Genomic DNA, 57,671 nt, shown 5'->3' with positions numbered 1-57,671 from the left:
GTTTCCAGAACCATTTTTGCGCTGCCGAGAACAGTCTGGGAAGCAAATTTATAAGCCTGCTTACGAGGCATTCCCTGGCTGACAGCGGCATCTGCCATGGCTTCGATAAACATAAACACATAAGCCGGTGAACAGCCGCCTACAGCGCCTGCGGCGTCCATCAGACGCTCCGGTACCACTTCGGTACAGCCAAAGCTGTCTGTGATCTTAAGGATTTCTGCCAGTTCGTCTTCCGAAACCCGGTCATTGGTACATACAGCAGTCATTCCGGCCCCAACCTGTGCAGGAGTATTAGGCATAAAACGGACAACTTTCAGAGGAAGACCGGCTTTTTCTTCCAGCCATGCAAGAGTCTTGCCGGGAGCGATTCCGATGATGGTGTGCTCTGTCGTGAGACTGTCGTGGACCTCTGTGAGAACTTCCTCATAAAACTGCGGCTTTACTGCAAGAACGACAGTTTTTGCAGATCTGACGATTTCATTGTTATCCAGAGTGGTGACAACACCAAGAGTTTTTTCACTGCGCGCTCTGCCTTCTTCTGTAAGGTTGGAAACAATGATCTCGTCCTTTGAAAAGATCCCCTGACGGAGAATACCGCCGATCATGGCAGAGGCCATATTTCCACATCCGATAAATCCAATCTTCATAAACAAAAATCCTCCTTGAAATTTATAAAAAAGGACACGCCTGACTGCGTGCCCTCTTTGGCAATGAAAGCAGATAACGGGAATCGAACCCGCCTCCTCAGCTTGGGAAGCTGATGTTCTACCGATGAACTATATCTGCCTGCATTACTAATTATAGCACCTGAAATAAGAAATACAAGTGCGATTTCAGATTCGGTCAGCTATTAATCTGCCAGCCCTGGCTCATGGTACTGTTATGATATCTGGTGGAATAAGTTACATCTTCTCCGAACCAGTCCGGCGCAGTGTAGGCATTGGCGGCTTCCTCTGTAGGAAATTCCACCTCAGCCAGAAGAACTCCCTCGTATTCTCCGTGGAACACATCCAGTTCAATAAAAAGTCCGTCTTTTTCCGGAATCACATAGCGGTCCTTGGTAATGAGGATACCGTCTGCTTTAGGCTTCAGATGCTCATAGGCTTCAGCGGTGAGCGGAAGATTATATTCTTCACGGCTCATGAGACCCTTGGATTTGTAAGTAAGAAAATAGTCATCATCCTGCCGGCGGATGCGGACGACAGGGGAAGTGCAAAGATACCCCTGCTCGATTCTGTGGCAGGGATAAGAAGCCAGATCCTGCGGAAGGTCATCCTTCCGGATCAGAAATTTACGTTCGATCTCCATATAAAAAACCTCCGGATTTGTGAAATGAAAAGATATTATGTTCAGTCTACAGGAAAAAAACAGGATTTGCAATGGCATATCTGTTGAAATTTCTTGACATTTTCAGATGAAAAAAGCATTATGGAAGGGAATGGGGAATACAGAAAATATTTATGGATTTTATAAAAGAAAGGATGAACAGGATCATGAGTAAAGTATATATTTTTTTCGCAGATGGTTTTGAAGATATTGAAGGACTGACCGTGGTAGATCTGATGAGAAGAGCCGGGATCGACATCCAGACAGTATCTATCAAAGAGACAAAAGAGATCAGAACCTCTCATGGGATCGATCTTCTTACAGACCGTACCTTTGGAGAATGTGATTTTTCCGATGCGGATATGCTTGTAATTCCGGGAGGAATGCCGGGAACAAAATATCTGGAGAAATATAAACCGCTGACTGAGCTTCTGACAGATTTCTATCAGAATGGTGGCAAGGTAGCAGCTATCTGTGCGGCACCAGGTATATTCGAGAGACTTGGATTCCTGAAAGGCATAAATGCTACATCGTACCCATCTGTTATGGAACAGCTTAAAAGTGCCAGAACATCTCTGGAGCCTGTAGTGGTAGATGGAAATGTAACTACCAGCAGAGGCCTTGGAACAGCCATCGATTTCAGCCTTTCCCTGATCGGACAGCTGGAGGGAAGCGCAAAGGCAGAAGAGATCGCTGAATCGGTGGTGTATGTAAGAGCATGAAAAAAGAGATGAAACAGGTCCTGTGGGTAGTGGCGCTTTTTGTTATACTGATGACAGCCACAGGAAATTTGGTGTCAGCTGCCGGCTTTGACTGGTCGGATGATACATTCGGGAATGCTTGCAAAAAAGTGTATTCCGTATCTTTCAGGTCAGGCGGAGGAGCCTCCTCTGCTATATATAAAAAATTGGAAAAGAAACAGAAATATGGTTCCATGATCACGATTCCCAAAGTGCCGCAGGTCCCAGCAGGATATCAGGCAGAAGGATGGTCTCTGAAAAAAGGAGGAGCGGAGGCAGGATATAAGCCGGGAAAAAAATATTTTGTAAAAAGAAATGTAACGTTTTATGCAGTGATAAAAAAGAAGAACAATCCCAAACTGATCCTGCACAGGAATGACGGAGATATCTACAAGATCATCCAGGCTCCAAGCGGAAAACTGAAACTACCGGTGATGGCCAATGAAGAGAATTATACATTCCTTGGATGGTCTACCAGGGCAGGTCAGAAGACTGCACCAAGGTATGAAGCCGGACAGGTGATCACAGTCAGTGGAACCATGCATCTCTATGCGGTGAGATTCTGGCGGTATCAGGAACCGAATCTGGTCAGGAACAGCTTTCATTATCCTGAGAATTACGAAAGGATCATCTTTGTGGGAGATTCCAGGACATATGGTCTTCAGAAGGTATTGTACGAACAGTTTGGAAAGGAGTATGTGGACAGCCATGTCAGCTTTGTATGCCGTTCTAATACGGAACTGGGCTGGCTGAAGTCAACGGGCGCACAGGCTCTTTTGAAAGAAATAGAAAAATATCGTAAAAATGAAAAATACGCAAAGATCGCAGTGGTGTTTAATCATGGTATCAATGATCTCAGAGATATTAACGGAAAACAGGATCTGAATGATAGACTCTCACAGTACGTGTCTTATATGAAAAAGCTGGGAACAAAGCTTTCCATGAAAAACTGCAGTCTGTATTATATGTCTGTGAATCCGATCAATGGAGGGGAAAAGGGAAGTACCAAGAATCGTAAATGTGAGGATGTCCGGACTTTTAACAGCGGTCTTGCCGGTGAGCTTGGAAGTCAGTACCACTATATTGATGTTTACAGTTATCTGATGCGGACCGGATATGGTACTGTATCCAATACGGGAGACGGTACAGACGATGGTGTTCATTATACGCCTAAAACTTATAAAAGGATTTTTACATTTTGTCTTAACAACATAAGAAAGACAGAAAATTACTTTAACATTGAGGACGTGGGCAGCTGAGAAATGCCCTGTGGGGGCATATGGAAAACTGAAAAAAATACTGGCGTTTTTACAGTGGTTATGCTATACTACAGAAATGACTGTAAATATATAATGCGAGTGTTAACTATTTTATATAAGGTATTTACTCGATATGATTAAGGAGGAACAAGAAACATGAGTTTACAGGTGGAGAAAATGGAGAAAAACATGGCGAAACTTACAATCGAGGTTTCCGCCGAGGATCTTGACAAAGCAATGCAGAATGCATATCAGAAAGCAAAAGGCAGAATTTCTATTCCGGGATTCCGTAAAGGAAAAGCTCCAAGAAAAATGATCGAGCAGATGTACGGAAAGGGAGTATTCCTTGAGGACGCTGCAAACGCTCTGATCCCTGAGCATTACAGCAAAGCACTTGCTGAGTGTGATCTTGAGATCGTTTCCCAGCCTAAGATCGATGTAACACAGGTTGAGCCTGGCAAACCATTTATCTTTACAGCAGAAGTAGCTACTAAACCAGAGGTAACTCTTGGTGACTATAAAGGACTTGAGGTTCCGAAGTCTGAGACAGAGGTAACAGACGAGGAAGTTGAGGCTGAGCTTAAGAAAGAGCAGGAGAAAAACTCCAGAACCATCACAGTTGAGGATCGTGCAGCACAGAACGGCGATACAGCAACTATCGATTTCGAGGGCTTCGTAGATGGTGAGGCATTCGAGGGCGGTAAAGGAACAGACTATCCGCTGACACTTGGTTCCAACACCTTCATCCCGGGATTCGAGGAGCAGCTTGTTGGTGCTAACACAGGTGATCACGTAGAAGTTAAGGTTACATTCCCGGAGGAGTATCAGGCAAAAGAGCTGGCTGGCAAAGAAGCTGTATTCCAGTGCGATGTTAAGAAGATCGAAGCAAAAGAGCTTCCGGAGCTTGACGATGACTTTGCTAAGGATGTATCTGAGTTTGATACACTTGCTGAGTACAAGGAAGACGTTAAGAAGAACCTGACAGAGAAGAAAGCAGAAGATGCACGTCGTGCAAAAGAAGATGCAGCAGTAGATAAAGTGATCGAGAATGCACAGATGGATATTCCGGAGGCAATGATCGAGACACAGACACGTCAGATGCTTGACGATTTCGCAAGAAGAATGCAGTCCCAGGGTCTTTCCATGGAGCAGTACTTCCAGTTCACAGGCCAGAGCGTTGACAAGATGATGGAAGACATGAAGCCACAGGCTCTTAAGAGAATCCAGACAAGACTTGTTCTTGAGAAGATCGCTGAGGTAGAGAACATCCAGCCAACAGAGGAAGAGGTTAACGAAGAGATCTCCAAGATGGCAGAGATGTACAAGATGGAAGCAGACAAATTAAAAGATCTCATCGGTGAGAACGAGATGGAGCAGATGAAGAAAGATATGGCTGTTCAGAAAGCTGTTACATTAGTTGCCGATGCAGCTGTAGAGGCGTAATAAACCTCGGAAATGGAGGGCAAAATGAGTTTAGTACCTTACGTCATTGAGCAGACCAGCAGAGGAGAAAGAAGTTATGATATCTATTCAAGACTTCTTAAGGACCGAATCATTTTCCTTGGAGAAGAGGTAAACGATGTCAGTGCGAACCTGATCGTTGCGCAGCTTCTCTTCCTGGAAGCAGAAGATCCTTCCAAGGATATCCAGCTTTATATCAACAGCCCGGGTGGTTCTGTAACTGCCGGAATGGCAATTTATGATACAATGCAGTATATCAAGTGCGATGTATCTACGATCTGCCTTGGAATGGCAGCCAGCATGGGAGCTTTCCTCCTGTCCTCCGGTGCCAAAGGCAAGAGATATGCACTGCCGAATTCGACGATCATGATCCATCAGCCATCAGGCGGTGCACAGGGGCAGGCTACAGAGATCCAGATCGTAGCTGACCAGATCGCAAAAACCAAAAAGAAGCTGAACGAGATTCTTTCTGCGAATACCGGACAGCCTCTTGAGATTGTGGAAAAAGATACTGACCGTGACAACTATATGACAGCGGAAGAAGCTAAGGCATACGGCCTGATCGACGGTGTTGTGATCCACAAATAATGCGTAAGAAAAGACTCCTGTAAAGACACAGGAGTCTTATCTTGCTTTAAAAAGGAATTTTAAATGTCTGCGAGAGACGGACATTTACGCTTAGAAAGGAAACAAAAAGATATGGCAGATAAAGTAAAAGAAGGAAAGGTAAGATGCTCCTTTTGCCATAAGACTGAAGATCAGGTACGCAAGCTGATCGCAGGTCCGGATGGAGCATATATTTGTGATGAATGTATCGGGATCTGCTCCGAGATCATGGAAGAAGAATTCAGTATGTATGATCATGAGGCAGATTATGAAACAGGGATCAACCTTCTGAAACCGGAAGAGATCCACAGTATCCTGGATGAGTATGTGATCGGACAGGATGATGCCAAGAAGGCACTTTCCGTAGCTGTTTACAATCATTACAAGAGGATTCTTGCTTCAAGAAACCTGGACGTGGAGCTGCAGAAGAGTAATATCCTGATGCTTGGTCCGACCGGTTCCGGTAAGACACTTCTTGCACAGACACTGGCAAGACTGCTGAATGTTCCTTTTGCCATCGCAGATGCCACTACTCTCACAGAGGCAGGTTATGTTGGCGAGGATGTTGAGAACATTCTTCTGAAGATCATTCAGGCAGCCGATTATGATATTGAGCGTGCCCAGTACGGAATCATCTATATCGATGAGATCGATAAGATCACAAGAAAATCCGAGAATACCTCCATCACCAGAGATGTGTCCGGTGAGGGCGTACAGCAGGCACTTCTGAAAATTCTGGAAGGAACCGTTGCAAGCGTACCTCCTCAGGGAGGAAGAAAGCATCCTCATCAGGAATTTATCCAGATCGATACTACAAACATCCTGTTCATTTGCGGTGGTGCTTTTGACGGACTGGAGAAGATCATCGAGGCAAGACAGGATACCAAATCCATTGGTTTCGGAGCAGAGGTTTCCGAGAAGGAAGACCGCAATGTGGGCGAAGTTCTGAAGGAGGTTATGCCGGAGGACTTTATTAAATTCGGTCTGATCCCGGAGTTTATCGGACGAGTTCCGGTCGTGGTAACCTTGGATTCTCTGGATGAAGAAGCACTGATCCGTATTCTGAAGGAGCCTAAGAATTCCCTCACAAAACAGTACGACAAGCTTTTTGAGCTGGATGGCGTGCAGCTTGAGTTCCAGGATGAAGCACTTGAGACAGTTGCCCGGAAATCTCTTGAGAGAAAAACAGGTGCCAGAGGACTTCGTGCCATCATGGAGCATACCCTGATGGATCTGATGTACAAGACACCATCGGACGACACCATCCGTAAGTGTATCGTCACAAAAGAGGCAGTGGAGGGAACCGGAGAGCCGGAGATCATCCACGGGGAGGCCAAGGCTCCTGCAAAAAAAGCAGGACGCAAAACATCCCGTTCGAGAAAGAAAGGCAAGCCGGAAACAGCTTGATGAAGGGAATGACATAAATGACAAATCAGGTCAATATATTGCCAATGATCGCTCTCCGTGGGACTACAGTCCTTCCGGATATGATCGTACACTTTGATGTGAGCAGGGAGAAATCCATCCGTGCCGTGGAAGCAGCCATGCTCCATGACCAGAAGATCTTTCTGCTGACACAGAAGGATCCTGAGGTGGAAATACCGGAACTTACGGATCTGTATCAGGTAGGAACCGTCGCTTATATCAAGCAGGTGGTGAAGCTTCCGCAGGATCTTTACCGGGTTCTGGTAGAGGGACTGGACAGGGCAGAGGTTCTGGGCCTGGAGCAGGAGGAACCATATCTGAAGGCGGAATGCGAGATCGTTACGGCACAGGAAGAGGATTACCCGGAACCGGTAAAGGACGCCATGCTTCGCAGCATCCGGGAGCTTTTTCAGAGATATTGCAGAGAAAGCGGAAAAGTAAGCAAGGATCTGGTAACCCAGATCATGAACATCGAAGATGTGCAGGAAACTATCGACCAGATCGCAGTAAATCTTCCGATGGCGTATCAGAACAAGCAGAAGCTTCTGGAAGCAGTGTCTTTGAATGACCGTTATGAGATCCTTGGAGCGCTTCTTGGCAGCGAGATCGAGGTGATCCATATCACCAAAGATCTTCAGCGCAAGGTGAAATCCCATATCGACAAGAATCAGAGAGAGTATATCCTCCGGGAACAGCTGAAAACCATCCGTGAGGAGCTGGGCGAGGAGAATACTGCTGATGATATCGATGAATTTAAAAAACAGCTGAAGGAGCTGGATGCATCTGATGAAGTAAAAGAGAAGATTTCTAAGGAGATCAGCCGTTTTAAAGGAATGGCAGCCAGTGCTGCAGAGGCAACGGTGCAGAGAGGCTATCTGGAAACCGTTCTTGCACTTCCGTGGAATAAGAAATCCGAGGATTCCGAGGATCTTGAGAACGCATGGAAGGTTTTGGAAGAGGGTCATTACGGACTGAAAGAGGTCAAAGAGCGTATCATGGAATTTCTTGCTGTACGTAAGCTGACCCACAAGGGAAAGAGTCCAATCCTCTGTCTGGTGGGACCTCCGGGAACCGGAAAAACTTCCATTGCACGTTCTGTGGCAGAGGCCATGAACAAGAAATACGTCCGCATCTGTCTTGGAGGTGTCCGTGATGAGGCAGAGATCCGTGGCCACAGAAAGACTTACGTCGGTGCCATGCCAGGAAGGATCACAGTCGCATTGAAGGAAGCCGGAGTCAGCAACCCGCTGATGCTTCTTGATGAGATCGACAAGACCAGCAGCGATTATAAAGGAGATACCTCCGCAGCACTTCTGGAGGTTCTGGATCCGGAGCAGAACAGTAAGTTCAATGATCACTATGTGGAGATTCCCCAGGATCTTTCCGAGGTACTGTTTATTGCCACTGCAAATGATGTTCAGGGAATCCCGAGACCTCTTCTTGACCGTATGGAGCTGATGGAAATCCCGGGATATACGGAAAATGAGAAGGAACATATCGCAAGGGAACATCTGATCCCGAAGCAGATGGAGATCAACGGTATTCCGGAAGGCAAGCTGGTGATCCAGCCGGCAGCTCTTGGCAAGCTGATCAACAACTATACCAAGGAAGCAGGAGTCCGTTCTCTGGAGAGAAGCATCGGACGTATCTGCAGAAAAACTGCACGTGCTATCATGGAAGAGGGTAAGGATAAGGTAGTTGTCACATCCAGAAATATTTCCAGATTCCTTGGCAAAGAACGATATAACTATCTGATGGCCAATGAGAAGGATGAGATCGGGATCGCCCGCGGTCTTGCATGGACACAGGTAGGCGGTGATACCCTGCAGATCGAAGTCAATATCATGCCCGGAAAAGGCGAGCTGCTTCTTACCGGACAGCTTGGAGATGTGATGAAGGAATCTGCACAGGCAGGTATCAGTTATATCCGTTCGGTTTCTGACCAATATGAGATCGATCCGGAATTTTTCCAGAAGCATGATATGCATGTACATATTCCGGAGGGTGCCGTTCCGAAGGATGGCCCGTCTGCCGGTATTACAATGGCAACTGCCATGCTGTCTGCAATTATCGAAAAACCGGTACGTGCGGATCTTGCCATGACCGGTGAGATCACCTTAAGAGGCCGTGTGCTTCCGATCGGCGGACTGAAAGAGAAGCTGCTTGCAGCTAAATATGCCAGGATCAAAGAAGTCCTTGTTCCGGAGAAAAATCGTCCGGATATCGAGGAGATGGACAGAGAGATCATCCAGGGACTGAATATCCGGTTTGTGGATAACATGAAAGAAGTTCTCGGTGAAGCTCTTGCATAAACAAAAAACAGAAAAACCCTGCCCTGACCTTCAGGACAGGGCTTTTAAAAGAAAAGGGAGGAATAACGAATGGTAATCAAAAACGTATCGCTGGATATCGTCTGCGGCATCACAAGCAAGATCCCGGACACAGGAAGGCCGGAGGTAGCTTTTGCGGGAAAATCAAATGTAGGGAAATCCTCCCTGATCAATGGTCTGATGAACCGCAAGGCCCTGGCAAGAACCAGCGCACAGCCGGGAAAAACACAGACGATCAATTTTTATAATATTAATGAAGCAATGTATCTCGTAGACCTGCCGGGCTACGGCTACGCCAAGGTTTCTGCGGCAGAGAAGGAAAAATGGGGAAAAATGATCGAGGGCTATCTTCATAATTCCAAAGAGCTCCGTGCGGTTTTTCTCCTGGTGGATATCCGCCACAAGCCTTCCGCCAATGACAAGCAGATGTATGACTGGATCTGTCACAACGGATATGAGCCGGTGATCATCGCGACCAAGCTTGACAAGCTGAAACGCAGCCAGGTGGCAAAAAGCCTGAAGGAGATCCGCATCGGACTGGGCCTTCCGAAAGAGGGAAAGATCCTTCCGTTTTCTGCGGAGACGAAGCAGGGAAGAGACGAGATATGGGCACTGATCGATGAGTTGACCGGCCTTGGTGAACCGGCAGCTACAGAGGATTAAGGAGAGCAGAAAAGATGGGAATTATCAAGGCGCTTAAGCTGGGATTTGACTATCAGAGATACGATGATGACGGCAATGTGGTAGACATGCAGCGTGCAGTCAATGATGTGGACCTGGACATTAAAGCAGGAGAATTTGTGGCAGTTCTGGGACATAACGGATCCGGAAAATCCACACTGGCGAAGCATATGAATGCGCTTCTGATCCCAACAGAGGGAACGATGCTGGTGGACGGGATCGATACCGCCAGAGAGACCAAACTCTGGAAGGTACGCCAGAAGGCAGGAATGGTATTTCAGAATCCGGATAACCAGATCATAGGAACCGTTGTGGAAGAGGATGTAGGCTTTGGTCCGGAAAATATGGGAGTTCCTACAGATGATATCTGGAAACGGGTGAATGACAGCCTGGAAAAAGTCGGTATGACAGCCTATCGTTATCAGTCCCCAAACAAACTTTCCGGAGGGCAGAAGCAGAGAGTGGCTATTGCAGGCGTGATGGCCATGCGCCCGCGGTGCATCATTCTGGATGAGCCTACCGCCATGCTGGATCCTAACGGAAGAAAGGAAGTCCTGGAGGCAGTGCGGGAGCTGAACCGTAAGGAAAAGGTAACAGTCATTCTGATCACCCATTACATGGAGGAAGTGATCCATGCTGACCGTGTTTATGTCATGGACAGCGGAAATGTTGTGATGCAGGGAAATCCCAAAGAGATCTTTTCCCAGGTGGATACCCTTAAGGCGTATGGACTGGATGTACCACAGGTAACACTTCTTGCATATGAACTGAAGAAATCCGGCGTGGATGTTCCGGATGGAATACTGACTACAGAGGAGCTGGTGAGCGCATTATGTCAATCGAATTAAAAAATGTAACCTATACCTACAGCCCCGGGACAGCCTATGAGAGCCATGCGCTGAAGGATGTCAGCCTTGTGATCCCGGACGGCCAGTTTATCGGGATCATCGGACACACAGGAAGCGGAAAATCCACGCTGATCCAGCATCTGAATGCGCTGGTACAGCCAACATCCGGCCAGGTTCTGTATAACGGAGAAGATGTGTGGGCTGAGAAATATGACCGGAAACAGCTCCGCAGCGAGGTTGGTCTGGTGTTCCAGTACCCGGAGCATCAGCTGTTTGAAAATGATGTGATCTCGGATGTATGTTTCGGACCTATGAATCAGGGACTTTCCAGGGAAGAAGCAGAGAAAGAAGCGAAGCAGGCGCTGACTCAGGTTGGAGTAAAAGAGTCCAATTTCAAGAAATCACCCTTTGAGCTTTCCGGAGGCCAGAAAAAAAGAGTAGCTATTGCAGGGGTTCTTGCCATGAACCCGAAGATTCTGATCCTGGACGAGCCCACAGCAGGGCTTGACCCGAAGGGCAGGGATGATATCCTGGATCAGATCGCAGAGCTTCATAAGGTGCGAGGGATAACCATTGTTCTGGTTTCCCACAGCATGGAGGATATTGCGAAATACGTGGAGCGCCTCATTGTTATGAATCACGGAGAAGCTGTATTTGATGATGAGCCGAAGAAGGTTTTTTCCCATTATAAGGAACTGGAAACCATGGGACTTGCCGCACCGCAGATCACTTATATCATGCATGCGCTGAAGGAACATGGGCTGCATGTGGATGCAGATGCCACAACGGTGGAGGAAGCCAGAGACAGTATCCTTGCCGTACTTGCGCAGGCGAACTCTCCATTACTGAACAAAGGAGGGGCGGAAAAATGATCAGAGATATTACCATTGGCCAGTATTATCCGGCCAAATCCGTTCTTCACAGACTGGACCCACGGACCAAATTTCTGGGAACTCTGGGATTTCTGATCTCTGTGTTCCTGTTCCATACATTTCTCGGATATGCGGTGGCAACAGCATTTCTGGTAGCTATGATCGCAATATCCAAGGTTCCGGTGAAATTCATGTTCAAGGGTCTGAAGGCTATCGTTATGATCCTTCTGATCACGGTTGTGTTCAATATCATCCTGACGCCTGGCGAAGTGCTGTGGCGTTTCGGGATCATCAAGGTCACAAGGGAAGGCCTTGTTCTTGCAGGAAGAATGGCGATCCGTCTTGTTTACCTTGTGATCGGATCTTCCATCATGACATTGACTACCACGCCGAATCAGCTGACAGATGGTCTGGAGAGACTGCTCCGTCCGCTGAACAAGATCCGGGTGCCGGTACATGAGATCGCCATGATGATGTCCATTGCCCTTCGCTTTATCCCGATCCTTCTGGAGGAGACGGATAAGATCATGAAGGCACAGATCGCCAGAGGTGCAGATTTCGAAAACGGAAACCTGATCCAGAAGGCGAAAAATATGGTACCCCTTCTTGTGCCGCTGTTTATTTCGGCGTTCCGTCGCGCCAATGATCTGGCAATGGCCATGGAAGCAAGGTGTTACCATGGTGGAGAGCACAGAACTCAAATGAAGCCGCTGCATTATGAAAAAAGAGATTATGCGGCCTATGGGATCCTTGTGGCATATCTTGCGGTGGGTGTTGCATTCCGTGTGGCGGGACTGTAGCCAAATCCTGCCGGTACTCAGACATGGAACGGTCCGAAGCGTTGCATTTTGCACAGCGGAACTGTAATCGGATCAGGCAGGCATTTTGCAGGACGGTATGTCTGTTTTGGGATAGAAAGTACTGCAGGGATGTCTGTATCAGGAGGGAATATATTTTATGAAACGAGTAGGACTTGTTGTAGCTTATGATGGAACCAAGTACTCAGGCTGGCAGACACAGCCAAATGGAATCACCATTCAGGGCGTTTTAAACGATACCTTAAGTGAGCTGCTTGGGGAAAAAATCGAGACCATCGGTGCCAGCCGTACAGATGCAGGAGTGCACGCTCTTGGAAATGTGGCGGTGTTTGATACCGAATCCAGGATCCCCGGGGAAAAATTTTCCTATGCACTGAACCAGAGACTTCCGGAGGATATCCGTATCCAGCTTTCTGAGGAGGTGGAGCCGGATTTTCATCCCCGTTACTGTGACAGTGAAAAAACATATGAATATCGTATCCTGAACCGGCGGTTTCCGGTGCCAACGGAGCGTTTGTACTCTTATTTTTACCATTATAAACTGGATGTGGATAAGATGAAGGAAGCAACATCTTATCTGATCGGACGCCATGATTTTGCCAGCTTCTGCGGCTCCGGCGCACAGGTGAAGACCACCATCCGTACCGTGACCTCCATGGACGTGTGGAGAGATGGTGACATGGTGACCATCCGCATTTCAGGAACAGGTTTCCTTTACAATATGGTGCGTATCATTTCCGGAACCCTGATCGAGATCGGAAACGGGCAGTATCCGCCGGAACGCATGGATAAGATCCTGAAAGCCTGTGACCGCGGGGCAGCAGGCCCCACAGCTCCGGCTCAGGGGTTGACGCTGATGGGAATCGAGTTTTTCTGAAAACAGGAATTTTGTTGAAAATTACAAGAAAAAACAGTTGACAGGCAAGGTGCCTTATAATATAATAACTCAATGTGACGTAGTGCGAAGATGCTTGAGCCAATAGCCCCGGCGACGGCATTTTATCAGCGGTTTCGGACATTTCCGCGATTTATTTTGCACCCGCGTTTCCATTTACTTTTTTTCGCGGAAGTACCGCGGTTTGAGAAACATTATCGTTGATAAATAACAGGAGGTAGGACCATGCAGACTTATATGGCTAATCCGGATAAAATCGAAAGAAAATGGTATGTAGTTGACGCAGAGGGTTGCACTCTGGGACGTCTGGCATCCGGTGTTGCAAGTGTTTTAAGAGGAAAGAACAAACCTCAGTTTACACCGCACGTTGACACAGGAGATTATGTAATCGTTGTAAACGCTGATAAGATCAAAGTTACAGGCAAGAAGCTTGAGCAGAAGATTTATTATAACCACTCCGACTATGTTGGTGGAATGAAAGAAACCACATTAAAAGAAATGTTAGCAAAGAAACCTGAGAAGGTTATCGAGCTCGCAGTTAAGGGAATGCTTCCGAAAGGACCTCTTGGAAGAGCTATGAACAAGAAACTTTTCGTATACGCAGGACCAGAGCACAAACATGAGGCTCAGAAGCCTGAAGTTTTAACATTTTAATAGGAGGTAGAAAACATTGGCTAGCGCAAAATTCTACGGAACAGGAAGAAGAAAGAAATCAATCGCAAGAGTTTACCTGGTACCTGGAACAGGTAAAGTCACTATCAATAAAAGAGACATCGATGAGTACTTCGGACTTGAGACTCTGAAGGTTATCGTTCGTCAGCCACTGGCTTTAACAGAGACAGAGGGTAAATTCGACGTGATCGTTAATGTTCACGGCGGTGGATACACAGGACAGGCTGGAGCAATCCGTCATGGTCTTTCCAGAGCACTCCTTGAGGCAGACAAAGACTACAGACCAGCTCTTAAAGCTGCTGGATTCCTTACACGTGATCCACGTATGAAAGAGCGTAAGAAATACGGTCTCAAGGCAGCTCGTCGCGCGCCTCAGTTCAGCAAGAGATAATCTGCTGTTCAAACCGTATCAAAATGGTTCAAAAACCCCGGAAAATCAAGGTTTTCCGGGGTTTTACTATATCTAAACGGGCTGATATAGTTTGACCAAATTTAGCAAAACGAGAGCCGTTTTCACCCAATTTTTAGTGGTCCGCAAGTGGTTAACCGGCCAAAAAGAGGGCAAAAAGAGGGTCAAGTGGTGCCCAAAGTGGTTAACCGAGAGCCGATTTTGTGGGTGTTTTGGGGGCTACTTTTCAGCCATCTTTCCCCTCGTTTTTGGCTGTGGCAGTTTGGCATAGTTTGACCTAATTTGAATAATTGAATATGAATTTGATACAGCACTCAGTGTAAAATGACTGGGTGCTTTTTTCATTTCAGGAACTCATATTCCGGCCATAGAAAGAGCCGTCACTTCACTTTTTATTTTGGAGTGGCGGCTTTTTCTATTTCCAGAAGCAACAGCAACAATCAGAAATGAGGTGAAGTCAATGAACACGCAAATCATCGCCATCGCCAACCAGAAGGGCGGCGTTGGCAAAACCACCACCTGTGCCAATCTTGGAATCGGTTTGGCACAGGCCGGAAAGAAAGTCCTGCTGATCGACGGAGATCCGCAAGGAAGCCTGACTATCAGCCTGGGCAATCCACAACCGGACAAGCTGCCCTTTACGCTGTCGGACGCTATGGGGCGTATCCTGATGGATGAGCCGCTTCGTCCCGGCGAGGGTATCCTGCACCACCCAGAGGGCGTAGACCTGATGCCTGCGGACATCCAGTTATCCGGTATGGAGGTATCCCTGGTAAATGCCATGAGCCGTGAGACTATCTTGAGGCAATATCTGGACACGCTGAAGGGGCAATACTCCCATATCCTCATCGACTGCCAGCCCTCCCTTGGGATGCTCACAGTCAATGCGCTGGCCGCTGCAAACAGGATCATAATTCCCGTTCAGGCGGAGTATCTGCCCGCCAAAGGGCTGGAACAGCTGCTCTCCACGGTAAACAAGGTAAAGCGGCAGATCAACCCCAAGCTCCAGATAGACGGTATCCTGCTGACGATGGTTGACAGCCGAACCAACTTTGCCAAAGAGATTTCCGCACTTTTGCGAGAGACCTATGGCAGCAAGATCAAAGTATTCGGCACAGAGATTCCCCATTCTGTCCGGGCAAAGGAAATCAGCGCCGAGGGAAAAAGCATTTTTGCCCATGATCCCGGCGGCAAGGTGGCAGAGGGCTACAAAAATCTGACGAAGGAGGTGTTGAAACTTGAAAAGCAGCGCGAAAAAAATAGAGCTGGCATCGGTAGATGATCTGTTCTCCACCGAAGAAGGCCGCCAGGATGCAAAGCTGGAAAAGATTCAGGAAATTCCGTTGTCTGAACTGCATCCGTTCAAGAACCACCCATTCAAAGTCAAGGATGACGAAGCCATGATGGAGACCGCTGACAGTATCAAGCAGTATGGCGTTCTGGTTCCGGCCATTGCCCGACCGGACCCGGAGGGCGGTTATGAGCTGGTAGCCGGACACAGGCGGCACAGAGCCAGTGAACTGGCAGAAAAGGAGACCATGCCGGTCATTGTTCGGGATTTGGATGATGATGCCGCTACAATCATTATGGTTGACAGCAATTTACAACGAGAAAGCCTGCTCCCCAGTGAAAGAGCATTTGCTTATAAAATGAAGCTGGATGCCATTAAGCACCAAGGAGCCAGGACGGATTTAACTTCGGCCCAAGTTGGGCCGAAGTTGACTGCGGCAGAAAAAATCGCGGAGAACAGTCCAGATAGCAAATCACAGATTAAGAGATTTATCCGTCTGACAGAGCTGATTCCTGAATTGATGGATATGGTGGATGAAAAGAAGATTGCCCTGAACCCTGCCTATGAGTTGTCCTTTCTCAAAAAGGAGGAACAGGTAGACCTGCTGGACGCGATGGACAGTGAACAGGCTACCCCTTCTCTTTCCCAAGCCCAGCGGCTCAAGAAATACAGCCAAGAGGGGCATCTGACCCTCGATATGATGCGTGTCATCATGGGTGAGGAAAAGAAAAGTGATCTGGACCGAGTGACATTTACCTCTGACACTTTGCGGAAGTATTTCCCCAAAAGCTACACGCCCCAGCGGATGCAGGAAACCATCATCAAGCTGCTGGAGGCATGGCAGAAAAAGCGTCAGAGAGACCAGGAACGATGAAAGGAGCCGCCTATGAGGGATATTTCAGCCCGTGAGCTGAAAGGACACAACATTCTCGCCGTAGAGAGGTTTTGGGATAATACCCGCTGGATGATCGAGTTTTCCGTCCTGCGTCCCAGCACTGCTTACGGCAGCCGCGGAGATGAAATGCGGTTGTTTTTGACTGAGGATGGGTATCAGACCGCCCTGCAAAGCCAACAGCGCCGGGAGATCAAAATCAAGCGTTACGCTCGTGTGATTGAGGGACATATCCTCGATTTCAAACCGGGAAAACGCCGCCGCTCATAAACCCATACAACGAAAGGAAAGGAATGACTATGTGTACGGTAAAGGAAATTCAAGAAGCAATCCGGGAAGATTGCAGATCTCAGCATGACATGGATTCAACGGATATTGACCGCGTGATGCAAACACTTCCTTTCGCCCAGGAGGAGCCATTTACAGAGGCGCGTCCCCAAAAGCCGCTGTTTTGGTTCTATGCAAGAAAATTTGAAAAGCGCTGAACACCGCAATTCTTTGAAATGAGGATTGCGGTTTTTTGTACCCAAAATTCGGAAGGAGTGAGGTCGATGGCCGTTTTTCGCATTGAACGGACCCGTGATTATACCGTGATGAGCAATCATCATTTACGAAATGCAAATCTGTCGTTAAAAGCCAAGGGGCTGCTTTCCATGATGCTGTCTTTGCCAGAGGACTGGAATTACACTACCCGTGGCCTTGCAAAGATCTGTAAGGAAGGCGTGGATGCCATCGGTGCTGCCCTGCGTGAACTGGAAGGAGCCGGATATATCGTGCGCCATCAGAGACGCGATAAAAGTGGGCGGATTACAGATACCGAGTATGTCATCTATGAACAGCCCCAGCCAGATATGTCCCAGCCGGATACGGCTTCACCAGATACGGAAAACCCGGATATGGTAAGACCGGATATGGAAAAGCCCGCAGAATTAAATATAGAGAAATCAAATACAGAAAAATCAATTACTTATGGATCAAGTACCGATTCCATTCCCTTCCGGGAAACAGCGGCGGCAAGACCGCCGGAACGGAAAGGAAGGGATGCGATGTCTGTCACAGAGATAGAAAATTATCGGGAGTTGATTTTGGAGAATATCGAGTATGACTGCTTGAAGCAGCGTTATCCTCTCTACCTGGATGACCTAAATGAGATCGTAGAGCTGTTGGTCGAAACGGTCTGTGCCAAACGAAAGACCACCCGGATCTCTGGGGCAGACTTCCCTCACGAGATCGTGCGTTCCCGTTTTTTGAAACTGGACAGCTCCCACATCGAGTTTGTCATGGACTGTCTGCAAAAGAATACCACCCAGGTACGCAACATGAAGCAGTACCTGCTTGCAGTGCTGTTCAATGCGCCTACCACCATGAACAATCACTTCACTTCATTGGTCAACCACGATATGCACGCAGGCGGCTGGTAAAGGCCGCCTTTTATCATGCCAAAGGAGGCACGACATGAACCAGATGGAAATTTTCAAAAACCCGGAGTTTGGCAGTATCCGGGTCATCGAAGAAAACGGCAAATACCTGTTCTGCGGAACGGATGTGGCCGCTGCGCTGGGGTACAGCAATCCCCGCGATGCAATTATCCGCCATTGTAGGTATGTCGTGAAACGCGACGCACCTCACCCACAAAGCCCCGACCGCAAAATCAGTATGACTTTTATCCCCGAAGGAGATTTGTACCGCCTGATCGTTCACAGCAAATTGCCATCGGCAGAGCGGTTTGAACAGTGGGTATTCGATGATGTCCTGCCTACTATTCGTAAGCACGGGGCCTATCTCACAAAAGAGAAGCTGTGGGAGGTTGCCACTTCCCCGGAGGCTCTGATGAAGCTCTGCTCAGACTTGTTGGCTGAGCGTGAAGCGAATATTTCTCTGCGTAAGGAAAATGCACAGCTGGAGGGCAAAGCCGCTTTCTATGACCTGTTCATCGACTTAAAGCACAGCACCAATCTCAGGACTACCGCCAAAGAGTTGGATGTCCCGGAGCGCCGGTTTGTTCGGTTTCTGATAGAACGGCGGTTTGTGTACCGCACGGCATCCGGCAATGTGCTGCCTTATGCCAATGTGAAAAATGCAGGGCTGTTTTGCGTCAAAGACTACTGCAACCACGGTCATACCGGTTCCTACACGCTGGTCACGCCCCAGGGCAAGCTCTATTTTGCTCAGCTGCGGGAGATGATCTTGCTGGTCTTATAAGAACAGAAAGGAAGTGGGTTTTATGCAGGAAGGAAAAACAATCGGTCAGCTGATGGAGGAAATGCGTCAGAAAGCCGGGGCGCAGAACTATCACGGCCATGACTACATGGATCTTCAGCGATTTGCGGAGAACACCCGGCACATGATTATTTTTGATGTGCTGACGAATGACTCCCCGGTGGGCTGGAAAGGAGAACGAACCCGCCTGTTTTTGTCAGATATAGGCTATGAAAAAGCTCTGGACAGTCAGGCAAAGGGGCAGATCAAGATTCTCAGCCATGCAAAGGTCAGAAATGGAGATTTGTTTTATGACCACAAAGAACAGATACGATAGGAGGAATCTGATATGAATGAGGAAAAGAAAGTCCCCTTCAAGTGGGAATATGGGGAAGAAACCATATCGCTGCAACTTGGGATGTATGCGAATAATCAGCGGCTTTATATCGGCATGATTACCCATACAGAAGATGGAGCAGAACCGTTTGCAGATATGACGGTGAACCTACCGGGATATTCCCTGGACCCCGGAGAGGCGTTTATTTCCGGTGACATCAGCAAGGACCTGCTGCGATTCATCAAAGAGAACAAATTGGGGAAGGTGCTTCCCTATCAGGTGCAGTCCGGTTATGGAAAATATTCTGCCGTTGCCTTTGATCTGGAGAAGTTGAAGGTATTTGATCCCAAAGGTGTGGCAGAGTTTCGGGAAGAGTGGAATTTGCCGGATAAGAAGCCGGTAAAGAAAAAGAGCCGCGGGATGGAGCGATGAAGAAATATTTTCTCCGGCGGCTGGTGGTCCCGCCTTAGAAGAAAATGCACCACCCCTGCACATTTTGTGGAAAGGAGGCGATGAAAATGCAGGAAGAAGTGGAAAACAGAACTTTAACGCTGGTTGTCAGTGGAACAAAGTTCACCGGCAGGCTGCTCAAAGCCGCCATCAGCAAGTACATGGCCCACTGCAAGGAAAAGAAGCTGCAAAAGCAAAGAAGCCGTGACGCTCCTGTGACACCCCACGGAAAACAGACCGTCAAGCAGCTCATTGGTCAGAATCAGGGGATCTCCAATATCGAGATCACAGACCCTTCCATCAAGGAATTTGAGAAGATCGCCCGGAAATATGGTGTGGACTATGCGGTGAAGAAAGACCGCAGTAGCTCCCCACCCAAGTACCTGATCTTTTTCAAAGGCCGTGACGCCGATGCGCTGACCGCTGCATTTACCGAGTACACCAGCAAAAAGGTCAAGAAGGCCGAGAAAACAGAACGCCCGTCTGTGCTGGCAAAACTCAGTCAGTTCAAAGAGATGGTCAAAAATGCCGTGGTGGACCGCACCAAGCGAAAGGAGCTGGAACGATGAAAAAGCAGTTTGACATCAAAAAGCTCGTTTTGCTGAACCTGCCCTATCTCCTGATGGGGCTGTTTACTACCAACTTCGGGGAGGCATGGCGACTGGCTCAGGGGGCAAATGCTTCAGCGAAATTCCTTTCTCTGTTTGCTGTCCTGCCTGGGGCGCTGCAAAGCATCTGGCCCAGCCTGCACCCGCTGGATCTGCTGGTGGGGCTGTGCTGCGGTGCTGGCCTGCGTCTGGCGGTGTATCTCAAAAGTAAAAACGCCAAGAAGTACCGTCACGGCATGGAGTATGGTTCTGCCCGTTGGGGAACCCATGAGGACATTGCACCCTACATCGACCCGGTATTCCAGAACAATGTGATTCTGACGAAAACGGAGAGCCTGACAATGAACAGCCGCCCCAAGGACCCAAAGACCGCCAGAAACAAAAATGTGCTGGTGATTGGCGGCTCCGGTTCCGGTAAGACCCGCTTCTGGCTCAAACCGAATCTGATGCAGATGCACAGTTCCTATGTGGTCACAGACCCGAAGGGAACCATTTTGGTGGAGTGCGGAAAAATGCTCCAAAGGGGCGCACCCAAGCTGGGGAAAGACGGAAAGCCTATGAAGGATAAGCACGGCAAGGTCATTTATGAGCCGTACCGAATCAAGGTCCTAAATACCATCAACTTCAAGAAGTCCATGCACTATAACCCTTTCGCCTATATCCATAGCGAAAAGGACATCTTGAAGCTGGTAACAACGCTGATCGCCAATACCAAAGGCGAAGGCAAGGCCGGAGACGATTTCTGGGTAAAAGCAGAAACCTTGTTATACTGCGCGCTTATTGGCTATATCCATTATGAGGCTCCGGTGGAGGAACAAAACTTCTCCACCCTCATTGAGTTCATCAACGCCATGGAAGTCCGTGAGGATGACGAGGAGTTCAAAAACCCCGTAGACCTGATGTTTGATGCACTGGAAGCCGAGAAGCCAAACCACTTTGCGGTGCGCCAGTATAAGAAATATAAGCTGGCCGCCGGAAAAACAGCCAAGTCGATTTTGATTTCCTGCGGCGCTCGCCTTGCCGTGTTCGACATTGCAGAGTTGCGTGAGGTCACGGCTTATGATGAGCTGGAGCTGGATACTCTGGGAGACAGGAAAACTGCTCTGTTCCTCATAATGAGTGATACGGATGACAGCTTTAACTTCCTGATCTCCATGTGTTATACCCAGCTTTTCAATCTGCTCTGCGAAAAAGCCGACGATGTGTATGGCGGCAGGCTTCCGGTTCATGTGCGCTGTTTGATTGATGAGTGTGCTAACATCGGGCAGATTCCGAAACTGGAAAAGCTGGTGGCCACCATCCGAAGCCGTGAAATCTCTGCCTGTCTGGTGTTGCAGGCACAGAGTCAGCTCAAGGCGATCTATAAGGATAACGCAGATACCATCATCGGTAACATGGATACATCCATCTTCCTGGGCGGTAAAGAGCCGACTACCCTCAAAGAGCTGGCTGCCGTGCTGGGCAAGGAAACCATCGACACCTACAACACCGGAGAGAGCCGTGGGAGGGAAACCTCCCATTCACTCAACTATCAAAAATTGGGGAAAGAGCTGATGAGCCAGGATGAGCTTGCTGTTATGGATGGAGGCAAGTGTATCCTCCAGCTGCGCGGTGTGCGTCCTTTCCTTTCGGATAAGTACGACATCACCAAGCACCCCAATTTCAAGTACACTGCCGACGCGGATGACAAGAACGCTTTTGATATTGAAGCATTCTTGTCCGCAAGGCTGAAACTCAAGCCCAATGAGGTCTGCGATGTATATGAAGTAGACACAAAGGGCGCTTAATTTCGTTCCGCTTTAGAAGGGAGTGATCTTATCTATTCGCCGCACCTGCCCTCTATGGGCCATTGGCGTACAAAGCGGACAATCGCAAGAAAAAATAATGAAAAAGGAGGACAGCCGGAATCATGCCCCCCGGAAACCGGGCGGCAGATTGTTCCGGCTTTTGTATGCCTATGAGACATGACAAACCTATTTTTTAATCAGATTCCGGCTAACAAACTATATGGCATTTTTTGAACAGGCAATCACCGTTCTTCAGACCCTCGTTATCGCGCTCGGTGCCGGTCTCGGTATCTGGGGCGTTATCAACCTGCTGGAAGGTTACGGCAACGACAACCGTGCGACACGTTCGTAAGTGAAAAGCTTACGCACAAAGTCGAAGGGCTTTCAAGCCTGAAACTTTGGAGAACTGATATTCCGATGAGTGAAATGAGGGAGTAACGCCCCGAAGCGCTCACACTGATACTCCGACTGGCATCAGCGTGCAACCGCCAAAGTGTCAGAAGCTCGGTAAAGTCGGCAGAGAGTAGCCGTAAATATGGCTAACTACCATATACGAAAGCTATCCAGCGGTGGATGGTGCTACCTATATGCCGGGTGTCGGTTACCCATGGTCAGAATGTACGAAAGTACTGACGAACTTCCGAATGTACGAGTCTAAACGTTGATACTGTCGAAAGGCAGTAGCCCTTGTACGGGCGTGTCCGTGGATTAGTAAGAATGGTTGTTATGAACATCCATATATCGTTACAGGCGATATGATTATGCATGATTGGACACAGGCTTAGAGGAAGGACCTAAAGATAATCAATGATAGGAATATCGGAACGTGGAAAGCTGGGAACGTATGAAACAAGCCGTTGCAGGTCGTTGGACGGGAAAGCCGGGCAAAACCGGTACAACCGTACTTAATCCCAGTGAGAGTAGGGGCACAGTACCTGTGAAGCGATGCTAAACATCGTGGAGGGATAGCCCCAAGTCGAATTCAACAGAAAAAAATGAATATACGATAAACGCAGCTTCGAGTATGACAAAGAAAATCCAAACCGAAGGGAGAGGATGCCTGTGTTGACTTCGAAACAGCAAGAACAGAAATCTAAACAGAGAAAAATCCGCAATTCTGAGTATTATGACATGATAAGTACTTTTGATGGATTGTATGCAGACAGTAAGAAAGACAAGATATTTAATCATCTTATGGAAATCATCGAAAGTGAAGAGAATATCAAGCTGGCATACAGAATGATAAAGACGAATACAGGAAGTGATACCGCAGGTGTGGACAAAAGGACAATTAATGACCTTGCTAAATTAAACGAGGAAGAATATGTCCGTCTCATAAGAAAGCAATTCAGCTGCTATCACCCACGCCCAGTAAAGCGTGTGGAGATACCAAAGCCCAATGGAAAGACCAGACCTCTGGGAATTCCAACTATCGTTGACCGAGTGGTACAGCAATGCATCTTACAGGTCATGGAGCCGATATGCGAGGCAAAATTCAGCGATAATTCTTACGGATTCCGCCCGAATAGATCCGCTGAACATGCCATCGCTCAGTGTATGCGATTGATACAGGTACAGCATATGTATCACGTAGTAGACCTTGATATTAAAGGATTTTTCGATAACATCAATCATACTAAACTGATAAGGCAGATATGGGCATTGGGAATAAGAGATAAGAAACTGTTATGCATCATTAAGGAAATGCTGAAAGCACCTGTTATTCTGCCAAATGGAGATAAAACTTTCCCCACCAAGGGAACCCCACAAGGCGGTATCCTGTCGCCATTGCTTGCAAACATTGTTTTGAACGAGTTGGATTGGTGGATTACTTCCCAATGGGAAGAAATGCCAACGAAAACAGATTTTACAACAAGAAGCAATAAGCAGGGAACAGTTATCAAAAGCCATGCTTACAGGGCTTTGCGCAGAAGCAGATTGAAAGAAGTGCATGCGGTGCGATATGCCGATGATTTCAAGATCTTCTGCCCTACACATGCAGAAGCCGTCAGAGCGTATAAAGCCACAGAAATGTGGTTAAAAGACCGCCTGGGTCTTGATATAAGCCCAGACAAATCTAAGGTTGTCAATCTAAAAAGACAGTATTCTGATTTTCTCGGATTCAAACTGAAAGTGCGGAAAAAGGGAAAGAAATATATCGTCAGGTCACATATGTGTGACAAGGCATACAAAAAGGCTCATGAAAAGCTGACCAAGGAAGTAAAAACTTTGGCTCATTCGCCAGATGACACAGCTCAGTTTATACAGTTACAGAAATATAATTCTGTAGTCGCAGGACTGCATGAATACTACTGTATAGCAACAGAAACAACAGCGGACTTTGGAAAGCTTGCCTTCAGTATCAATAAACAGCTTAGAAATCGGCTGAAAGGCGATGTGTCCCGTAAGGGTTCTCTGAAAAATGGTTTTATCAAGGACAAGTATGGTAAAAGCAGGCAATTGAGATTTCTGCACGAACGTCCCATTGTTCCAGTGGGAGCCGTTCCGCAGAAAAATGCCCAAAACAAAAGGAAAAACATCAATAAGTACACTGTCAAGGGACGAGAGCTGATTCATAAGAATCTAGCTATTAATACCGACGCAATGTTATGGCTGATGCGTAATCCTGTCAAGGGCAGGTCAATCGAATATACAGACAACAGAATATCACTATTTGCGGCTCAATATGGAAAATGTGCAGTTACAGGACTTCCTATGGAAGTATACGACATTCACTGTCATCATAAAATGCCATTAGGCAAAGGTGGTACAGATGCATACGAAAATCTGATTTTAGTCTCAAAAGCCATCCATGTGATTATCCATGCATCGTCTGAAATCACTATCAGAGAATATCTGAACCCACTGCAATTAGATGATTCTAAACTTGCAAAGCTTAACAAACTTCGAACTATGGCAGAAATGCCTGTAATCATTCTTTGATAAATATGCTGTTACGAAGTGTGTAAATCGTATATGAAAAACCTTGGCTGTTGAATTCGATGGAACGCCGTGTGCGGTGAAAGCTGCATGCACGGTGTGGAGCGGGGGAAAATCTGGAGATTATATCAAAAGATTACCTATCGCTATCCGGCGCCAAGAGCCAGGGCATGAAGCAGCTCATGGCCGGTGCTGGTGTAGCCGTAGTCGGCATGGTCCTTGTACCTCTGCTCTCCGGGCTTTTCTCTGTCTAAGCGTCTCCGTATGAAATCCTTGCCGCTCCCGCAGCTTTGCGGGGGCGGCGGAAAGGAGGTTGACACCGTATGGATTTCTTACTTGAAGCCCTGACAAATTGGCTGAAAGAAATGCTGGTGGGCGGTATTATGAGCAACCTTTCGGGGATGTTTGACAGTGTAAATCAGCAGGTCGCGGATATATCCGTACAGGTAGGCCAGACCCCACAGGGATGGAATGGCAGTATTTTCAGCATGATTGAGAATCTGTCCAACTCCATCATGGTGCCGATTGCAGGTGTGATTCTGGCTATCGTGATGACCGTAGACCTGATCCAGATGATTGCAGACAAGAACAACCTGCATGATGTGGATACCTGGATGATTTTCAAGTGGGTGTTCAAATCAGCTGCCGCCATCCTCATTGTCACAAACACATGGAATATCGTGATGGGCGTCTTTGATATGGCGCAGAGCGTAGTGGCGCAGGCGGCAGGGATTATCAATTCGGATGCGTCCATTGACATTTCCTCAGTTATGACCGATCTGGAACCGAGGCTGATGGAAATGGATCTGGGACCGCTGTTCGGACTGTGGTTCCAATCCCTCTTTATTGGCATTACTATGTGGGCGTTGTATATCTGTATCTTTATCGTTATTTATGGCCGTATGATCGAAATCTACCTTGTGACTTCGGTGGCTCCCGTTCCAATGGCTGCAATGATGGGTAAAGAATGGGGCGGTATGGGCCAGAATTACCTCCGATCCCTGCTGGCGCTGGGCTTTCAGGCGTTTCTCATTATCGTCTGCGTGGCAATTTATGCTGTGCTGGTGCAGAACATCGCTCTGGAAGATGACATCATCATGGCAATCTGGAGCTGCGTGGGCTACACCGTACTGCTATGTTTTACGCTGTTCAAAACCGGCAGTCTCGCCAAATCAGTCTTTCAGGCGCACTAAAACGGAAGGAGGTTTCCACATTGGCTTATGTACCCGTACCCAAGGACTTAACAAAAGTCAAAACAAAGGTCATGTTCAATCTGACCAAGCGGCAGCTTATCTGCTTCACGGGCGGAGCGCTTATTGGCGTACCGCTTTTCTTTTTGCTCAGAAAACCTACCGGAAACAGTGTAGCGGCTATGTGTATGATGCTGGTTATACTGCCATTCTTTATGATGGCTATGTACGAAAAGCATGGACAGCCCCTGGAAAAGATCGTGGGCAACATTCTCAAAGTAGCTGTGATCCGTCCCAAGCAGCGTCCCTACCAGACCAATAACTTTTATGCCGTATTAAAGCGGCAGGAAATGCTCGATAAGGAGGTGTATGACATTGTTCACCGCAATAAAAAAATGGCTGCATCGGATGTTCGGGAAAACCGAGGAAAAAACTGTGCAGCCGGTAAAGACAAAGAAAAAGCTGTCCCGCGCCGATAAGAAGCAGATCGAAGCGGCCATTGTCCGCGCCAACCGCACGGACAAAAAAGGAAAATCTGCGCAGGACAGTATCCCTTATGAACGGATGTGGCCGGACGGAATCTGCCGCATATCGGACAGCCACTACACAAAGACCATTCAGTTTCAGGACATCAACTATCAGCTCTCCCAAAACGAAGATAAGACGGCAATCTTTGAGGGTTGGTGTGATTTCCTCAATTATTTTGACAGCTCGATTCATTTCCAGCTGTCTTTTTTGAACCTTGCGGCATCGGAGGAGACCTTTGCTAACTCCATTTCCATCCCGCCCCAGAGGGATGCCTTTGACAGTATCCGCGAGGAATACACCACAATGCTGCAAAATCAGCTGGCCAGAGGTAACAACGGTCTCATCAAGACCAAATACCTGACTTTTGGTATCGACGCAGACAGCATCAAAGCTGCCAAGCCCCGTCTGGAGCGTATTGAGACCGATATACTTAATAACTTCAAGCGTCTTGGTGTAGCTGCCAGAACGCTGGACGGTAAAGAAAGGCTTTCTCAGCTTCATGCAGTATTCCACATGGACGAACAGCTCCCATTTCAGTTTGAATGGGACTGGCTGGCCCCTTCCGGTCTGTCCACAAAGGATTTTATTGCACCAAGCTCCTTTGAGTTCCGCACCGGCAAGCAGTTCCGTATGGGCAAGAAATACGGGGCTGTTTCTTTTTTGCAGATTCTCGCACCGGAGCTGAATGACCGTCTGCTGGCTGATTTTCTGGATATGGAAAGCTCGCTCATTGTGAGTATGCACATTCAGTCGGTGGATCAGGTGAAAGCCATCAAAACGGTAAAGCGCAAGATTACCGACCTTGACCGCAGTAAGATTGAGGAACAGAAAAAAGCAGTCCGCGCCGGATATGACATGGACATCATTCCCTCTGACCTTGCCACATACGGCAGTGAAGCGAAAAAACTCTTGCAGGATTTGCAGAGCCGCAACGAGAGAATGTTCCTTTTGACCTTTCTGGTGCTGAACACAGCGGACAATCCCCGTCAGCTTGGCAACAACATTTTCCAGGCAGGCTCCATTGCCCAGAAGTATAACTGTCAGCTGACCAGGCTGGACTTCCAGCAAGAAGAAGGGCTGATGAGCTGTCTGCCCCTGGGACTCAATCAGATCGAGATCCAGCGAGGACTGACCACCAGTTCTACGGCCATCTTTGTACCGTTCACCACACAGGAACTATTCCAGAACGGCAAAGAAGCTCTGTACTACGGCATCAACGCCCTGTCCAACAATCTCATCATGGTAGACAGAAAGCTGCTGAAAAACCCCAACGGCTTGATTTTGGGTACGCCGGGTTCCGGTAAGTCCTTCAGCGCAAAACGAGAAATTGCCAACTGCTTTTTGCTTACCAGTGATGATGTTATCATCTGTGACCCGGAAGCGGAGTACGCACCTCTTGTTGAGCGTCTGCATGGGCAGGTCATCAAGATCTCGCCTACCTCCACCAACTACATCAATCCGATGGACCTGAACCTGGACTACTCGGATGATGAAAGCCCGCTGTCCCTCAAGTCTGATTTTATCCTCAGCTTATGTGAGCTGATTGTGGGCGGTAAGGAGGGCTTGCAGCCGGTGCAGAAAACCATCATCGACCGCTGTGTGCGTCTGGTCTATCAGACTTACCTCAATGACCCGCGCCCGGAGAATATGCCCATACTGGAGGACCTATATAACCTGCTTCGGAAACAGGAGGAAAAGGAAGCCCAGTATATCGCTACGGCCCTTGAAATCTATGTAACCGGCTCCCTCAATGTGTTCAACCACCAGAGCAATGTGGACATCAACAACCGCATTGTCTGCTATGACATCAAGGAACTGGGCAAGCAGCTCAAGAAAATCGGTATGCTGGTGGTACAGGATCAGGTGTGGAACCGCGTTACCATTAACCGCGCTGCCCACAAGTCCACCCGTTACTACATCGACGAGATGCACCTGCTTTTGAAGGAGGAACAGACCGCTGCCTATACAGTGGAAATCTGGAAGCGATTCCGTAAATGGGGCGGAATCCCGACAGGTATCACCCAGAATGTCAAAGACCTTTTGAGCAGCCGCGAGGTAGAGAACATCTTTGAAAACTCCGACTTCGTGTATATGCTCAACCAGGCAGGCGGAGACCGTCAGATACTTGCCAAGCAGCTGGGCATTTCCACGCACCAGCTTAGCTATGTGACCCACTCCGGTGAGGGCGAGGGCCTGTTGTTCTATGGTTCCACGATCCTGCCTTTCGTGGATCACTTCCCGAAGAATACCGAGCTGTACCGTATTATGACCACCAAACCTCAGGAACTGAAAAAGGAGGATGAATGATTATGAACCCCAACATTTTGAATAAAAACCCGCTGATGTTTTTTGACAGGGCGGTAAATGCCCAGCGTAGCCAGCTGCTTACGGTCATGGCTGATGCGGTAAGTGAGTGCCGCACGGCGGCAGATCAGGCAGCCGAACTGAATGAGACCGGTCAGGTGGGGCTGCTCCGTCTGGCAGAGGTCTGGAGCACCATCCGTGCCAAGGAAGGTATGGGTGGTCTGGTTCTGGAAGGAACCGAAGCGAAAATCCTGTCCGATGTGGTGGCACAGTTTTATGCCTACCTGTCCGGTTGTATGTTCAACGATCCTGTGGGAATGGCCATTTATGCAGAGCTGCACTACATGATGTCCTCCCTCATGCTGGGAGAATGGTTTGAATAAGGAGCCGCGCCTGCGCTTTACTGATGAGGAACGGTCTGACCCTGCGCTGGAAAAGCCGATCCGTAAAGCGGAGAAAGCTGCGGCCAGAGCAGATAAGGCGCAGGCCAATATCCCAAAGAAAAAGGTCAGGCAGACGGTCATCGACCCGGATACCGGAAAAAAGACCTCGAAGTTGACCTTTGAGGACAAGAAAAAGCCACCCTCCAAACTTTCTCAAGGGGTCAAGGAAGCTCCCGTCCATCTGGTTGCGGGCAAGCTCCACAAAGAGATCCGGGAAATAGAACAGGACAATGTGGGCGTGGAAAGCGCCCACAAGTCCGAGGAAGCGGTGGAGACCGGCGCTTATCTGGTGCGGGAGGGCTATCGCAGCCACAAGCTGAAGCCGTACCGCAAAGCAGCCCAGGCAGAGCGTCAACTGGAAAAGGCAAATGTAAATGTTCTGTACCAGAAATCTTTGCAGGAAAATCCCCAGTTTGCCAGCAACCCTCTTTCACGCTGGCAGCAAAAGCAGGCCATCAAAAAGCAGTATGCCGCCGCCAAACACGCCGGTCAGACTGCCGGAAATACCGCCCAGGCGGCATCCAAAACCGGAAAAGCCGCAAGGACGGTAAAAGAAAAGGTACAGCAGGCAGGGGCATTCGTCATGCGCCACAAGAAGGGTTTCCTGATGGCAGGGGTTTTGTTCCTCATTACCTGTATGCTGATGAATACCATGTCCTCCTGCTCCATGATGGCGCAGAGCATCGGTTCCGTTCTCTCCGGCACCACCTATCCGTCGGATGACCCGGAAATGCTGGCGGTGGAGGCAGATTATGCAGCCAGAGAAGCCCAGTTGCAGGAGGAAATCGACAACATTGAAAGCAGTCACCCAGGGTATGACGAGTATCGCTATGACCTTGGTATGATCGGCCATGACCCTCATGAGCTGGCAGCATTTCTCTCTGCCGTCTTGCAAGGCTACACCCGGCAGAGCGCTCAGGCAGAGCTGGCGCGTGTGTTTGCAGCACAGTATCAGCTGACGCTTACTGAGGAAGTGGAGATTCGCTACCGCACGGAGACCTCCACCGACCCGGAGACCGGCGAGACCACCTCAGAAGAAGTCCCCTATGAGTATTACATTTTGAATGTGAAACTCACCAGCAAGCCCATTTCCGCTGTGGCGTCGGAGATTCTGACCCCGGAGCAGATGGAAATGTATCAGGTCTACCGACAGACCATGGGCAATAAGCCGTTGTTGTTTGGCGGCGGTTCCCCTGATACCAGCGGCTCGGAAGATCTGTCCGGTGTGCAGTTCATTAACGGTACCCGCCCCGGCAATCCTCAGCTGGTGGAACTGGCCAAGCGTCAGGTGGGCAATGTGGGCGGCTATCCTTATTGGAGCTGGTATGGCTTTGACAGCCGCGTGGAGTGGTGCGCCTGCTTTGTATCCTGGTGTTATAACCAGGCTGGAAAAAGTGAACCGCGCTTTGCAGGCTGTGAGTGGCAGGGCGTTCCGTGGTTCCAGTCTCATGGACAATGGGGTGCAAGAGGCTATAACAATCTGGCTCCCGGAGATGCAATTTTCTTTGATTGGGATTTGGATGGGACAGCAGACCATGTGGGTATCGTGATCGGTACGGATGGCAGCCGTGTTTATACCGTGGAGGGAAATTCCGGCGATGCCTGCAAGATCAAAAGTTATGACCTGAATTATCAAAGCATTAAAGGCTATGGTCTGATGAACTGGTAACAGAGATTTTTAAGAAGGAGTGATAGACGATGGCAAAGAACAAAATTGAGCGCATTGACCAGGAGATTACAAAGGTCCGCGAGAAGATCGCAGAGTATCAGGAAAAGCTCAAGGCGCTGGAAGCACAGAAAACCGAGGCAGAAAATCTGGAGATCGTCCAGATGGTGCGCGCTCTGCGTATGACCCCGACTCAGTTGAGCGCCATGCTGTCCGGTGGCACAGTTCCCGGCAGTTTGGCTGATGACAATAACGAACAGGAGGAAAACAGCTATGAGGAATAAACGATTGCTCCGAACACTTTCCGCCTTTTGCCTAACAATGGTTGTGGCATTTGGCTTTACGATCCCTGCTTTTGCACAGGGGTCAGAACAGGCACCGGCGGCACCGGCAGAGGATTCTACCAATGATAGCAACGTGATTGTGGAAGAAACAGAACCAGCACCGGCACTTACACCGGAGGGGAATGCGGCACTGGTGGATGATTTTGGAGGAAATAAGCAGCTTATTACTGTTACGACCAAAGCTGGAAATTACTTTTACATCCTGATTGACAGGGCGAATGAGGACAAGGAGACTGCTGTTCACTTTCTGAACCAGGTGGATGAAGCGGATTTGATGGCACTGATGGAAGATGAAAATGTCAAAGAGAAGCCGTCTGCTGTGTGTAGCTGCACGACAAAATGTGAAGCAGGGGCAGTCAATACGGCCTGCCCGGTCTGTGCAACTGATAAGAGTAAATGTACGGGCAAAGCACCGGAACCTCCGGCAGAAACATCGGAGCCGGAAAAAGAGAAGCCTGCCGGATTGAACCCGGCTGCGATAGTCCTTTTGCTGGCTCTGCTGGGAGGCGGTGGCGTATTTGCCTACTTGAAGCTCGTTAAGAACAAGCCTAAGACCAAGGGCAATGACAGTCTGGACGATTATGATTATGGCGAGGAGGATTCCGAGGAATGGGAAACCGAGGATGAGGAGTCGGACGAGCCGGACGCTGACGGGGGCAGCACAGAAGAAGATGATGAGGACAGTGTGAAATGACCCGTTTCACAGACAGTCCCTATGAACGCATGATGACACGCAGGCCGGAGGGCGGGAAGGAAACTTCCCGTCCTCCTTCTTTACCCCACAGCCACCCCTGCTATGGCTGCGGGAGTTATGGAAGCCCCTGCGTAGGCATCTGCCATCGTGAGATGGAACGCTGGCTCAAAGAAAGGAAACGAAAAAAATGAGTGTTCTGATTATATTTATCAAGCTGATTGCTGTTTTTGACCTGCTGGTGATCGCCGTGTATTTTGGCGGCGACATTCTTTCTACCATGTTAAACAAACTTCGGAGAAAGCCAAAGCAAGATGACCCCTTTGATTTCTCCTTAGATACCGTGACAGTTTCATTGTCCATAGATTCTATCCGTCAGCTTTATTCCGGTGACGCGGCAGAGTTTGTGGAAGAAAAGATCCTGCCAAATGCGGAGAAAACAATGGCCGTTTTGACGGAACAAGAACAGACGGCGACTCGTCTGCTCTTATCTGCTCTGATCGGTTTTCTTGCAGCAGAAGCTCCTATGGATGAACAGAGCTTTCCTTTGATGATGGAACTTCTGAACTGTATGGAAGGGGAAAAAGAAGATGGTTGCCAGGATGCAGTAGATAGTTTACTTGAAGATGCCGCCTGCAATACCCGCCGTCACGAAGAATATTACAGCAATTATCAACGCTACCAGCTGATGCAGGTGGATAAAACCCGTGTCATTTTGGCTTGTCGTATCATCATCAATGACCTGCTGGGGAAACTGTACCGCTATGACTACCGGTTTGGTTATAACCTGCTACTGGATGAGGAAAACAGCATAGAGAAAAAACTGCACACGCCTGTGCGGGAAGAATGGGAGGCTGAAGATGATGAGATATAAACTGGTAATCGCTGAAAAACCATCGGTTGCACAAAGTCTGGCCGCCGTGATCGGCGCGACTGCTCGTAAGGACGGCTATCTGGAGGGGAACGGCTGGCGTGTCAGCTGGTGCGTGGGCCACCTGGCCGGTCTTGCGGATGCAGACAGCTATGACCCCAAGTACGCCAAGTGGCGATATGATGACCTGCCTATTCTGCCGGAGCATTGGCAGATGGTGGTGGGAAAGGATAAGAAAAAGCAGTTTGATATTCTCAAAAAGCTGATGAACGCCCCGGATGTGATGGAAGTGGTAAATGCCTGTGATGCCGGACGCGAGGGTGAGCTGATCTTCCGCAGCGTCTATGAGCTGGCAGGCTGCCAAAAGCCCATGAAACGCCTCTGGATTTCTTCGATGGAGGACTCCGCCATAAGGGAGGGCTTTGCAAACCTGCGCCCCAGTGCGGACTATGACGGACTTCGGGATGCTGCCCTCTGCCGTGCCAAGGCCGACTGGCTGGTGGGGATCAATGCCACAAGGCTTTTTTCCGTGCTGTACCACCGCACCCTCAACATCGGGCGCGTGATGTCCCCAACGCTGGCACTGATTGTCCAGCGAGAAGCTGAAATCGACACCTTTAAGCCGGTTCCTTTTTATACCGTGGCGCTGGAGCTGCCCGGTCTTACCGTATCCGGGGAGCGCATGAGTGACCGAGCAAGCGCAGAGCAGCTGAAAGAAGCTTGCCAGGATGCAGCTGTCACAATCAAAAAAGTGGAGTGCAAGGAAAAGTCCGAAAAGCCGCCTGCCCTCTATGACCTGACTACTCTGCAAAGAGATGCCAACCGCCTGCTTGGATTTACAGCCCAGCAGACCCTGGACTATCTGCAAAGCCTGTATGAAAAGAAGCTCTGCACCTATCCCCGTACTGACAGCCGCTATCTGACCGGTGATATGGCAGACAGCCTGCCGGTGTTGGTGAATCTGGTTGCCAATGCTATGCCGTTTTGCAAAGGGATCGCCATTACCTGTGATCCGCAGACAGTCATCAACGATAAGAAAGTAACCGACCACCACGCAGTAATCCCTACCCGAAATCTCAAGGATGCAGACCTTTCTGCCCTTCCTGCGGGAGAAAAAGCGGTGCTGGAGCTGGTGGCCCTGCGTCTGCTGTGTGCCGTGGCCCAGCCCCATATCTATTCGGAAACCGTTGTGATTGCAGCGTGTGCCGGTAGGGAGTTTACCGCCAAAGGAAAAACGGTGAAGCACCCCGGATGGAAAGCACTGGAGGACGCCTACCGTGCCAAAATGAAGGATGCAGAGCCGAAAAAAGAGGGCGCAGAGAAAGCCCTGCCGGAGCTGACCGAAGGACAGACCCTTTCAGTTGTTGCTGCAATCGTCAAAGAAGGCAAAAGCAGTCCGCCCCTGCACTTTACGGAGGACACCCTATTGTCCGCGATGGAGACTGCTGGAAAAGAGGATATGCCGGAGGATGCCGAGCGAAAAGGTCTGGGGACACCGGCCACCCGTGCCGGTATTTTGGAAAAGCTGGTATCTGCCGGTTTTCTGGAACGAAAAAAGAGCAGGAAAACGGTGCAGCTTCTCCCTTCCCACGATGCAGTTTCCCTGATCACAGTGCTGCCGGAACAACTGCAATCGCCGCTTCTGACTGCCGAGTGGGAGTACCGACTGGGCGAGATCGAGCGCGGGCAGCTTGCCCCGGAGGAGTTTTTGGACGGGATCAGCACCATGCTGAAAGATCTGGTAGGGACTTATCAGGTCATCAAGGGAACTGAGTACTTGTTCACTCCGCCCCGTGAGGTGGTGGGCAAATGCCCTCGCTGCGGCGGTGAAGTTGCAGAACTGCAAAAAGGCTTCTTCTGTCAGAATGATTCTTGCAAATTTGCAATCTGGAAAAATAACAAATGGTGGGCTACCAAGAAAAAACAGCCGACCAAGGCTGTGGTGTCTGCACTGCTGAACGATGGCCGTGTCCGTGTGACGGGCCTATATTCGGAGAAAACCGGAAAGACCTACGATGCCGCTGTGGTTTTGGAGGATGATGGACAGTACGCCAACTTCAAGCTGGAATTTGACCAGCGGAAAGGAGGCAGCCGATGAAGCTCTCTTTAGTGGAACGGGAAACCATTCTCCTCTATAACCAGGCAGAACCAATGGCTGAGGTCTACACCCACGATCCCCGTCTGATGGAGAAGCTGGAACTGCTGGCAAAAAAGCACCCCGACCAGATCACCCGAAAGGACGCCCATAACTTTACCGTCCCCAAGCGGTGTGTATCAGTCCGGGAGCCATACAGCGCCGAGCGTCGCAAAGCTGCCAGTGAGCGTGCGAAAGCCGCCGGATACCAGCCCCCTGTGAAAAAGTCCGGCAGTTAAAGGCACATGGCAGAGAATGTATTTGAAGCGGTCAAGCAGTCGGTCAGCACCAGAGAAGCGGCAGCGTTTTATGGGATCGAGGTCAAACGAAATGGCATGGCCTGCTGTCCCTTTCACGATGATAAGAACCCAAGCATGAAGGTAGACCAGCGGTTCCACTGCTTTGGCTGCGGTGAAGATGGGGATGTGATCGACTTTACCGCAAAGCTCTTTGACCTCTCCACAAAAGAAGCGGCGGAGAAACTGGCACAGGACTTTGGCCTGATCTATGACAGTCAGGCCCCTCCCCGCAGGAGATATGTCCGGCAAAAAACAGAGGCACAAAAGTTTCGGGAGGACCGGCAGCGGTGTTATCGCGTACTGTCCGATTACTACTATCTGCTGAAAAAATGGGAGGCCGACAATTCTCCCCGGACACCGGAGGAAGAACCGCACCCCCGTTTTGTGGAAGCAATCCAGAAGAAAACCTATGTAGAGTACCTGTTGGACCTTTTTCTTTATGAAAGTGAAGAAGAACAAAAGGCATGGATTGCAGAACACACAGCAGAAATCACACACTTGGAAAGGAGATTGAAAATCATGGCTGAGAACAAACCCACCAACCGAGAACGGCTAAGGGAAATCATAGATGGCATCGAGCAGGGCATCAAAGAACTGTTTGAGAGTGAAAAGTATATGCGCTATCTGTCCGTCATGTCCCGCTTCCACCGCTATTCGGTAAACAACACCATGCTCATCTATATGCAGAAGCCGGACGCTACATTGGTAGCCGGATACAATAAGTGGAAAGACCAGTTTGAGCGTCATGTAAAAAAGGGCGAGCATGGCATTACCATCATCGCCCCCACACCGTATAAGAAGAAAATCGAGGAGCAGAAGCTGGACCCGGATACCAAGGCTCCGATTTTGGATAAAGACGGAAAGATCGTCACAGAGGAAAAAGAAATCGAGATCCCCATGTTTCGCCCGGTCAAGGTTTTTGATGTGAGCCAGACCGACGGGAAACCTTTGCCGGAGCTTGCTTCCTCCCTTTCCGGAAATGTGCCAAATTATGAGGCATTCATGGAGGCTCTGCGCCGCAGTGCGCCGGTGCCAATCACTTTTGAAGCAATGGCCGCCGATACGGACGGCTATTTTTCTGCCGATCATCAGAAAATCGCCATTCGTCAGGGCATGAGTGAGGTGCAGACGGTTTCGGCCACAGTACACGAGATTGCCCACAGCAAGCTCCACAATCAGAAAAAGATTCAGATTGCCAATGACGAGCAATATCAGGAGATCAATCTGTTTGATAAACCCGGTCTGTTCTCCAATGGGCGGATTGTCCGTGATAATCTGCCGGAGGGCGTTTATTGCTATGACCTGCGCGGTTCTGACTACGACCCCGGAGAGCCGGTCTGTGTAGAAGAACAAGTGGTTGTAAACCATGCAGGTTCCGTTCTGCTGACAGAGCCGCTGGAGCTGGCGGAAGATGGACGCCTGATGCTGACCGAGGAAGAAGGGCTGAATTTTGTTGGCGGCTTTTCTACCCTCACCCAGTTTTTGCAAGAACAGAGGAAAGACCGCCACACGGAGGAAGTGGAGGCTGAAAGCATCTCCTATGCGGTCTGCAAATATTTTGGCATTGAGACCGGAGAAAACAGCTTCGGCTATATTGCAAGCTGGAGTCAGGGCAAGGAACTGAAAGAGCTGAGAGCCAGTTTGGAGACCATCAATAAGACCTCCGGCACTTTGATCTCTGACATTGAGCGCCACTATAAGGAAATATGCAAAGAGCGTGGGATTGATCCCCATGCAAAGGCAGAGCCGGAAACCGCCCCGATAGAGCAGCCAACCGGCAATCTGACTTACTATGTGGCAGAGTGCATGGAGTTTTCAAACCTTGGAGAATATCACGATAACCTGTCTTTGGAGGAGGCGGTCCGCATCTATCAGGAAATTCCGGCAGAGCGAATGAACGGGGTCAAAGGGATTGGGTTTGAGCTGAAAGATGGAAGCGACTATGAAGGACCGTTTCCGATTTTGACTGGACAGACCATTGACCTGGACACCATTCAGGCAATCGACTATTACCGTGATAATCCGTTGGTGCAAAAAGCGGTAAAGGAACTGGCTGCGGCCATGCCGGAAATGGAAGTGCTGGGGGCGGATGCCAACCAGCAGGAGGCTTTGTTTCTGATCAACGATGCCACTTATCTTCATATCCAGTCCTGTGACAGCGGATGGGACTATACCCTTTACGATGCCGCATCCATGAAAGAGCTGGATGGTGGTCAGCTGGATATGCCGGAGCTTTCCCGCAAAAATGCAGTTCTCCAGATTTGTGATGACAACAATCTGGACAGCACTTCGCTCAGACACGCTCCTATGTCCATGATTGAGACCTTGCAGGAAGCGGCCTATCAGCAAATGCAGGCAGAGACCAGTCAGATGATTGCTTCTTCCCAGTTGCCGGAGGCACAGGAGCAGGCACTGGATGAATACCCCATGCCTGATGAGCAGGTCTCCACACCGGATATGCAGGAATATGGCTACTCCTATGATGGGATGCTCCCTGTTACCAGAGAACGGGCGCTGGAACTGGATGCCGCCGGTTTGACCGTCTATGTGCTGCATGAGGACAATACGGAGAGCATGGTGTTTGATCCGCAGGAAATCATGGATCATGGCGGTCTTTTCGGTGTGGACCATGAGGAATGGGAGAAAAGCCCTCAGTTCCACGAAAAGGTCATGGAGCGTCAGGAACATCAGCAGGAACGCGAACAGGCATTTCTCTCTCAGAACAGAGATTGCTTTGCCATCTATCAGGTAAGTCGTGACGATCCGCAGAATGTGCGCTTTATGAATCTGGATTGGTTAAAGTCCCATGACATTTCCATAGACCGCAGCAATTATGACCTCATTTACACAGCTCCGCTAAGTGCGTCTGGCACGGTGCCGGAGCAGTTGGAAAAACTCTATCAGCAATTCAATCTGGAAAAGCCCGTGGACTTTCACAGTCCCTCCATGAGTGTCAGCGACATCGTTGCGATCAAGCAGGATGGTAAGGTATCCTGTCATTACTGTGACAGTGTTGGTTTTACCCAGATCCCCGGATTCCTGCCGGAAAATCCGCTGAAAAATGCGGAGATGGACGTGGAGGACGATTACGGCATGATCGACGGTATCATCAACAATGGCGCAAAAGAGCCTACGGTGGCAGAGCTGGAACAGCAGGCCCGCAGCGGTCAGCCCATTTCCCTGATGGATCTGGCTGCCGCTGCCCATCGGGAGGAACGGGAAAAGAAAAAGTCCGTCATGGAGCAGCTGAAAAGCCAGCCCAAGACAGAACACAAAAAGACAGCACCCAAAAAGAGTGCGGAAAGGGAGATTTGATATGGGAAACTTTACCTTTGAGGAAATGAACCTGATGTGCATTTACAATACCGGCAGCCGCACTGGGCTGATTGACAGTCTGCGTGAGATGCGCGGCGAGCTTTCGCCGGAGGAAACGGAACTGAGGGAATTGACCGACAGCGCTCTTACGAAGCTCTGTGCGATGACTGATGAGAAGTTTGCCGAACTGGAGCTGTACCCGGATTTTGACCAGTAAACAACATAACCGCAGGGATGGGGTGGCGATCTGCCACCCCGCCTTTTTACCCCAAAACTGAAAGGAGGACAGAACACTATGCCAACCAAAGCTGAACTATATGCACAGATGGCGGACAAGGTGGCAACACAGCTCACGGGGAGCTGGCAGGAATGGGCAGGGTTTCTCACTACTGCTTCCCGCCTTTACAAGTACCCGTTCCATGAGCAGCTGATGATCTATGCCCAGCGACCGGACGCCACCGCCTGTGCGGAGTACGATTTGTGGAATGAAAAGATGGGCCGGTATGTAAGGCGCGGTTCCAAAGGGATCGCTCTGGTGGACGATTCCGGGGACAGACCTCGCCTGCGTTATGTCTTTGACATTTCCGATACCGGAACCCGTGAACATTCCCGCACTCCCTGGCTGTGGCAGTTGGAGGAGCGCCATCTGGATTCCGTGCAGGCCATGCTGGAGCGCACCTATGATGTTTCCGGTGATGATCTTGCCGGACAGCTCACGGAGGTAGCCGGAAAACTGGCCGAGGAATACTGGACGGAGCATCAGCAGGACTTCTTCTATATCGTTGACGGTTCCTTTTTGGAGGAATATGATGAGTATAACATCGGAGTGCAGTTCAAGGCAGCCGCCACCGTCAGCATCACTTACGCTTTGATGTCCCGCTGTGGACTGGAGCCGGAACGCTACTTCGACCACGAAGATTTCATGGCGATCTTTGATTTCAACACCCCGTCTACCATCGGGGCGTTAGGAACAGCGGTCAGCCAGATCAACCAGCAGGTGCTGCGGCAGATCGGCGTCACCGTCCGAAATGCAGAGCGTGAAGCCAACCAAGAAAGGAGCAAACAAGATGAACAATCCCATGAGCTATATCCAGAACGGAGACTATCTGATTCCCGACCTGAAGCTGAGCCAGCAGCGGTCGAAACCCCTGGGCAAGTACGGAAGGATGAGGAAAACCTATCTGAAGGAGCACCGTCCCATCCTCTACAACCAGATGTTGCTGAGCGAGAAGCTGTACCCGCACCTCATCGAGATCGACGAGACCGCCCAGAGCAGACTGGAACAGGTGATGCCCCAGCTGGCGAAGGAAGCGGGAGCCACCGAGGAACTGAAAGCCAGCGATCCCATGAAGTGGGTGGGCCTGATGAACACCTGCAAAGCCCAGGCAGAGGAGATCCTGATGGCGGAGCTTATCAACAGCTGACCCTAAACCTGTTCCTCTCCGAAACGGAACAGATCCAATCCATAGATGAAGCAGAGAATGTAGCGCATACATCCTCTGCTTTTTCTTTTGCCCAAAATGATATTGACCATGTGCTGCGTTTGGGAGGCAATACAGATCGTCAGAGGGAGCGTGTGGTTGCAGCCTTTGAAAAGCAAAAAACCACCGCTGAGATTGCCGAGATACTGAAAACGCTGTACCACGGCGGCAACGGCCTTGGCAGCGTGAGCGCATGGTATGCCGAGGATGGTATCCATCTTTCCCACGGGAAGTCTGTCCGTTATGACAGGTCTGCCCAGGTCATTTCCTGGGAGAGTGCCGCAGAGCGCATCGGGGAACTTTTGGAAAGTGGCCAGTTTGCCTCCAATGTGGAGCTTGCAGAAGCGGCAGGCTATGAACGCTCCCTCCTTGCAGAAAAACTTTGGCATCTGTACCACGATTTCAGCGATAAAGCCAGAGATTCCGGGTATCTGTCCTGTCTGTCCGGTATTCAGAGAACCGGGTTCCCGGAAGAAACTGCATGGCTTGCCGAGCAGCTGAGTGACCCGGCTTTCCGCCAAACCCTAAAGGAAGAATACGCTGCCTTCTGGACTGCCTATCAGCAGGACCGTGACCTGTTGCGCTTTCATTACCATAGGCCAAGGGAAATCTGGGAGAACCTGAAGGATCTTGACCTGCCACGCAGAACTTTTTCTTCGGACCTTTCCCAAGTGCCAACCGTCCAGCATTTCATTACCGAGGATGAGATCGACGCCGCCATGACCGGCGGCAGCAGTTTTGCCGGAGGAAAAGGCCGTATCTATGCGTTCTTCATGGAAAACCATACGGATAAGGAAAAAGTGAGATTCCTTAAAGACGAGTATGGCATTGGCGGACGCTCTCATGCACTGTCCGGTGCTACACACAGCGGCGAAGATCACGACGGGAAAGGATTGCACTATAAAAAGCAGGACTGCCCGGATGTTCACTTGAACTGGGAAAAGGTTGCCAAGCGCATTACCTCACTTGTCCAGAAAGGCCGCTATCTTACCGAACAGGAACAAGCGCAGTATGACAAGATCCAGGCTGAAAAGGATCTGGCAGAAGAAGATGCCATTCATGCCCAGCAGCCGGAGATAGAGGAAGAAACGCCAAAGCCTACCCTTCGGGAGCAGTTTGAGCAGTATAAGCCTGTGGTGACTGCCGCCATATCTGAGGATGTGGCATATCGAAATGCCTGCGGTCATTCCGACCGTGAAAATGCTGTCATCGAGGGCAATGCCGCTGTGCGCCGTGCGGTTCTTGGCTCTAAGGATATGGAGCTGATCCGCCTTTATTCGGATGTGCCGGAGTTCCGCCAGCGTTTGCACCGGGAAGTGATCGACGAAACCTATTCAAAGCTCCATGAGCTTCTGCGCCCTCTTTCTCAGGAGGATATTGACAAAGCTCTCTGTGTTTGGAACGGCAATATCGAGAGTAAACACGCTGTCGTCCGCTATATGAAAGACCATGCAAGAGAGAAGGATACCGCTGCATGGCTGGCTCAGGAATACGGTGGCGGCAACAGCCCGTTCGTTGTCCGTGCCGGAAGCCCGGAGGAAACACAGCTGCCCTGGCCGAAGGTACAGCGCAGGCTTGCCCAGCTTATTCAGGAGGACCGGTTCTATACCGAAGAAGAACAGGATCGTTTTGACAATATCGACCCTATTGCCATCCGGGAAGCTCTGGAGGAAAGAGGGATCGTCAACGGACAGGTGGCAGACCCGGAAAAACTGGACAATGACTCATTTATCCAGCAGGTGATGTCGGATGCCGAGCAGATCGCAGCTGCCGAGACAGAACAGACTTCCGATGTTTCCATTTCCGATGAGGAATATGATGCAGTTCGCCGCCCAACTCCGCAAAGAACCTCCTATGACCCTGCCGCCCCGGTTTATGCCGTGGGTGATACCGTGTATATCGAGGATGACGCTTATCAGATCACCGAGCTGAGGGATGACACCGTACAGCTTCTGCCCACCGGCATGGTATATCCCATCTATCGGGCAGAGCGCAAAGAACAGTTCGAGCAGCTGCTTCGGGCAGACCTCCGCAATGCTTACTATACCGAGTTTCTTCCCATTGACCCGGACAAGGCAGATCAAGACTTGCGGGATGTATTGTCCCATGGACTGATGGATGAAGCAGATAAACAGCAGCTTTCCACGCTACTTCAATCCGGCAGGAGCAACAGTGAGATCGCCTACTGGCTGAGCAGGGCTTATCCTCGTGAGATTGAGACGCTGGATTTGGAGAACGGCGATATTGCCGATTACCGTACCACGACACAGGGCATGGAGCTGGAAGTCATGGATGCAGAGGAAAAGCGTCTGGCTGTGCTGTATTTCCGCTGGGATGAGGTTGCGCCTTTGCTGCGCGGGATGTATGCCCGTCAGCTGGATGGCTTTGGACAAGAACAGCCCCAACCGTCTGCTGAATCCCTGACCTTTCATTCCGAGACCGTGGCAGTCTATCCGGGCGATAAGAACCATCTACCTTATGATGTGGTGGTGGAACGGTTGCATATTGAGGAGCCGGAGCCGCCAGCCCCTGTAACAGAGCCGGAGAAAACCTTTGAGGAAGTGCTGGATGAACACCCGGTTTCCATTCAGGTCAACGGCCAGTGGCAGACCTTCCCCAATGCCAAAGCTGCCGAGGAAGCCTCCTATGAGGAATACAAGGCTAACCTGCGCCGCAATGCACAGAACTTCCGCATTACCGATGAGCATTTGGGTGAAGGCGGTCCAAAAGCCAAGTTCCAGGCAAATGTCAATGCCATTCGTTTGCTGAAAGAGCTGGAATCTGCCGGACAGCAGGCAAGCCCCGAACAACAGGAGATTCTTTCCCGTTATGTGGGCTGGGGCGGTCTTTCAGATGCCTTTGACCCAGAGAAACCGGCATGGGCTTTAGAGTATGCCCAGCTAAAAGAACTGCTGACCCGGTCGGAATATGCCGCCGCCAGAAGCTCCACCTTAAACGCCCATTACACCAGCCCTACGGTCATTCAGGCCATCTATGAAGCGGTGGACCGTATGGGATTTGAGACCGGAAATATTCTGGAGCCGTCTATGGGTGTGGGCAATTTCTTTGGTATGCTGCCGGAGAAAATGCGAAACAGCCATTTGTACGGCGTGGAGCTGGACCCGGTTTCCGGGCGCATCGCAAAGCAGCTCTATCCCAAGGCGGACATCACAGTAGGCGGCTTTGAGACCACCGACAGGCGTGACTTCTTTGACCTTGCCATCGGCAATGTGCCGTTTGGTCAGTATCAGGTCAACGACAAAGCCTACAACAAGCTGAATTTCAGTATTCATAACTATTTTTTTGCCAAAGCACTGGATCAGGTGCGTCCCGGCGGTGTGGTAGCTTTTGTGACCTCTCGATATACCATGGACGCCAAGGATTCCACCGTGCGCCGCTATCTTGCCCAGCGTGCTGAGCTGCTGGGAGCTATCCGTCTGCCTAATGACGCATTCAAAAAGAATGCCGGTGCCGAGGTGGTATCGGACATCATCTTCCTCCAAAAGCGGGACCGCCCGTTGGACATCGTGCCGGAATGGACCCAGACCGGACAGACGCAGGACGGCTTTGCCATCAACCGCTATTTCCTGGGCCACCCGGAAATGGTGCTGGGCCGACAGGAACCGGAAAGCACCGCCCATGGCATGGACTACACCGTGAATCCCATTGAGGGGCTGGAGCTTTCCGACCAGCTGCATGATGCTGTGAAGTACATTCATGGGACTTATCAGGAGGCAGAGCTGCCGGAGCTGGGCGAAGGCGAAGCCATTGACACCTCCATTCCTGCCGATCCTAATGTGAAGAACTATTCCTATGCCATTGTAGACGGGCAGGTGTACTACCGGGAAAACAGCCGCATGGTGCGCCCGAATCTCAACACCACCGCAGAAGCCCGCGTAAAAGGTCTTGTGGGACTGCGCGATTGTGTGCAGGAACTGATCGACCTTCAGATGGATGCAGCGGTTCCAGACAGCACCATTACCCAAAAGCAGGCGGAACTGAACAGCCTCTATGATAGCTTTTCTGCAAAATATGGCCTTATCAATGACCGTGCAAACCGACTGGCCTATGCAGACGATTCTTCCTATTACCTGCTCTGTGCGCTGGAAGTCATCGACGAGGACGGGAAACTGGAACGTAAGGCAGATATGTTCACCAAGCGGACCATCAAGCCCCATCAGGCGGTGGCTGTGGTGGATACGGCAAGTGAAGCACTGGCGGTGTCCATCTCGGAAAAAGCCTGCGTGGATATGGACTATATGAGCCAGCTTACCGGAAAAACAAAAGAAGCACTGGCTGGAGAGCTGCAAGGCGTAATCTTCCGTGTACCGGGACAGTTGGAGCAGGACGGAACGCCCCATTATGTGACTGCTGATGAATACCTTTCCGGCAATGTACGCCGAAAACTGCGTCAGGCGCAGCGGGCGGCACAGCAGGACCCTTCTTTTGCAGTCAATGTGGAAGCTCTTACCGCCGCCCAGCCCAAAGACCTGGATGCGTCGGAAATTGAGGTGCGTCTGGGCGCTACCTGGATTGACAAGGAGTACATCCAGCAGTTTATGTACGAGACCTTCAACACCCCGTTTTATCTCCAGCGCAGCATTGAGGTCAACTATTCCTCCTTTACTGCTGAATGGCAGATCAAGGGGAAATCTTCTGTATCCTACAACGATGTGGCAGCTTACACTACCTATGGAACCAGCCGTGCCAATGCTTATAAGATTTTGGAGGACAGCCTGAACCTGCGGGATGTCCGTATCTATGACACCATAGAGGACGCAGACGGAAAAGAGCGCCGCGTACTAAACGCCAAGGAGACCACTCTGGCTGCCCAAAAACAGCAGGCTATCCGGGAAGCCTTTAGGGACTGGATCTGGAGAGACCCGGAGCGCCGCCAGACTTTGGTACGCCAGTATAACGAAGAAATGAACTCTACCCGTCCCCGCGAGTATGATGGCAGCCATATCACTTTTGGCGGCATGAACCCGGCCATTACCCTGCGGGAACACCAGAAAAGCGCTATCGCTCATGTGCTGTATGGCGGAAATACCCTGCTGGCACACGAAGTAGGCGCGGGCAAAACCTTTGAGATGGTGGCCGCTGCGATGGAAGCCAAACGCCTGGGCTTGTGCCAGAAATCTCTCTTTGTGGTTCCCAACCACCTGACTGAGCAGTGGGCATCGGAGTTTCTGCGCCTCTATCCTTCTGCCAACATCTTAGTCACAACCAAAAAGGACTTTGAGACCCATAACCGCAAGAAGTTCTGCGCCCGTATTGCGACCGGTGACTACGACGCCATCATCATGGGACACAGCCAGTTTGAGCGTATCCCCATCAGCCGGGAGCGCCAGGAAAGGCTTCTCTATGAGCAGATCGACGAGATCACCGAGGGCATCGCAGAGGTGCAGGCCAGCGGCGGCGAGCGTTTTACCGTCAAGCAGCTGGAGCGTACCAGAAAGTCTCTGGAAGCCAGACTGGAAAAGCTGCAAGCCGAGGGGCGAAAAGACGATGTGGTAACCTTCGAGCAGCTGGGTGTGGACCGTTTGTTTGTGGACGAGGCCCACAACTATAAAAACCTGTTTCTATACACAAAAATGCGGAATGTGGCTGGTCTTTCCACATCGGACGCGCAGAAATCCTCCGATATGTTTGCCAAGTGCCGCTATATGGATGAGATCACCGGAAACCGTGGCGTGATTTTCGCCACCGGCACCCCGGTCAGCAACTCCATGACCGAGCTTTACACCATGCAGCGTTACCTTCAGTATGAACGCTTGCAAGAGCTGAACATGACCCACTTCGACTGCTGGGCTTCCCGCTTTGGGGAGACCGTCACAGCATTGGAGCTGGCACCGGAGGGCTATACTTTAATAGGACGATAAGATTAACTGTCCTAAATTGAAAATACATAAGGAAGGAGGTTAAGAGAATGTCAAGGACTTCAAAAATTACAGCACTTTATGAGAGATTATCAAGAGATGATGACCTGAATGGCGAGAGTAATTCCATTACCAATCAGAAAAAATACCTCGAAGATTATGCCCGTAGGAATGGCTTTGAGAATATCCGCCATTTTACTGACGATGGTTTTTCGGGTGTAAATTTCAATCGCCCCGGCTTTCAAGCGTTGATTAAGGAAATTGAAGCAGGAAATGTCGGAACATTGATTGTTAAGGATATGAGCCGATTAGGGCGAAACTATCTGCAAGTCGGATTTTATACGGAAATTCTGTTTCCGCAAAAAGATGTTCGTTTTCTTGCAATCAACAACAGCATTGACAGCAACAATGCTTCGGATAATGACTTTGCTCCGTTTTTGAATATTATGAACGAATTTTATGCCAAAGACACGAGCAATAAAATCAAGGCTGTATTTGACGCACGAATGAAAGACGGAAAGCGTTGTAGCGGTTCAATCCCTTATGGGTATAACCGACTGCCGAGCGATAAGCAGACGCTTGTTGTTGATCCTGTGGCTTCTGAGGTGGTAAAGCGTATCTTTCTGCTTGCCAATGAGGGCAAAAGTCCACGAGCCATAGCGGAAATACTGACCGAAGAAAAGGTTTTAATTCCTGCCGCATATGCAAAGGAATATCACCCCGAACAGTACAACGGGATTAAGTTTGCAGACCCTTATATTTGGGGCATATCTGCCATTAGAACGATTTTAAGCAGACAGGAATATCTTGGGCATACTGTTTTGAGAAAGTCGGTCAGCACCAATTTCAAACTGCATAAGAGAAAGACTACCGATGAAGATGAGCAGTATGTGTTTTATAATACCCACGAGCCTATCATATCGCAGGAACTTTGGGACAGCGTTCAGAAACGCAGGAGTAGAGTAAATCGTGCTTCGGCTTGGGGAACGCACAGCAACCGTTTAAGCGGATATTTGTATTGTGCCGATTGCGGAAGAAGAATGACTTTGCAAACGCATTACAGCAAAAAAGACGGTTCTGTGCAGTATTCTTACCGTTGCGGTGGATATGCAAGCCGAGTGAACAGTTGCACAGGTCATTCGATTAGTGCCGATAATGTTGAAGCCTTGATATTATCGTCTGTCAAACGCTTTTCGAGATTTGTTCTGAACGATGAACAAGCCTTTGCTTTGGAACTGCAATCTCTTTGGAATGAAAAACAGGAGGAAAAGCCGAAACACAATCAATCGGAACTGCAACGCTGTCAGAAACGCTATGACGAACTTTCCGCACTTGTTCGTGGCTTGTATGAAAATCTCATATCGGGTTTACTTCCCGAAAGACAGTATAAGCAACTTATGAAACAATATGATGACGAGCAGGCTGAGCTGGAAACGAAAATGGAAACGATGAAAACAGAACTTGCCGAAGAAAAAGTAAATTCCGTTGATATTAAGCATTTCATTTCGCTGATACGCAAGTGTAAAAATCCTACGGAAATCTCCGATGCAATGTTCAATGAACTTGTTGATAAGATTGTGGTTTATGAAGCAGAGGGTGTGGGAAAAGCACGAACACAAAAGGTCGATATTTATTTTAACTATGTCGGTCAAGTGGATATTGCCTATACCGAAGAAGAACTTGCCGAGATAGAAGCACAGAAAAAGCAGGAAGAACAACAACGCTTGGCAAGACAGCGTAAGCGTGAAAAAGCCTACCGAGAAAAGCGAAAGGCACAGAAAATCGCTGAAAACGGTGGCGAGGTCGTCAAGACAAAGGTTTGTCCTTATTGCAATAAGGAATTTATCCCGACAAGCAACCGACAGGTGTTCTGTTCAAAGGAATGCTGCTATCAAGCAAGGCAAGACGAAAAGAAAGCCGACCGAGAAGCAGAACGAGGAAATCATTATTATCGACAGCGTGAATGTGCTGTGTGTGGCAATTCCTATTGGCCTACACACAGCCAACAGAAATTCTGCTCCGAAGAATGCCAAAGGGTAAATCACAATAAGAAAACCTTGGAGTTTTACCACCATAAAAGAGAAAAGGAGAAGCCGCAATGCAAAGATTTATCACAGACGAAAGAACGGGTATCCGATATGAACTTGTCGGAGATTATTACTACCCCTGCCTGACCGCAGAAGAAAAGCCGTTGCTCTCAAAGTACGGAAGAATGCGAGAGCGATATTTGAAAGAACACAAACGAGTTTTATATTACACTCTGCTGACAAGCGGAAAGTTATATGAACACCTTGCTGAAATTGATACTTCGGCTCGTGATATGGCAGAGTATCTGATAAAGGAAATGGCAAGAAAGCAAGGTGTAACAGAAGAACTGAAAGCAAGGGATATGCTCCGCTGGGTTGGAAAGATGAATAACATTCGAGCCTGTGCAGACGAGATTGTATTGAATGACATTGTGTATTCCTAACGGAGTACCAACCGAAAGAAAACTGCTGTCAGTCGATGGCAGTTTTTCTTTTTCGGCAAGTATTCAAGAAGTCATTAAGTTGTGAGTATAGTCGAAGTGGTAGAAAAATTCGTAAAGATGTGGTATAATGCTTTTGCTTGTGAGCGACAAATCGAAATTTGAGGAGATAGACTAGTGAGAACATACGAGAATAAAGATGAACTTAAGAACGAGATAAATAAAAGTTTTGCAAAGTACATTTCAGAATTTGATATTATTCCGGAATCATTAAAAGATAAGAGAGTTGAGGAAGTTGACAGAACTCCAGCAGAAAATCTTGCTTACCAGGTTGGCTGGACAACTCTTGTTCTTAAATGGGAATCAGACGAAAGAAATGGTCTTCATGTCAAGACTCCTTCGGATGATTTCAAGTGGAATCAGCTTGGCGAATTATATCAATGGTTTACAGATACATATGCTTATCTGTCGTTGCAGGAGTTGAAAGATATGCTGAGAGAGAATATTAATTCGATTTATGAAATGATTGACTCATTAAGCGACGAAGAGTTATTCGAGCCACATATGAGAAAGTGGGCCGATGAAGCAACCAAAACAGCGGTCTGGGAAGTATACAAGTTTATACATGTTAACACGGTTGCTCCGTTCGGAACATTTAGAACTAAGATTAGAAAATGGAAAAAGATAGCACTATAACTTCCAGTTTATCAGTATCAAAAATAGAATATGAACAACAAAAAACATCGTAGCAATACGGTGCTTTTTGTTACCCAAAACCCACAATTCAATACATAACCACAGGTTAGTGCAAATACCTTATGTGATTTTTTGAAAGGCTTAGAAAGGGATATTTACCCCGATTTTCGCCCCGAGAAATGACACAAACAAGGCTTAATGTATCTTCCCTGTGGTTTTTTCTATTTTCAACTGGAAAGGTGGATTGATATGCCGAGAATGAGCAAGAAACGGAAACAAGAGTGGGCATTGTTTCTGAATGACCGAAACCGCATTACCTACAACGAGCTTTGCAGAAAATGCAGGAATGACTGTAAGCAGAGTTTTCGCTGTGTTGTGGTGCATTGCCCAAAATATTTATCGAAAAGGAGAACAAAGAAATATGAAAATGATTGAAAATGAAATGAATGTAACTGTACCTCTTGAAATTATCAAGGCAAGCGAAATTGAGCCGAAAGAAGTGAAATGGCTGTGGTATCCGTATATTCCGTTCGGCAAGGTTACGCTGTTGCAGGGCGATCCCGGTGATGGGAAAAGCAAATTGATGTTATCAATCGCCGCCCTGCTCTCAAAGGGAGAACCACTTCCCTTTACTGATGGAGAAGAAACCGAGCCTATGACTATCATCTATCAGACAACGGAAGATGACGCAGACGATACGGTAGTACCCCGATTTAATTCTGCCGGTGGCAATGGAGAAAACCTTATCTTCATCAAGGAAGATGAAAAAACCTTATCTTTTGGAGATAACCGCATTGCAGAAGCAATCGAAAAGTACCACGCAAGACTTTTAATTCTTGACCCGATGAGTTCCTATATCGGAGAGAACTGCTCTATGAACAATGCTAACGAAACACGAGCAGAGTTTAACCATCTGATAGCAGTTGCGAAAGATACGGGCTGTGCGATTGTGATTATCGCTCATATGAACAAGATGAGGGATACCAATCCTCTGTACCGTACCAACGGTTCGATTGACATTGCGGGTGCCGCAAGAAGCATTCTTGCAATCACACGCACACCGAACAAAGAAGCACCTGCGGAAAGATATTTGGTGCAGGTAAAATCCAACCTTGCTCCGACTGGTTCTGCTATTCTGTTTGAGGTATCGGAGAAAGGTGTGGACTTCATTTCCGAAATGGAAATGACAGCAGAAGAAGCGTTTCAATCCTTTGCCCCGAAAATTGGCAGACCGAACGATAAGGAAGTCAAGGCAAAAGCATTTCTGATTGAAATGCTGAAAGACGGAGAAATGCTTTCTTCGGATTGTGAAGAAAAACTTGAAGCCGCAGGGTTCAAGAAATCGACCATCAAAAAGGCAAAGAAAAACGCAGGAGTTATCTCAACGAAGAAAGGTTTTCTGTGGTATTGGTCTTTGCCGATGGGCGATATACCGAGAGAATAAAAAAAGATTGTCTGCTGATGGGACAGTCTGTTTTTATGATTGAGGTATCAAAGGAGGTCAAGGGGGAACACCCTTGCCCACGACATCTTTGCAGACGAAGTCTGAAAGTGTCATAGTGGGTTACACACATTCAAAGAATGTTGTGTAACGGCTTCGCCCTGCCGAGAAAGGAGAACGAAAATGGCGAAAGAAAACAAGGCGGATATGAGTTGTGCAAGGGTAAAAAAGTATTCCGCTTCTGATGTGAGCAAGGCGGAAAGGCATAACGAACGCAAAAATGAAACCTACGAAAATATGAATGTCATTGAGGAACGCATACCTTTTAATGTGCATTTCAAAAAGCCTTTTGCTCAGACTTATATGGAACAGTTAAAGCAAATGGAAAACGACGGTCTGGTGTCGCTTCGTGGATTGAGGAAAGACGCTACACTCTTTAACGAGATTGTGATTGATGTGAATACGATGTACTTCGAGCGTAACGGCGGTTATGAGTATGCAAAGCAGTTTTATGAAGAAGCCTATCATTTCATCGAGGAAAAATTCGGTGCTGACAATGTTATATCGGCTGTAATGCACGCTGATGAAATCAATGTAGCGGCAACCGAGGAACTTGGAAAAGAGGTTTATCACTATCATCTTCACGCTATGGTTCTGCCTGTGGTGGAAAAAGAAATCCTATGGAGTAAGCGTTGCAAAGATGAAAAACTGCGAGGAACGGTTAAGGAAGTTGTTCATCAAATTAGCCATTCAAAGAAATGGAAATCGGATATTCCACTGACCGATGAAAAAGGCAATCCGCTTCTCAGAAAAAACGGAAAGCCGATGTTCCGAGCTTCATACAGTATTCTGCAAGATGAGTTGTTCAATCATATGACAGAAAGAGGTTTCAAAGGCTTTCAGCGTGGCGGATACGGAAGTACCGCAGAGCATTTGACTTCCCTGCAATATCAAATCAAGCAGGACAAAGAACGCTTGGAGCAGTTACAGAAGCATATTCAGCGTGAACAAATAAAATATGAACCTGCCCATAATGTTTCCAAAACCTATAACGAGATTGACAGTATGGGGCAGAAAACAATCACGGGTAAAATGGCAATCTCCAAAGAGGATTATTCCCAACTGACCGCCCTTGCCAAAGAGGGCATTACAAGTCGTGCGGAAATCAATGAATTAAAACAGAGTGCCAATTATTACCGACAGAAATATTTTGACTGTGCAAACGCACTTGAAAGAATGAAAACTAAATACAACGAGCTGAAAGAAAAGTGCAGACCTTTTCTTCAAGCATTGGAGCATTTTCCTGAAGTTGCTAAACTTTTTACCGAAAAAGTGAAGCAACTTTTTTCTTTTAAGGAAGCACAGGAACGAGCCGAAAAAGAAGCAAGGGAAAAAGAAAGGCAGGAGCGTATCAAGGCTCGCAGGAGTAAGCGTGGTATGGAAAGATAACCTTTTCCATTATACTCACGACTTAATGACTTCTTGATATATTGAAAATCTGCGGTTACTAGGTGTTCTAATGTGAATGCCCAGCAATCAAATTTTATGAAAGAGAGGAACGGACTATATGAAAGAACAGAAATATTCTTATTCACAGCGAATTGGAAAGACAACATTCATCGTAAATGTAAAGCAGTCCGAAAGGGCCAAAAAGCCTTTGAATACGGTGTTTCAGGACATCTGCAAGCACGAGGTTTTGGGCGGCTTCTTTACGGACAAATCGTTTAATTTAGAAAATCCACAAAAAGTATCTTGACAAACTCGACCCCGAAGGCACCGGCTACCGGGCAAGAACGAGATTCAGCAAGTTCTTTAACTTGCCTGAGCTGATGAACCTGTTCAAAGAAGTGGCCGACATTAAGACTGCCGACCAGTTAAATCTCCCTACCCCGGAAGTGGAGTACCACAACATCGTGGCGCAACCCACCGAACATCAGCAGGAAATGGTCAAGGCTCTTTCGGAGCGCGCATCGCTGGTACACAGCGGAACCGTTGACCCGTCCCAGGATAATATGCTCAAGATTACCTCGGATGGCCGCAAGCTGGGGCTTGACCAGAGGATCGTCAACCAGATGCTGCCGGATGAACCCGGAACAAAGGTCAATCAGTGCGTGGACAACATCATGCAGATCTGGCGGGACGGCAAAGCTGACAAGCTGACCCAGCTGGTGTTCTGCGACATTTCTACCCCGCAGGCAAAAGCTCCTGTAAGCAAGGCGGCGAAAACGCTGGATAATCCACTGCTTCACGCACTGGAAGGCGCTGTGCCTCTGCCGGAGCAGGAACCGGTCTTTACGGTATATGACGATATTCGTCAGAAACTCATTGCCCAGGGGATGCCTGCCGACCAGATCGCTTTTATCCATGAAGCCAATACCGAAGTGCGGAAAAAGGAGCTGTTCTCTAAAGTCCGTACCGGTCAGGTTCGTGTCCTTTTGGGAAGCACCGCCAAGATGGGCGCAGGCACCAATGTGCAGGACCGTCTGGTGGCACTTCATGACCTGGACTGTCCGTGGAGACCGGGAGACCTTGCCCAGCGCAAGGGCCGTATCGAGCGCCAGGGCAACCAGAACCCCCTTGTCCATGTGTACCGCTATGTGACAGAAGGAACTTTTGACGCATACCTCTGGCAGACGGTGGAGAACAAGCAGAAATTTATCAGCCAGATCATGACCAGCAAAAGTCCGGTTCGCTCCTGCGATGATGTGGATGAAACCGCCCTGAGTTTTGCCGAGATCAAGGCTCTGTGTGCCGGAGATCCCCGCATCAAGGAGCGTATGGATTTGGATGTGGAGGTATCCCGCCTGAAGCTGATGAAAGCCGACCACCAGAGCAAGCAATATCGTCTGGAGGACCAGCTGCTCAAATACTTCCCGGAGGAGATTGAAAAACACAAGGGCTTTATCAAGGGCTTTGAATCTGACCTGGAGGTTTTGGCAGCTCACCCGCACCCGGAGAACGGCTTTGCCGGTATGGAGATCCGGGGCGACCTGCTGACCGATAAGGAGAACGCCGGTGCAGCCCTTTTGGATGCCTGCAAGGAGGTCAAAACCTCCGATCCGGTGCAGATCGGCAGCTACCGGGGCTATGCCATATCCGTGGAATTTTCCGCATGGAAACAGGAGTATACGCTCCTGCTGAAAGGACAGATGACCCACCGGGCAACCCTTGGTACAGACCCTCGCGGAAATCTTACCCGTATCGACAATGCCCTCGCCCAGATGCCCCAGCGTCTGGAGGCGGCAAAGGCCCAGCTGGATAACCTCTATCAGCAGCAGGCTGCCGCAAAGGAGGAAGTCGGAAAGCCATTCCTTTATGAAGAAGAACTGAGAAGCAAAAACGCCCGTCTGGTGGAGCTGGATACCCTGCTCAACATCGACGGAAAGGGGCAGGCACACACCGAGTCTGTTGTTGCCAAAAGCACACGGCCTTCGGTGCTGGATAACCTAAAACGCCCGGTGCAACCCCGCAGTACAGACAAGAAACCAAAACAGCATGAGGAGGTGCGATAACATGAATACTAACGATCTGAATACAGCTCTTTATGAAAAGATGGCTGCCGAACAGGACAAGTTCCGGGACTGGCTGAAAAGCCAGCCCCCGGAAGAAGTCTTAAACCATGCCTATGAGTACACCATCCGCGAGGACATCGTGATGGCAATGGAGGAACTGGAGTTGACCGACACCCAGGCTCAGGCACTTTTGGAATCTCCCTCTCCATTGACGGATGTGTACCGCTATTTTGAAAAGCTGGAGACCGGCTATATGGGTGTGATCCGGGACAGCATTGAAAGCCGTGCCGACGATGTGTGCAGAGCCAAAGAGGAACTGCGAACAACACCGGTCTATCCATATTCTGCTGCCTATGCGTCCGAGCATGGGGAAATGGCACAGTACAACCTCTCATATCAGGCGAACAGCGCCTGCAAAGAAGCCATTGCGCAGACCATCAGCGCCCACTATGCAGAGAATCGGCTGGATACGGAGGCTGCGGTCAAAGATGTGCTGGAAAAGTTCGGGACGGAACGGGTACAGTTTATTCTTGCCAACACCATCCAGCGCAAGAACTATGACGGGCGTATCTCTCAGGACAATAAAGCATGGGCAAAAACCATTCCTACGCTGGAGGACAGCGGCGCTTCCCGCCACTGTGCCTATCTGGTGGTAGATCAGGTCAATCCCGGTTTGACCGACCTGTTCACCAGACAGTTCCGAAAAGTCGCTCAAGAACAGCAGAAAAGCTCTGTCCTGCAAAAGCTCAAGCAGGAACCGCCTGCCCGCAAGCCTGCCACCCCGAAAAAACGGGAGCCGGAGCGATAACCATGGCAAAGCGCAAGCGGGATGTGCCGGTTTTGTTTTGGGTGTCCGCAGAAGAACTGGAACTGATCCATCAAAAGATGCAGCAATACGGGACAGAGAATTTGAGCGCTTATCTGCGGAAAATGGCGCTGGATGGTTATGTGGTCAAGCTGGAACTGCCAGAGCTGAAGGAGCTGGTATCCCTGCTGCGCCGGAGCAGCAACAACTTGAACCAGCTGACCCACAAAGTGCATGAGACCGGGCGGGTTTATAATGCTGACTTGGAGGATATATCCCAGCGGCAGGAACAACTGTGGGAGGGTGTGAAGGAAATCCTTACCCAACTCTCCAAACTTTCATAACAGGGATAGATACTCCATTTGCGGAGGGAGGAACGGCGTTTCTTCGCCGCACCTTCCTCCGCTTTTTCTTTTTGTCTGTATCCTTGTCTTTTGCCTGTCCGTACCGGATAATATGAGTAGAATAAGAAGCGTAGCAAAGGAGTGAAAACAGATGCTGACCTTTGAAAAGGTGCTGGAGATTTTTGCGGATTACCTAACCGCAGACGAGACCATAGAAGTTTATATCAGCCGCCATGGATGTGTAAGAGTTGAATTTGACCAAGATTTTCACTATTGCTCTGGCGAGGTGTGCCATACTCCCAAGGAACTGTTCGACCTCTTAGCCGATGATTACCGGACTTATCTGGAGATTGAACTGACCAAAGGAAAACGGGAAGTGACGGAAGATGATGAGAGAGAAGCGGATGCCCTATGCAAACAGTATCTGGAGCGTTGGAAGGAGGAACAGAAATGAAGATTTTGAAATGTCTGCTAATGATCGTAACTGCACCGGTCATTTTGGTGTTGACGCTTTTTGTCTGGCTCTGCACGGGGCTGATCTACATATCCGGTCTGGTGCTTGGTCTACTCAGCACGGTAATTGCTCTGCTTGGCGTGGCTGTGCTGATTACCTATTCCCCGCAGAATGGTGTGATTTTGCTGGTTATGGCATTTTTGATTAGCCCGATGGGGCTGCCGCTGGCTGCGATCTGGCTGCTGAGCAAGGTGCAGAGTTTGAAATTTGCGATCCAGGATTGGGTGTATGGGTAAATGATGTGAATATAATTTGGAATGAAAAGAAGCAGGACAATGGGAGATGAGACCCACTGCCCTGCTTCTCTGTTTATTCGGAACGAACTGTAATATATTTTTGATTGCGACTTTTAGGTTTATCGGGAATAGTCATTTCTAATTGCCCGGATTCTAAAAGCGGATTGATATGCTTCAAAGTGAAGTTTCTTAAATCTTTGAAGCCGCAAAATACTGCAAGCTCTTTCTTGGATTTTGGTGTTGTGCAAAAAGCCAAAATCTGTTTGGACACCGTTGATAGTTCAATATCTTGGTGGGTAACTTGGTGGATAACTTGGTGGGTGTCATCCTCTAAGTTGTAGTTTACATTTTTCAAGATGACCCTGAAATCTGTTGCTGTTGAGGAAAATTCAGGCTTATATGCCGCTGTATATCCAGGTAGCTTTTCGGTTTCACTGACGATTTTGCGTAGGCCACTTCCACGGCGTTCCATGTACTTCATGCGGTGGAACAGGTCAGCAATCACAGGGTTTCGCCGCATGGAACGGATACTGTAAATATCGTATTCCTGAATTGAGCCGCCGCCAAACATACCGCCAGGAGATGTGATTTCCACCCGATCATCAAACATATCAATATGGATTTCGCTGCCAAGCACAATATAATCACGATGGATAAGCGCATTGACAAGAGCCTCTGTCACAGCTCGTTCAGCATAATCCGGCTTGTCTACACGATACTGTGCCTCTTTGACAAAACGGACTTTGGAATTATTGCGAATAAATTCACTGCCGCTTTTCAGTAGATAAATCAGATTCCCTTCGTATTCTTTATCGTCCAGCGCATCATCAAAGATAGAGCCTTTTTCCAAGCCATTCCACCGGGTACAGAACATACGGGAGTTATAAACTGTGTGCTGATCGGTCATGAGCTTTCCGGCATTGGTCAAGAACCCATTTTTGTCAGCCAAACCGAAGGAGACATAATCGGATGGCTCAAAGCGGAGACCAGTCCGTTCCAGATAGGTTGCTTCCAGAAGTGTAAAGCTGTAATCCTTTTTTACCGCGTCTGTTGTTAGGGTATCAAAGGACTGATTGGTTCCCTTTAAGATCAGTTCATTCACAATGTAATCCGGTGCAATTACGCTTTCATTTCCAACACGGATGTATGCTTCCATTACTCCGTCTGCCTTGTAATAGTATGGGGTGCTGCGGCCAGGAGAAACCTCCAGAGCCAACAGGTTTTTACCATCTTCCTGCAATGGCTTTAAGATAAACTGCGGTAATGGTGTGATACGTTCTTTGATTAAGCGGCTGATCGCTTCAGCATCCTTTTGAACATCGGACAAGCCGATAGGTTCCCGGTCATCGGAGACTCCGAAAAACAGAGTGCCGCCAATTCCATTGGAAAAGGCACTGACACTTTTTAACCAGCTTTTTGGCTTTTTTATTTCGAGAGCAACTTTGAAATCACATTCGGTTGCTTCAGCAATGAGCTGTTCTATCATAAAATCCCTCCTTTGAGGTATTGGTAGTTTCTTTATATTATACCCATAAGGAGAGTTTATTTCGTAAGCGTCAAATAAAACAGTGTATAGAAAAATAACCGTCAGCCTTTTATACTAAAAGGTCAACGGTTATCGACAGAATTCTTTTACAAGAGGATTCCAAGGCAGATAATCATCCA

The 57,671-nt window shown here is 48.9% G+C and carries 54 protein-coding genes, 1 tRNA gene and 3 pseudogenes (1 of these 58 running past the window's edge); 53 read left to right on the top strand and 5 right to left on the bottom strand.

The window, feature by feature from the left end; all coding sequences use genetic code 11:
- The 3 genes from proC to DMI82_RS16935 form a co-directional block, all read right to left on the bottom strand.
- Positions 1 to 647 carry the 5' portion of a pyrroline-5-carboxylate reductase gene (gene proC / locus DMI82_RS16945; protein WP_110104049.1) on the bottom strand. It extends 148 nt beyond the left edge of the window, so only the first 647 of its 795 coding nucleotides appear in the window; the start codon lies at positions 645 to 647; its stop codon lies beyond the left edge, outside the window.
- 68 nt (positions 648 to 715) lie between these two features.
- Positions 716 to 786 (bottom strand) — tRNA-Gly (locus tag DMI82_RS16940).
- 57 nt (positions 787 to 843) lie between these two features.
- A complete protein-coding gene (locus DMI82_RS16935; protein ID WP_110104048.1) occupies positions 844 to 1,308 on the bottom strand; it encodes a CYTH domain-containing protein in 465 nt (154 codons plus the stop codon).
- Between the two features lie 182 nt (positions 1,309 to 1,490).
- Between DMI82_RS16935 and DMI82_RS16930 the strand changes: the two genes are divergently transcribed.
- From DMI82_RS16930 to DMI82_RS16730, 39 genes and pseudogenes are all read left to right on the top strand, one after another.
- Positions 1,491 to 2,048: a DJ-1 family glyoxalase III gene (locus DMI82_RS16930; RefSeq protein WP_110104051.1), complete on the top strand. Its 558-nt coding sequence runs from the start codon at positions 1,491 to 1,493 to the stop codon at positions 2,046 to 2,048.
- Complete coding sequence (locus DMI82_RS16925) at positions 2,045 to 3,325, top strand: InlB B-repeat-containing protein (protein ID WP_022426168.1); 1,281 nt, start codon at positions 2,045 to 2,047, stop codon at positions 3,323 to 3,325. Before DMI82_RS16930 ends, DMI82_RS16925 begins: the two co-directional genes overlap by 4 nt.
- A 156-nt stretch (positions 3,326 to 3,481) precedes the next feature.
- Entirely contained in the window at positions 3,482 to 4,768 is a 1,287-nt protein-coding gene (gene tig, locus DMI82_RS16920) for a trigger factor (RefSeq protein ID WP_015527366.1), read from the top strand.
- Between the two features lie 24 nt (positions 4,769 to 4,792).
- Positions 4,793 to 5,374 carry an ATP-dependent Clp endopeptidase proteolytic subunit ClpP gene (gene clpP / locus DMI82_RS16915; RefSeq protein ID WP_015527365.1) on the top strand — a complete coding sequence of 194 codons (582 nt, stop codon included), beginning with the start codon at positions 4,793 to 4,795 and terminating at the stop codon, positions 5,372 to 5,374.
- Between the two features lie 111 nt (positions 5,375 to 5,485).
- Positions 5,486 to 6,799: an ATP-dependent Clp protease ATP-binding subunit ClpX gene (gene clpX / locus DMI82_RS16910; RefSeq protein WP_022426169.1), complete on the top strand. Its 1,314-nt coding sequence runs from the start codon at positions 5,486 to 5,488 to the stop codon at positions 6,797 to 6,799.
- A gap of 17 nt (positions 6,800 to 6,816) precedes the next feature.
- The gene (gene lon / locus DMI82_RS16905; protein ID WP_092068692.1) at positions 6,817 to 9,129 is read left to right on the top strand and encodes an endopeptidase La; all 2,313 of its coding nucleotides are present in this window, start codon (positions 6,817 to 6,819) and stop codon (positions 9,127 to 9,129) included.
- A gap of 69 nt (positions 9,130 to 9,198) precedes the next feature.
- The gene (yihA, locus tag DMI82_RS16900) at positions 9,199 to 9,810 is read left to right on the top strand and encodes a ribosome biogenesis GTP-binding protein YihA/YsxC (RefSeq protein ID WP_015527362.1); all 612 of its coding nucleotides are present in this window, start codon (positions 9,199 to 9,201) and stop codon (positions 9,808 to 9,810) included.
- A 14-nt stretch (positions 9,811 to 9,824) separates the two neighbouring features.
- Positions 9,825 to 10,676 carry an energy-coupling factor transporter ATPase gene (locus tag DMI82_RS16895; RefSeq protein WP_059086107.1) on the top strand — a complete coding sequence of 284 codons (852 nt, stop codon included), beginning with the start codon at positions 9,825 to 9,827 and terminating at the stop codon, positions 10,674 to 10,676.
- On the top strand, positions 10,661 to 11,548 hold the full coding sequence (locus tag DMI82_RS16890) for an energy-coupling factor transporter ATPase (RefSeq protein WP_110104047.1): 888 nt from the start codon (positions 10,661 to 10,663) through the stop codon (positions 11,546 to 11,548). Before DMI82_RS16895 ends, DMI82_RS16890 begins: the two co-directional genes overlap by 16 nt.
- Complete coding sequence (locus DMI82_RS16885; RefSeq protein WP_015527359.1) at positions 11,545 to 12,348, top strand: energy-coupling factor transporter transmembrane component T family protein; 804 nt, start codon at positions 11,545 to 11,547, stop codon at positions 12,346 to 12,348. Before DMI82_RS16890 ends, DMI82_RS16885 begins: the two co-directional genes overlap by 4 nt.
- Before the next feature lie 157 nt (positions 12,349 to 12,505).
- The gene (gene truA / locus DMI82_RS16880; RefSeq protein WP_021650594.1) at positions 12,506 to 13,243 is read left to right on the top strand and encodes a tRNA pseudouridine(38-40) synthase TruA; all 738 of its coding nucleotides are present in this window, start codon (positions 12,506 to 12,508) and stop codon (positions 13,241 to 13,243) included.
- 243 nt (positions 13,244 to 13,486) lie between these two features.
- Complete coding sequence (gene rplM / locus DMI82_RS16875; RefSeq protein ID WP_021650595.1) at positions 13,487 to 13,915, top strand: 50S ribosomal protein L13; 429 nt, start codon at positions 13,487 to 13,489, stop codon at positions 13,913 to 13,915.
- 16 nt (positions 13,916 to 13,931) lie between these two features.
- Positions 13,932 to 14,324 carry a 30S ribosomal protein S9 gene (gene rpsI / locus DMI82_RS16870; RefSeq protein WP_110104046.1) on the top strand — a complete coding sequence of 131 codons (393 nt, stop codon included), beginning with the start codon at positions 13,932 to 13,934 and terminating at the stop codon, positions 14,322 to 14,324.
- A 478-nt stretch (positions 14,325 to 14,802) separates the two neighbouring features.
- Entirely contained in the window at positions 14,803 to 15,624 is an 822-nt protein-coding gene (locus DMI82_RS16855) for a ParA family protein (protein ID WP_024738648.1), read from the top strand.
- Positions 15,581 to 16,507 (top strand): ParB/RepB/Spo0J family partition protein, encoded by a 927-nt coding sequence (locus tag DMI82_RS16850; protein WP_062807364.1) that lies wholly within the window; start codon positions 15,581 to 15,583, stop codon positions 16,505 to 16,507. Before DMI82_RS16855 ends, DMI82_RS16850 begins: the two co-directional genes overlap by 44 nt.
- Before the next feature lie 12 nt (positions 16,508 to 16,519).
- Positions 16,520 to 16,795, top strand: coding sequence for a DUF5720 family protein (locus DMI82_RS16845; RefSeq protein ID WP_110104045.1), 276 nt, complete (start codon positions 16,520 to 16,522; stop codon positions 16,793 to 16,795).
- 23 nt (positions 16,796 to 16,818) lie between these two features.
- Entirely contained in the window at positions 16,819 to 17,010 is a 192-nt protein-coding gene (locus DMI82_RS16840; RefSeq protein ID WP_320077636.1) for a hypothetical protein, read from the top strand.
- Positions 17,011 to 17,076: 66 nt separating this feature from the next.
- A complete protein-coding gene (locus DMI82_RS16835) occupies positions 17,077 to 17,946 on the top strand; it encodes a DUF6017 domain-containing protein (protein ID WP_110104043.1) in 870 nt (289 codons plus the stop codon).
- Between the two features lie 34 nt (positions 17,947 to 17,980).
- Entirely contained in the window at positions 17,981 to 18,727 is a 747-nt protein-coding gene (locus tag DMI82_RS16830; protein WP_110104042.1) for a BRO family protein, read from the top strand.
- A 22-nt stretch (positions 18,728 to 18,749) separates the two neighbouring features.
- Complete coding sequence (locus DMI82_RS16825; protein WP_006775629.1) at positions 18,750 to 19,061, top strand: DUF5720 family protein; 312 nt, start codon at positions 18,750 to 18,752, stop codon at positions 19,059 to 19,061.
- 12 nt (positions 19,062 to 19,073) lie between these two features.
- Positions 19,074 to 19,493, top strand: a complete 420-nt coding sequence (locus tag DMI82_RS16820; protein WP_006775630.1) for a DUF4313 domain-containing protein — start codon at positions 19,074 to 19,076, stop codon at positions 19,491 to 19,493.
- Between the two features lie 86 nt (positions 19,494 to 19,579).
- Complete coding sequence (locus DMI82_RS16815) at positions 19,580 to 20,080, top strand: PcfB family protein (protein WP_002570687.1); 501 nt, start codon at positions 19,580 to 19,582, stop codon at positions 20,078 to 20,080.
- Positions 20,077 to 21,906, top strand: a complete 1,830-nt coding sequence (locus DMI82_RS16810; protein WP_110104041.1) for a VirD4-like conjugal transfer protein, CD1115 family — start codon at positions 20,077 to 20,079, stop codon at positions 21,904 to 21,906. The genes DMI82_RS16815 and DMI82_RS16810 overlap by 4 nt, the downstream gene beginning before the upstream one ends.
- Positions 21,907 to 22,126: 220 nt before the next feature.
- Positions 22,127 to 22,255: pseudogene (locus DMI82_RS16805) on the top strand (Maff2 family mobile element protein); the annotation flags it as partial.
- A gap of 707 nt (positions 22,256 to 22,962) precedes the next feature.
- Entirely contained in the window at positions 22,963 to 24,849 is a 1,887-nt protein-coding gene (gene ltrA, locus DMI82_RS16800) for a group II intron reverse transcriptase/maturase (RefSeq protein ID WP_110104040.1), read from the top strand.
- Between the two features lie 149 nt (positions 24,850 to 24,998).
- A pseudogene (locus DMI82_RS16795) lies at positions 24,999 to 25,100 on the top strand (Maff2 family mobile element protein); the annotation flags it as partial.
- Between the two features lie 69 nt (positions 25,101 to 25,169).
- A complete protein-coding gene (locus DMI82_RS16790; RefSeq protein ID WP_004797480.1) occupies positions 25,170 to 26,039 on the top strand; it encodes a VirB6/TrbL-like conjugal transfer protein, CD1112 family in 870 nt (289 codons plus the stop codon).
- A gap of 20 nt (positions 26,040 to 26,059) precedes the next feature.
- Positions 26,060 to 26,515, top strand: coding sequence for a PrgI family protein (locus DMI82_RS16785; RefSeq protein ID WP_110104039.1), 456 nt, complete (start codon positions 26,060 to 26,062; stop codon positions 26,513 to 26,515).
- Positions 26,472 to 28,871, top strand: coding sequence for a VirB4-like conjugal transfer ATPase, CD1110 family (locus tag DMI82_RS16780; RefSeq protein WP_110104038.1), 2,400 nt, complete (start codon positions 26,472 to 26,474; stop codon positions 28,869 to 28,871). Before DMI82_RS16785 ends, DMI82_RS16780 begins: the two co-directional genes overlap by 44 nt.
- The gene (locus tag DMI82_RS16775) at positions 28,868 to 29,251 is read left to right on the top strand and encodes a DUF3851 domain-containing protein (protein WP_005335863.1); all 384 of its coding nucleotides are present in this window, start codon (positions 28,868 to 28,870) and stop codon (positions 29,249 to 29,251) included. The genes DMI82_RS16780 and DMI82_RS16775 overlap by 4 nt, the downstream gene beginning before the upstream one ends.
- Positions 29,244 to 30,980, top strand: coding sequence for a C40 family peptidase (locus DMI82_RS16770; protein ID WP_110104037.1), 1,737 nt, complete (start codon positions 29,244 to 29,246; stop codon positions 30,978 to 30,980). The genes DMI82_RS16775 and DMI82_RS16770 overlap by 8 nt, the downstream gene beginning before the upstream one ends.
- 29 nt (positions 30,981 to 31,009) lie before the next feature.
- Positions 31,010 to 31,261 (top strand): DUF4315 family protein, encoded by a 252-nt coding sequence (locus DMI82_RS16765; RefSeq protein WP_006777886.1) that lies wholly within the window; start codon positions 31,010 to 31,012, stop codon positions 31,259 to 31,261.
- On the top strand, positions 31,251 to 32,015 hold the full coding sequence (locus DMI82_RS16760; RefSeq protein ID WP_110104036.1) for a DUF4366 domain-containing protein: 765 nt from the start codon (positions 31,251 to 31,253) through the stop codon (positions 32,013 to 32,015). The genes DMI82_RS16765 and DMI82_RS16760 overlap by 11 nt, the downstream gene beginning before the upstream one ends.
- Positions 32,012 to 32,206, top strand: a complete 195-nt coding sequence (locus tag DMI82_RS16755) for a hypothetical protein (RefSeq protein ID WP_110104035.1) — start codon at positions 32,012 to 32,014, stop codon at positions 32,204 to 32,206. The genes DMI82_RS16760 and DMI82_RS16755 overlap by 4 nt, the downstream gene beginning before the upstream one ends.
- A complete protein-coding gene (locus DMI82_RS16750; protein ID WP_004797797.1) occupies positions 32,203 to 32,886 on the top strand; it encodes a hypothetical protein in 684 nt (227 codons plus the stop codon). Before DMI82_RS16755 ends, DMI82_RS16750 begins: the two co-directional genes overlap by 4 nt.
- Complete coding sequence (locus DMI82_RS16745) at positions 32,873 to 34,981, top strand: type IA DNA topoisomerase (protein ID WP_110104034.1); 2,109 nt, start codon at positions 32,873 to 32,875, stop codon at positions 34,979 to 34,981. The genes DMI82_RS16750 and DMI82_RS16745 overlap by 14 nt, the downstream gene beginning before the upstream one ends.
- Positions 34,978 to 35,256: a hypothetical protein gene (locus DMI82_RS16740; protein WP_004798047.1), complete on the top strand. Its 279-nt coding sequence runs from the start codon at positions 34,978 to 34,980 to the stop codon at positions 35,254 to 35,256. The genes DMI82_RS16745 and DMI82_RS16740 overlap by 4 nt, the downstream gene beginning before the upstream one ends.
- 6 nt (positions 35,257 to 35,262) lie before the next feature.
- The gene (locus tag DMI82_RS16735) at positions 35,263 to 38,631 is read left to right on the top strand and encodes an LPD28 domain-containing protein (RefSeq protein WP_110104033.1); all 3,369 of its coding nucleotides are present in this window, start codon (positions 35,263 to 35,265) and stop codon (positions 38,629 to 38,631) included.
- Between the two features lies 1 nt (position 38,632).
- Positions 38,633 to 38,848, top strand: a complete 216-nt coding sequence (locus DMI82_RS16730; protein WP_003526257.1) for a transposon-transfer assisting family protein — start codon at positions 38,633 to 38,635, stop codon at positions 38,846 to 38,848.
- A 96-nt stretch (positions 38,849 to 38,944) separates the two neighbouring features.
- On the opposite strand, the gene DMI82_RS20385 is transcribed toward DMI82_RS16730, so the two are convergent.
- Positions 38,945 to 39,544 carry a hypothetical protein gene (locus tag DMI82_RS20385; protein ID WP_242981865.1) on the bottom strand — a complete coding sequence of 200 codons (600 nt, stop codon included), beginning with the start codon at positions 39,542 to 39,544 and terminating at the stop codon, positions 38,945 to 38,947.
- A 166-nt stretch (positions 39,545 to 39,710) separates the two neighbouring features.
- Here DMI82_RS20385 and DMI82_RS20380 point away from each other — a divergent pair, with 166 nt between their 5' ends.
- The 14 genes and pseudogenes from DMI82_RS20380 (at position 39,711) to DMI82_RS16665 (ending at position 56,006) form a co-directional block, all read left to right on the top strand.
- Entirely contained in the window at positions 39,711 to 40,055 is a 345-nt protein-coding gene (locus tag DMI82_RS20380) for a TnpV protein (protein WP_442857652.1), read from the top strand.
- Positions 39,983 to 45,973: pseudogene (locus DMI82_RS16725) on the top strand (SNF2-related protein); the annotation flags it as partial. The gene DMI82_RS20380 and the pseudogene DMI82_RS16725, both read left to right, overlap by 73 nt.
- A 68-nt stretch (positions 45,974 to 46,041) precedes the next feature.
- Positions 46,042 to 48,165 carry a recombinase family protein gene (locus DMI82_RS16720; protein WP_110104031.1) on the top strand — a complete coding sequence of 708 codons (2,124 nt, stop codon included), beginning with the start codon at positions 46,042 to 46,044 and terminating at the stop codon, positions 48,163 to 48,165.
- Positions 48,090 to 48,461, top strand: a complete 372-nt coding sequence (locus tag DMI82_RS16715; RefSeq protein WP_110104030.1) for a TnpV protein — start codon at positions 48,090 to 48,092, stop codon at positions 48,459 to 48,461. Before DMI82_RS16720 ends, DMI82_RS16715 begins: the two co-directional genes overlap by 76 nt.
- Before the next feature lie 174 nt (positions 48,462 to 48,635).
- The gene (locus DMI82_RS16710) at positions 48,636 to 49,154 is read left to right on the top strand and encodes a ClbS/DfsB family four-helix bundle protein (protein ID WP_110104029.1); all 519 of its coding nucleotides are present in this window, start codon (positions 48,636 to 48,638) and stop codon (positions 49,152 to 49,154) included.
- Between the two features lie 249 nt (positions 49,155 to 49,403).
- Positions 49,404 to 49,589 (top strand): hypothetical protein, encoded by a 186-nt coding sequence (locus DMI82_RS20375; protein ID WP_242981862.1) that lies wholly within the window; start codon positions 49,404 to 49,406, stop codon positions 49,587 to 49,589.
- Positions 49,576 to 50,598 carry an AAA family ATPase gene (locus DMI82_RS16705; protein ID WP_242981861.1) on the top strand — a complete coding sequence of 341 codons (1,023 nt, stop codon included), beginning with the start codon at positions 49,576 to 49,578 and terminating at the stop codon, positions 50,596 to 50,598. Before DMI82_RS20375 ends, DMI82_RS16705 begins: the two co-directional genes overlap by 14 nt.
- 180 nt (positions 50,599 to 50,778) lie before the next feature.
- Positions 50,779 to 52,044 carry a plasmid recombination protein gene (locus tag DMI82_RS16700; protein ID WP_110104027.1) on the top strand — a complete coding sequence of 422 codons (1,266 nt, stop codon included), beginning with the start codon at positions 50,779 to 50,781 and terminating at the stop codon, positions 52,042 to 52,044.
- 118 nt (positions 52,045 to 52,162) lie between these two features.
- Positions 52,163 to 52,351, top strand: a complete 189-nt coding sequence (locus DMI82_RS16695; protein ID WP_110104026.1) for a transposase — start codon at positions 52,163 to 52,165, stop codon at positions 52,349 to 52,351.
- Between the two features lie 73 nt (positions 52,352 to 52,424).
- Positions 52,425 to 54,107, top strand: coding sequence for a helicase-related protein (locus tag DMI82_RS16690; RefSeq protein WP_442857651.1), 1,683 nt, complete (start codon positions 52,425 to 52,427; stop codon positions 54,105 to 54,107).
- A gap of 1 nt (position 54,108) precedes the next feature.
- Entirely contained in the window at positions 54,109 to 54,915 is an 807-nt protein-coding gene (locus DMI82_RS16685; protein ID WP_110104025.1) for a DUF3848 domain-containing protein, read from the top strand.
- A 2-nt stretch (positions 54,916 to 54,917) separates the two neighbouring features.
- The gene (locus DMI82_RS16680; RefSeq protein ID WP_110104024.1) at positions 54,918 to 55,256 is read left to right on the top strand and encodes a plasmid mobilization protein; all 339 of its coding nucleotides are present in this window, start codon (positions 54,918 to 54,920) and stop codon (positions 55,254 to 55,256) included.
- 151 nt (positions 55,257 to 55,407) lie between these two features.
- A complete protein-coding gene (locus DMI82_RS16670) occupies positions 55,408 to 55,710 on the top strand; it encodes a hypothetical protein (protein WP_015529855.1) in 303 nt (100 codons plus the stop codon).
- A complete protein-coding gene (locus DMI82_RS16665; RefSeq protein ID WP_097772891.1) occupies positions 55,707 to 56,006 on the top strand; it encodes a CD1845 family protein in 300 nt (99 codons plus the stop codon). The genes DMI82_RS16670 and DMI82_RS16665 overlap by 4 nt, the downstream gene beginning before the upstream one ends.
- A 73-nt stretch (positions 56,007 to 56,079) precedes the next feature.
- Here DMI82_RS16665 and DMI82_RS16660 read toward each other — a convergent pair whose 3' ends face one another.
- Positions 56,080 to 57,492 carry an ATP-binding protein gene (locus tag DMI82_RS16660; RefSeq protein WP_110104023.1) on the bottom strand — a complete coding sequence of 471 codons (1,413 nt, stop codon included), beginning with the start codon at positions 57,490 to 57,492 and terminating at the stop codon, positions 56,080 to 56,082.
- Positions 57,493 to 57,671 lie beyond the last annotated feature (179 nt).

It is taken from the genome of Blautia sp. BCRC 81119 (assembly GCF_003184505.1).
Taxonomy (GTDB): Bacteria; Bacillota; Clostridia; order Lachnospirales; family Lachnospiraceae; genus Blautia_A; species Blautia_A fusiformis.
Note: the sequence above shows the minus strand (reverse complement) of the source record. Positions and strands in the feature narration are given on the sequence as shown.

Excerpts from the sequence above, each read along its gene's own strand:
- DMI82_RS16935 (WP_110104048.1), bottom strand. The coding sequence starts at position 1,308 with ATGGAGATCGAACGTAAATTTCTGATCCGGAAGGATGACCTTCCGCAG.
- DMI82_RS16925 (WP_022426168.1), top strand. The coding sequence starts at position 2,045 with ATGAAAAAAGAGATGAAACAGGTCCTGTGGGTAGTGGCGCTTTTTGTT.
- tig (WP_015527366.1), top strand. The coding sequence starts at position 3,482 with ATGAGTTTACAGGTGGAGAAAATGGAGAAAAACATGGCGAAACTTACA.
- clpP (WP_015527365.1), top strand. The coding sequence starts at position 4,793 with ATGAGTTTAGTACCTTACGTCATTGAGCAGACCAGCAGAGGAGAAAGA.
- clpX (WP_022426169.1), top strand. The coding sequence starts at position 5,486 with ATGGCAGATAAAGTAAAAGAAGGAAAGGTAAGATGCTCCTTTTGCCAT.
- lon (WP_092068692.1), top strand. The coding sequence starts at position 6,817 with ATGACAAATCAGGTCAATATATTGCCAATGATCGCTCTCCGTGGGACT.
- yihA (WP_015527362.1), top strand. The coding sequence starts at position 9,199 with ATGGTAATCAAAAACGTATCGCTGGATATCGTCTGCGGCATCACAAGC.
- DMI82_RS16895 (WP_059086107.1), top strand. The coding sequence starts at position 9,825 with ATGGGAATTATCAAGGCGCTTAAGCTGGGATTTGACTATCAGAGATAC.
- DMI82_RS16890 (WP_110104047.1), top strand. The coding sequence starts at position 10,661 with ATGTCAATCGAATTAAAAAATGTAACCTATACCTACAGCCCCGGGACA.
- DMI82_RS16885 (WP_015527359.1), top strand. The coding sequence starts at position 11,545 with ATGATCAGAGATATTACCATTGGCCAGTATTATCCGGCCAAATCCGTT.
- truA (WP_021650594.1), top strand. The coding sequence starts at position 12,506 with ATGAAACGAGTAGGACTTGTTGTAGCTTATGATGGAACCAAGTACTCA.
- rplM (WP_021650595.1), top strand. The coding sequence starts at position 13,487 with ATGCAGACTTATATGGCTAATCCGGATAAAATCGAAAGAAAATGGTAT.
- DMI82_RS16855 (WP_024738648.1), top strand. The coding sequence starts at position 14,803 with ATGAACACGCAAATCATCGCCATCGCCAACCAGAAGGGCGGCGTTGGC.
- DMI82_RS16845 (WP_110104045.1), top strand. The coding sequence starts at position 16,520 with ATGAGGGATATTTCAGCCCGTGAGCTGAAAGGACACAACATTCTCGCC.
- DMI82_RS16840 (WP_320077636.1), top strand. The coding sequence starts at position 16,819 with ATGACTATGTGTACGGTAAAGGAAATTCAAGAAGCAATCCGGGAAGAT.
- DMI82_RS16835 (WP_110104043.1), top strand. The coding sequence starts at position 17,077 with ATGGCCGTTTTTCGCATTGAACGGACCCGTGATTATACCGTGATGAGC.
- DMI82_RS16830 (WP_110104042.1), top strand. The coding sequence starts at position 17,981 with ATGAACCAGATGGAAATTTTCAAAAACCCGGAGTTTGGCAGTATCCGG.
- DMI82_RS16825 (WP_006775629.1), top strand. The coding sequence starts at position 18,750 with ATGCAGGAAGGAAAAACAATCGGTCAGCTGATGGAGGAAATGCGTCAG.
- DMI82_RS16820 (WP_006775630.1), top strand. The coding sequence starts at position 19,074 with ATGAATGAGGAAAAGAAAGTCCCCTTCAAGTGGGAATATGGGGAAGAA.
- DMI82_RS16815 (WP_002570687.1), top strand. The coding sequence starts at position 19,580 with ATGCAGGAAGAAGTGGAAAACAGAACTTTAACGCTGGTTGTCAGTGGA.
- DMI82_RS16810 (WP_110104041.1), top strand. The coding sequence starts at position 20,077 with ATGAAAAAGCAGTTTGACATCAAAAAGCTCGTTTTGCTGAACCTGCCC.
- ltrA (WP_110104040.1), top strand. The coding sequence starts at position 22,963 with ATGCCTGTGTTGACTTCGAAACAGCAAGAACAGAAATCTAAACAGAGA.
- DMI82_RS16790 (WP_004797480.1), top strand. The coding sequence starts at position 25,170 with ATGGATTTCTTACTTGAAGCCCTGACAAATTGGCTGAAAGAAATGCTG.
- DMI82_RS16775 (WP_005335863.1), top strand. The coding sequence starts at position 28,868 with ATGATTATGAACCCCAACATTTTGAATAAAAACCCGCTGATGTTTTTT.
- DMI82_RS16765 (WP_006777886.1), top strand. The coding sequence starts at position 31,010 with ATGGCAAAGAACAAAATTGAGCGCATTGACCAGGAGATTACAAAGGTC.
- DMI82_RS16760 (WP_110104036.1), top strand. The coding sequence starts at position 31,251 with ATGAGGAATAAACGATTGCTCCGAACACTTTCCGCCTTTTGCCTAACA.
- DMI82_RS16755 (WP_110104035.1), top strand. The coding sequence starts at position 32,012 with ATGACCCGTTTCACAGACAGTCCCTATGAACGCATGATGACACGCAGG.
- DMI82_RS16750 (WP_004797797.1), top strand. The coding sequence starts at position 32,203 with ATGAGTGTTCTGATTATATTTATCAAGCTGATTGCTGTTTTTGACCTG.
- DMI82_RS16745 (WP_110104034.1), top strand. The coding sequence starts at position 32,873 with ATGATGAGATATAAACTGGTAATCGCTGAAAAACCATCGGTTGCACAA.
- DMI82_RS16740 (WP_004798047.1), top strand. The coding sequence starts at position 34,978 with ATGAAGCTCTCTTTAGTGGAACGGGAAACCATTCTCCTCTATAACCAG.
- DMI82_RS16735 (WP_110104033.1), top strand. The coding sequence starts at position 35,263 with ATGGCAGAGAATGTATTTGAAGCGGTCAAGCAGTCGGTCAGCACCAGA.
- DMI82_RS16730 (WP_003526257.1), top strand. The coding sequence starts at position 38,633 with ATGGGAAACTTTACCTTTGAGGAAATGAACCTGATGTGCATTTACAAT.
- DMI82_RS20380 (WP_442857652.1), top strand. The coding sequence starts at position 39,711 with ATGAGCTATATCCAGAACGGAGACTATCTGATTCCCGACCTGAAGCTG.
- DMI82_RS16720 (WP_110104031.1), top strand. The coding sequence starts at position 46,042 with ATGTCAAGGACTTCAAAAATTACAGCACTTTATGAGAGATTATCAAGA.
- DMI82_RS16715 (WP_110104030.1), top strand. The coding sequence starts at position 48,090 with ATGCAAAGATTTATCACAGACGAAAGAACGGGTATCCGATATGAACTT.
- DMI82_RS20375 (WP_242981862.1), top strand. The coding sequence starts at position 49,404 with ATGCCGAGAATGAGCAAGAAACGGAAACAAGAGTGGGCATTGTTTCTG.
- DMI82_RS16705 (WP_242981861.1), top strand. The coding sequence starts at position 49,576 with ATGAAAATGATTGAAAATGAAATGAATGTAACTGTACCTCTTGAAATT.
- DMI82_RS16700 (WP_110104027.1), top strand. The coding sequence starts at position 50,779 with ATGGCGAAAGAAAACAAGGCGGATATGAGTTGTGCAAGGGTAAAAAAG.
- DMI82_RS16695 (WP_110104026.1), top strand. The coding sequence starts at position 52,163 with ATGAAAGAACAGAAATATTCTTATTCACAGCGAATTGGAAAGACAACA.
- DMI82_RS16690 (WP_442857651.1), top strand. The coding sequence starts at position 52,425 with ATGAACCTGTTCAAAGAAGTGGCCGACATTAAGACTGCCGACCAGTTA.
- DMI82_RS16685 (WP_110104025.1), top strand. The coding sequence starts at position 54,109 with ATGAATACTAACGATCTGAATACAGCTCTTTATGAAAAGATGGCTGCC.
- DMI82_RS16680 (WP_110104024.1), top strand. The coding sequence starts at position 54,918 with ATGGCAAAGCGCAAGCGGGATGTGCCGGTTTTGTTTTGGGTGTCCGCA.
- DMI82_RS16670 (WP_015529855.1), top strand. The coding sequence starts at position 55,408 with ATGCTGACCTTTGAAAAGGTGCTGGAGATTTTTGCGGATTACCTAACC.
- DMI82_RS16665 (WP_097772891.1), top strand. The coding sequence starts at position 55,707 with ATGAAGATTTTGAAATGTCTGCTAATGATCGTAACTGCACCGGTCATT.
- DMI82_RS16660 (WP_110104023.1), bottom strand. The coding sequence starts at position 57,492 with ATGATAGAACAGCTCATTGCTGAAGCAACCGAATGTGATTTCAAAGTT.